This is a genomic window from Candidatus Binatus sp. (genome assembly GCF_036567905.1).
Taxonomy (GTDB): domain Bacteria; phylum Desulfobacterota; class Binatia; order Binatales; family Binataceae; genus Binatus.
This window is the reverse complement of sequence record NZ_DATCTO010000023.1, coordinates 1-52464: the sequence shown is the minus strand read 5'-3', so window position 1 is coordinate 52464 and position 52464 is coordinate 1. Positions and strand designations below refer to the sequence as shown.

Below are 52464 nucleotides of genomic sequence, written 5' to 3'. Positions count from 1 at the left end.
GCCGTGGTTCAGAATGCGGCGCGTCAGACAACCGCGCCGCACAAATTTCCGTCACCCTAATCGGCTTGCGATGCGGGGCGCCGGAACGATCGGGTTTAGCCGCTTCGGGGCATTTGGTTTACATGCGGGGAGCGATTGGCTAGTTTGGGCGGCGTTTTTGGTGTGCTTGAGTGACATCCGGAAAATTCAACGCGCGCGCGCCGCGTGCGCCGTCATCTTTCGGGCTTCATCGCCCGCCGCGCGGGTTATTGCCGGCCGGCCGCGCAATGCGGACGCCGGGCGGCGCGCCAATCCTGATGGCGCTGGCGGCGTTCTCGCTCTCGCTTTCGTTGTTCGCCGCCGCCGTCGCCCGTGCGCAGGGCCCGGCTCCGATAATCTCCAAGATTGAGATCACCGGCAATCAACGCGTCGAACAGGACGCGATTCTGATCCACATCACGCAGCAGCCGAACCAGCCGCTCGATCAGACGGCGGTCGATGCGGACATCAAGTCGATTTACCGGATGGGTTTTTTCGAATCGGTGACCGCCCGCGTGGAGCAGCAGGCCGGCCGCGGCGTGCTGGTGTACCGGGTGAGGGAGCGCCCGCAAATTACCGACGTCAAGTTTTACGGGATGAAGGCGATCCGGTCGAACGACGACAAGATAGTCGCGGCGGTGAAGGTGCATCCGGGGTCGATCCTCGATCCGGTCGGAGTAAAGGAGACGATCGCCGGCGTGACCCAGGTTTACGCGGACCAGGGCTACACGGACGCCAAAGTAGTCTTCAAGCCGATACCGCAGCCCGACAACACCGCGTTCGGCGAATTCGACGTGACCGAGGGGCTGAAGGTCCAGATCACCAAGATCGTATTCGTGGGCAACAAGGCGTTTTCATCGTCCATTTTGAGCGGCAATATGGAAACGCGAACCCACAGCAAATTGCTGAGCTGGTTGACCGGATGGGGCGCGCTCGATCAGAAAAAATTGCAGGCGGACGTCGATCGGCTGACGGCGTTTTACTACGACAACGGCTACCTCAACGTGCAGGTCGCGCAGCCGCAGGTGGTGCGCAGCGGCGCGCAGATTACCATCGTAATTACCATCGACGAGGGCGCCCCGTACCGCGTCGGCCGAATCAACATCGAGGGCAACCTGAAGTATCCGCGCCGCGAACTGCGCCGGCTGCTGACGATGAAGAGCGGACAACTGTTCCGCGGCTCGGCGTTGCAGCGCCAGGTGCTCGCGCTGTCGGATTTCTACTCGAATCGGGGCTACGCGTACGTCAATATCGATCCGCGCACACAACTGGTCCACACCACCCGGCGAGTCAACGTGATATTCGTGGTCAATCCCGGTCACGAAGTGCTAATCGACCGCGTCAATATCAGCGGCAACACCAAGACCTCGGACAAGGTAATCCGCCGCGAGATCCAGCTTCAGGAGCAGGAGCCGTACAGCGCCGAAGAGATCCGGGATTCGAAGGTGCGGCTGGACCGGCTGGGCTTCTTCACCGACACCCGCATCACAACCGCGCCGGCGGCGCAGCCCGACAAGATAAACCTCGACGTGAACGTGACCGAGGCCAACACCGCGTCGTTCCAGGTGGCGGGCGGATTCGACACCTATCAATCGGTGTTCGGCAACTTTACCCTGGGCAACACCAACCTCTTCGGCGGCGGCGAATCGCTGATCCTCAACGCGCAGGTCGGCTATTTTTTCCAGAACTACAGCATCAGTTACACCGAGCCGTGGTTCCTGGACATCCCGCTCGGCGTGGGCATGCAGTTGTTCGACAACAAAACTTACCTGCTGAGCTTCAACCAGTCGTCGGCAGGCTTCACCCTGACCACGACCTATCCGCTGACCGAGCTCGGCTTCAAGAAACTGGGACCGTTCTCGCTCAAGGACGTGCAGGCGGGGCTGGGCTACTCGTTTCAGAGCATCGGAATCACCGGGCTGAACCAGTATACGACTTACCAAATCGCGCGCTACAAGGGCTACACGCAGACTTCGGAAATTACGCCGACGATACGCCGCTTCACCGTGGATAATCCGGTCGATCCGCGCACCGGCACCGTCGAGAGTCTCAACATGGATTTCGGCGGAGTCGGTGGCGGCAACTCATTCATCAAGGGCATCGCGCATTTCCGATATTTCTACCCGTTCCTGAAGAGCCAGTCGCTGGGAACGTTCGTGCTGTCGCAGGGAGTCACCTTCGGCATCGGGACCAACCTGCAAAGCGGCACCGGCGGCGAGATGCCACTGTACGAGCGATTCTTCCCCGGCGGTGTCGGCGGTCCCGGCGACGTGCGCGGCTATCAGCTCTATTCGTTGGGACCGCAATGGACGGGGTACGCCAAGAACGGGGTTCCGTTGAGCGTCCAGGACGTCGGCGGCAGCAAGGAATTGCTGCTGAGCAACGAAATCACCTTCCCGATACTGTCGGGATTGGGAATCCGCGGGGTGATATTCAGCGACGCGGGGCAATCGTACCTGCTCAAGAATTCGATCACTCTCGACAGTCTGCAGGCGTCGTTTGGAATCGGCGTACGCTGGAAGTCGCCATTCGGGCCGCTGGCCCTGGATATCGCCATCCCGATCAACCCGCGGCCGGCCGACCAGAGCACCGTCTTCGAAATCGGGGCCGGCTCCCCGCTCTAGCGCCGATCGATTTTCCGACAGCGAGCGACAATGAGGGCGTTGGCAACTGGATTTGATGCTCGATGAAGTACTATTGTGATATATTTCCCAAGCGCGAGTGATGCGCCGCGATGCGGACGCGTCCCAGGTGGGTAGTCAACAGGAGGCTTTTCGGGCTGTATGAGGCAACGGTTGTTGTTCATCGGTGCGTTGTTCGGTGCGTTCCTTGCGGTGGCGTCCGCGGCAGTTCCCGCGCACGCCGACCTGAAGTTCGCGTATGTTGACGTGCAGCGAGCGCTCAATGAGTGTGACGCCGGCAAGCGGTCCAAGGCCGAATTCCAGGGCCGTGTCTCATCGGTGGAGGCGAAACTGCAGCGGCAGCAAAATGAGGTCCAGTCGCTTAAGGACGAGATAGAAAAAAAGGGCATGCTGATGAACCCGGATCAGCGCCAGAGTCTGCAGGACCAGTACGTGGAAAAGCTCAAGAACTTCGAGCGCGACTACAAGGACTCGAAGGACGAGTTGCAGGCCAAGGACCAGGCGGTCACGGCGAAAATCGTGCATGACCTTGCGCAAGTCATCCGCACGCTTGGAGAGCGTGACGGCTACACGATGGTGATGGAGAAGGGATCGATCCTGTGGGGTGCTCCAGGCATCGATATTACCGACCAGGTAATCCGCAGTTACAACGCGATGCACGTGACGATAGGCTCGGTCGGCGAAGGCGCCGGCGGCGGGATATCGCGCGCGAGCGAGCAGGCCGGCGCACCGGCTCCGTCGGATTTCGGCTCAGCGGCGGCCAAGCGCTCGACGATCTCGAAGTAGGCCGCTCGAACCAAGATGCACGAAGTAATTCCCGGTGCCTGACGACGCAAAAGTCGCGGAGCTTGGGCGCGTGTTGGGACTGCTGCCCCATCGCTATCCGTTTCTGCTGGTCGATCGCATCATAGAACTCGTCAAGGGCCGCATCGTAACCGTCAAGAACGTAAGCTTCAACGAACCGTACTTCGCCGGGCATTTCCCGGGTCATCCCGTGATGCCGGGGGTGTTGATCGTCGAGGCGCTGGCGCAGTCGGGGGCGATCCTGGCGCTCAATGAAGTGGGCGGGGACCCGGCACGTCTGTTCATGCTGACAGGACTGGACAAAGTGCGCTTTCGCCGCCGCGTAATCCCGGGTGATCAGCTGCGGATGGAAGTAAAAATTCTAAAATTTCATCGTCCGCTGTGGCGGATGCAGGCGGTGGCCCGCGTCGGCGACGAACTGGCGGCCCAGGCGGAATTGTCCGCGATGGAAGTCGAGGAGCAAGTCCGATAGCGGGCCGAATCCATCCCTCCGCGGTCATCGACAAGCGCGCCGAACTCGACACGAGCGTCGAAGTCGGTCCGGGCGCGGTGATCGGACCGGAGGTCAAGATAGGCGCCGGCAGCGTGGTCGGCCCTTGCGCGATGATCGAGCGTAACACCACGATTGGCGAGCGCAATCGCATCTGGCAGTTCGCCGCCATCGGCGCGGAACCGCAGGACCTCAAATTCAAGGGCGAACCGTCAGTCGTCGAAATCGGCGATGACAACATGATTCGCGAGTTCGCGACCATTCACCGCGGCACCGAAGGCGGTGGGATGATAACAAAAGTTGGCAGTCACACGCTGGTGATGACGTACGCGCACGTGGCGCACGACTGCATCATCGGCGACCACGTGATCCTGGCGGCGTGCACGGGGCTGGCCGGCCACTGCGCGATCGAGGAGTACGCCATTTGCGAGGGCCAGGTCGGGGTGCATCAGTTCAGCCGCATCGGCACTCACGCGATCGTGGCGGCGGGCGCGAAGGTGGCGCAGGACGTGCCGCCGTACTCGATGGTGGCGGGAACCGAGCGCGCGCGGCTGGCCGGCGTCAACGAAGTCGGCCTGCAGCGGCGCGGCTTCAAGCCCGAAACGATTGCGGCGCTCAAGTCCGCGATCCGCACGCTGTTCTTTTCGAAGATGCTGCGCGACGATGCCGTGAAGCAGGTGCTGGACGAGTACGGTACGGTTGCCGAGGTCGTGCGGCTGGTTGATTTCATAAACAACTCGAAGCGCGGAGTCGTCGGCCGCGAGCGTGAATAAGCTCGGGCTCATCGCGGGCAACGGCGTCTTCCCGCTCGAAGTGGCGCGCGCCGCACGCGAGCGCGGAATAAAAATTATCGCCGTCGCGCACCTCAATGAAAGCGATCGCGCGCTTGACTCGGTGGCCGGCGAAGTAACCTGGATCAAAGTCGGCGAGCTGCAGAAAATAATCGACGTCTTCAAAAACGCCGGAGTCTCGCAAGCCGCGATGGCCGGCGGCATCTCACGCGCGCGGCTGAAAGATTCTTTCGCGCCCGACGCGCGCGCGCTTAAGATGCTGGCGGGAATCGGACGCTTCAGCGACGACGCGGTGCTCCGCGGCGTCGCGCGTGAAGTCGAAGCCGAAGGCATCGAAATGATCGATCCGATCCCGATGATCGAGCATTGGCTGGCGCGCGCCGGCGTCGGCGCCGGACCCGAGCCGACTCCCGCGCAAATCCGCGACCTCGAGCTCGCATTCGCGGTCGCGCGCCGGCTCGGCAGCTACGACATCGGCCAGACTGTCGCGGTTCGCGACGGGATGGTCGCCGCGGTGGAAGCGCTGGAAGGAACCGACGCCGCGCTGCGCCGCGCAGCCGCGTTGGTGGGCGCGGGCCTGGTGGTGGCCAAGGCGGCCAAACCGGGGCAGGACATGCGCTTCGATCGCCCCGCGATTGGCCCGGCTACGGTGCAATTGCTCGCCGAGATCGGCGCGGCGATGCTGGGCGTCGAAGCCGAAGTCGCGCTGATCCTCGAACGCGAGCGCACGCTCGAGCTCGCGTGCGCGAAAAACGTGACGTTATACGGCTATGCGAAAACCGGTGGTTGAGCTGCGCGCCGCGGTGATTGGCGCGGGCCGCCTGGGCACCTTGCATGCGCGCAAGTACGCCGCCATTGCGGGAATCAAGCTCGCACACGTCGTCGATATCGACGCCGAGCGGGCGCGGGCCGTGGCGATGGAAGTAGGCGCGACGCCGCTGGCCGACTACCGAATGCTGGCGGGCAGGGTGGACCTGGTGACGGTCGCGTCGCCCGGCGTAACGCATCATGAGATCGCATCCGCGATGCTGAAATCGGGCATCGACGTGCTGCTGGAAAAGCCGATGGCCGAGACGCTGGTGCAGGCGCGTGAACTGGCCGGGTTGGCGTCGACCAGCGGCCGCATTCTTCAGATAGGCCACCTCGAGCGGTTCAATCCGGCGGTCGTTCATCTGCATTCGATCGTGAAAAATCCGCGCTTCGTGGAATGCCATCGGCTCGCGCCGTTCACCGAGCGCGGCACCGACGTGGATGTGGTGCTCGATCTGATGGTGCACGACCTCGACGTGATCCTGTCGGTGGCGCCGTCAGAGGTCGCGTCGCTCGAGGCGGTCGGGGTCGCAATCCTTACCGATCGAATCGACCTCGCCAACGCGCGCATCCGCTTCCGCAGCGGTCTCATCGCAAATCTGGTCACCAGCCGCGTGTCGGCCCGGCGCGAACGCAAGATTCGCTTCTTCCAGCCCGACGCGTACCTATCGGTTGATTACGAGGCGCGCAGCATCCAGATCTATCGCAAAGCTCCGCCGGCGCCGGGCGCGCAGTTCCCCACCATCTCGGCCGAGCAGATCGATTTCGGCGAAGGCGATCCGCTGGCCGACGAAGTCAATGCGTTCGTCGCGGCAGTTCGCAGCAGGTCCACGCCGGCGGTCAGCGCCGAGGACGGACTTCGCGTGATGGAACTAACCGAGAGAATCAAGGAAGTGATGCTGACGGATTCGGTCGCGCCTTGACGCTTGCGCTGCGCTGCGACAGCATCGATTTGTGATGCGTCCGCTCAGGCTCAAGCTTCTCGGCGGTCTGGTGCTCGCAGCCGGCGCCGCCGCGTTTCTCATCTTCACCGCGAGCTCAGATTGCACAACCGTGACCGGCAGCAACGAAGTCGTGGTCAACGTGTCCGCGATGCGTCCCGGCAGCGCGCGGCCTTTCTGTTATACCGATGACACAGGCAAGCGGCTGCGCTTCGTGCTCGCGCGCGGGGTCGATGGCAACGTGCGCTCGGTGTTCGACGCATGCCGAGAGTGCTTTGCGTTCCATCGCGGCTACCGGGTGGTCGGGGGCGAGCTGATTTGCCGGGTGTGCGGGAATCACTACCCAATCGATCGGATGACTGAAGGCAAAGCGTCGTGCGTGCCCGTCAGCTTGCCGCACAAGGACGATTCCGGAATCGTACGCATCAAGACCGCAGATCTTAAAGCCGGAGACGCGCTCTTCTGACTATCTGAGTAGCTATAGCGAGGGCATGGTTGATATTCACAAATTAGTAACGGATATATAACCAGTAGGATATAACATGAGTATCCACTCTAATCTCCGGTCTCTCGCCATCATCGTAGCAATGACCTCGAGCCTGTTCGCGGCCGCCGGATGCCACGGCGACTCAACCACGGCCGCCTCGAGCTGCCTCACCGACACCATGCTCGTCGATCAGAATGGCAACCAGCTCTCGCTCGCGTCGCTCAAGGGCAAACCGCTGGTGGTGGATTTCATCTATACCTCGTGCCCGGGGGAGTGCCGGATGGAGACGGCGAAATTGACAAACGTCGCGCTCCGGCTGGGGACCGACCTCGGTTCGAAGGTCACCATCGTTTCGATCAGCGTCGATCCCGAGCATGACGGCCCCAAGCAGTTGCTCGATTACGCACGTCAGCAGGGGGCGAACGAGAAAGGATGGTATTTCCTGACCGGAGGTCCCGGAGACATCGATAAAGCGCTGGCGGGCTTCAAGCTCAGCCGGCAAATCATGCCGGACGGTTCGATCGGCCACCTGGTCGATATGATGCTGATCGGGCCGGATGGGCGGTTGGTGCGAGAATACAACGGCGAAATCGTAAAAGCCCAGGATATCGTCGATGACCTCAGAAAGACCCTGAACAAGGGTTGAGAGATGCAGCATGAGACGGGCAATGATTTTCGGCTCCTCGGTTGCGGCGATTCTGGCGCTGACATATCTGTGGCCATCGTTCGGCGGTTCATCGGCGGACAATGGCGGCGCGCGCGGAGCGATGTGCATCGCGGGTCATTGCTGCTGCGCGGGGCGGGCGGAGGCCAAGACCGTCGCGGCCAACGCGGCGCAGGGCCGTTTGACGCTCGATCCAAACCAGTTCACCGGTCCGGTAAAGCAGGCGTACATGGTTGCGGAGAAAAATCCCGCGCTACTGGCGGAACTGCATTGCTATTGCGGATGCGACAAGGCGGACGGTCATCAGAATCTGCTCGATTGTTATCGCGGCCTCCATGGCGCGACCTGCGAAATCTGCACCGAGGAGGCCTTACTGGCGGAACGGATGTCGGAGCAGCGTTCGCCGCTCGATCAGATACGCGACGCGATCCGCAGGCGGTTCGCTTCCGACAACTGAATCGCACGGGCAGGGCTATTTGCGGCGCCGTGTTTTTCAATCACAATCCCTTCGATGCCGTTGAATGCCGAAGCGCCGCCGCCGCCTGATGAACGCGTGAAAGAGACCGCACGCAGGCACCGCATCATGATCGTTGCGGGCGAGGCGTCGGGCGATCTTCATGGCGGCGATTTGGCGCGGGAAATTCTCGCGCGCGATCCGTCGTGCGACCTGTTCGGAATTGCGGGCGAGAAGATGCGCGCAGCCGGGGTGCGGGCGATCGTCGCAACCGAGGACATCCACGGGCTGGGACTTTCGGAGCTGGCTTCCACGATTGGGCGCACGATCGGCGCGTTTCGCGCACTGCGTCGAATCATCAGGCGGGAGAAGCCGGACCTGGTGATCCTGATTGACTACGCGGAGTTCAACCTGATTCTCTCCGGCACGGCCAGGCGCGCGGGCGTGCCGGTGCTTTACTACATCACGCCGCAAGTCTGGGCGTGGCGGCGCGGCCGAATCAACAAGCTGGTGGATCGCGCGGGCCGCCTCGCGGTGGTGCTGCCGTTCGAGGCCGAACTGTTCCATCGCGCGGGCGAGCGCGTTTCATTCGTTGGGCATCCGCTGCTCGATCGGGTCGCCACGGTCCAGAGCCGGGAGGAGACGCTGAAGCGCCATGGATTCCCGCCGCGCGCGCGAATCATCTCGATCCTGCCGGGCAGCCGCCGCGCCGAAGTTCGTTACCTGCTGAGTCCGATGGTCAAGGCGGCGCGGATTGTCGCGCGCGATCATGGCCTTGAAATAGCGCTCGCGCTGGCGCCGACCCTGACCCAGGCCGAGCTCGCCGAGGTTGGACGCACGGAGTTGGCGGGAATCAGGATTGTCGAGGGCGACACATACAACCTGGTCGCGGCGAGCGAACTCGCGCTGGTCGCGTCGGGGACCGCCACGCTGGAGACGGCGCTGCTCGGATGCCCCGAAGTTATCGCCTACAAAGTGTCGCCACTTACCTATATCCTAGGGCGGATGCTGGTTACGGGAGTGGAATTTATCGGGATGCCGAATATCCTGGCGGGCCGGCAAATCGTGCCCGAACTGATCCAGGGCGACGTGACCGCGGAGAAGCTGGTGCGAGCCGCCGAGCCGCTCCTGAGCGACACGATACGCGCGGAAACGGTGGCCGCGCTGACGGCATTGCGCGAGAAGCTCGGATCGCCGGGAGCGGCGGCGCGGGTCGCGACGATCGCGCTCGAGATGATCGGAGTCAGGATGAACGCATGAAGCTGCTGACCCCGTTGCAATGGCGGCTGTTCGGCTACCTGCGCAAATACCTGTTCCCGTACGTGCTGTTGCTGGGCATCGCGATGGCCTTGCTGTCGGCGGCCAGCGCCGGAATCCCGTTCATCATGAAGTTGGTGGTCGATCTGGTCGCCAATCTCAAAGTCGCCCATCAGCTCGATCCGCACAGCGCCTCGAAGCTGCGTGAATTCTCGCTGATGCTCGCAGGATTATTTTTGCTGCGCGCGTTCGCGAATTTTTCCAACGACTACTTGAGCTCATATATATCCCAGAAGCTGACGATGGATATCCGGGCCGATCTGAACGAGAGCCTGCAGCGCCAATCGCTGAGCTTTTTCAACCGCACGCCGACGGGCGTGATGGTTGCGCGAATCATCAGCGACGTCGGCCTGGTGGTGTCGAGTCTGAGCAGCGGCGTGTTTTCGATCTTCGGCGACGGCATGTCGCTGATCGCGTTGCTGGTGACGGCCTTCTGGCTCGACTGGCAGCTCGCGATCATCGCCTTCATCGGTTTTCCGATCGTCATTGTGCCGATCGCCAGTCTGTCGAAGAAAGTTCGGCGCGAGACCAAGAATCAGCAAAAGCAATTGAGCGGCTTGCAGTCGCTGCTGGTTGAAACCTTCCAGGGAAATCGCGTGGTCAAGGCGTTCGGGATGGAAGATTACGAGCGCGCGCGTTTCAATCGGGAGCTCAAGCGGCTGTTCCGAATCTTCATGCGGGTGGCGCGGATCAAGGCGTTTACCGGCCCGCTGGTCGAGGCGCTGGGCGCGTTTGCGGTCGTCGCGGTGGTCTGGTGGGCAGTGGGATCGCTGCAAGCGGGCACGCGCACGCTGGGACAATTCGCCGGGTTCTTTACGACCATGATCCTCGTGTACCGGCCGTTTAAGGCGCTGGGCAAAACCAACAACAGTATTCAGCAGGGGCTGGCCGCGGCCGAACGCGTTTTCGAGATGATGGATCATCCGAGCGAGGTTCCCGACGATCCCAATGGAATCGAGCTGCGGCCCGGCCCGCACCGCGTCGCGTTCGAGAATGTCAGTTTCCGGTACGGCGACGAATGGGTGCTGCACGATATCAACCTGGAGATCGGGGTTGGCCAAGTCGTGGCGCTGGTCGGAATGAGCGGCGGCGGCAAATCCACGCTGGCGGATTTGATTCCGCGCTTTTACGATGTACAGCAAGGTCGCGTCACCGTTGATGGAATCGACATACGCAAGCTGCGGCTTAACTCGCTGCGCGCGGAAATCGGTCTGGTCACGCAGAGCACGTTTCTGTTCGACGACACCATTCGCGCCAATATCGCGTACGGCAGCAGCGACAAGCATCTCGAGCGCGTAATCGCGGCCGCCAAGCTCGCCAACGCTCACGACTTCATCACCCGGCTGCCCAACGGTTACGAGACGATGGTGGGCGAACTGGGCGTGCGCATGTCGGGCGGAGAACGGCAGCGAATCGCGATCGCGCGGGCGCTGCTCAAAGACGCGCCGATTCTGATCCTCGACGAGGCAACCTCCTCGCTGGACTCTGCCGCCGAGCGCTCGGTGCAGGAAGCGCTCGAGCATCTGATGGCAAACCGCACGACGCTGGTGATAGCGCATCGGCTGTCCACGGTGCGCCGGGCCGACCGGATCTTCGTAGTCGTTCACGGCCGGATAGTCGAAGATGGAACGCACGACGAATTGTTTGCGCGCGGGCAGGAGTACCGAAAGCTCTACGACCTTCAATTCATGTCCCCCGAAGATCTGGCCGGCAATGGCGGTCTCGTCAACTGATACTTACTGATCGTAAATTCGACTCGTCAGGTGTGCGGATCGACGAGGCTCCGATGCTAAGCGCGCTGTACAATTTGCTGTGGTATCCGGCGCTGCCGTTTGCGCTGCTGGCCGCGCATCCGGCGAACCTGCGGGACTATCGCGAGCGGATGGGACACGGCGATTTTCCGGATACCGCGGGCGCGCCGCGAATCTGGATTCATGCGGCCTCGGTCGGCGAGATCGAAGCGATTCGGCCGGTCGCCAACGGTTTGCTCGAACGCTATCCGGGCGCGGTCATGGCAATCACCGCGATGACGGCGGCGGGACGTGAGGCGGCCAGGCGCCGAATCCCGGGGGCGGCGGCGTGGATGCTTGCGCCGCTGGACAATCGGCGCGCGGTACGATCCTTTCTGGAGCGCGTGCAGCCGAGCGTGGTGCTGATCACCGAGACTGAAATCTGGCCGAACTACTTCATCGAATCCGCGCGGACGGGCGCGACGATCGCGGTGGTCAACGGCCGGATGTCGGAGCGATCGCTGCGTCGTTACCTGCGCGCGCGCGGCCTGTTTGAAGATGCGCTCGGCCAGGCAAGCTTGATTCTGACGCAGAGCCCCGAAGACGCGCGGCGTTACGCGAAGTTCGATCTCGCGGCAACAGTGGTAGTCACCGGCAACACCAAAATCGAAGCGGCGCAGGCGCAGATGGCGAATGAAGAACCAATTCGTCCTGAGCTGATGGGGTTTGCACCCGGGCGGAAAATTTTTATCGCGGGATCGACGGCGGCCGGCGAGGACGCCGTGATTGCAGGCGCTTACCGCGAACTGCGCAAGGACTTTCCGCAGCTCGCGCTCACGATAGCGCCGCGTCATCTCGAGCGCACGCCGGAGATCGAAAAGGCGCTGCACGCGGCCTCGCTCGATTACGTGAAAGCGTCGGAGCTCAATTCACCGCGCGCGGCGCGCGACGCGGACGTTTTGATCCTCGACACCATGGGCGAGCTGCGCAGCTTTTATCGGCGCGGATCGATCGCGTTCGTCGGCGGCAGCCTCGCGCCGGGACGCGGCGGGCAAAACCCGGCCGAGCCCGCGTTGGCCGAGGTCCCGGTCCTCATCGGTCCGTATCACGAGAACCAGCAGCAGATAGTGTCGTCGCTGGTCAGTTCCGGCGGCGCACGAATCGTCAAGAACGCGAGCGACATAATCAGCGAAACTTCGCAATGGCTCGCCGACGATGAGGCGCGACAACAGGCGGGCCAACGCGCGCGCGCTGCGGTGAGCCGGTCGTCGGGCGGCGCGCGGTTCGCCTTGAAGCAGCTCGAAGGGCTCATTAATCTCGGCTGACCGATGCCCTCAAACGAGCCGAGTCCGAATCGCCCACGAATCGAGCGATTGTGGCGGCGGGATCTTCCCGCTCCACTTTTTCCAATTTGGACCGGGCTCGCGGCTGCGGCGGGATTTTACCGAGTCGGCGTGGCGGCACGTCATCTGTACTGGCGGATGATGAAACGGCGGGCGCCGGTGATGACGGTGAGCGTGGGCAATCTGACGGTCGGCGGAAACGGCAAGACGCCGTTCACGTTGTTTCTCGCCAACCGCTTGCAGAGCCACGGCCTGCGCGTCGGAATCGTGAGCCGGGGCTACCGACGCGCGCGATCCAGAGTGCGCGCCGAGCTGGTGGCTGACGGCGGCACGTTGAAAATCTTAGCGGAAGACGCGGGCGACGAGCCGGCGATGATGGCGAAGTCGTTCGCCGGTCCGATTGCGGTTGCGCGCCGGCGCCTCGACGGCGTCGAGCTGCTAAGCAAGCTCGGTCCGCTCGACGCGGTGATCCTGGACGACGGCTTTCAGCACGTGCGCTTGAATCGCGACGTGGATCTGGTGCTGGTGAGCAATGAGCGCGGCTTCGGCAACGGCTGGCTGCTGCCGGCCGGACCGATGCGCGAACCGATCCGCGCGGTCGGCCGCGCAGACGCGATCGTAGTGATGAACTTCGGAACTGCCGCGTCGGCAATTAGACCGGCGCAGATGAAGAAGCTAACCGCGCGCAAAATACTTCACGCGTCGGTGCGGCCGCGCGCGTTGCTGGTCACCGAGAATGGGGTGTGGCGCGAAACCCCGCTGGGGCTGGGCGGACGACGCGTGCTGGCGGTGAGCGGTCTGGCGGATTCAAGCGCGTTCTACGCGATGCTGCGCGAACTCGACGCGGACCTGGTCGGCGTTTTCGATTATCCGGACCATCATGCCTACACGAACGCTGACTGGCAGGCTATGGTGAATGCGATGCGCGACACCGACTTGGTCGTCACGACCGAGAAGGACCTGGTCAAGCTGGAGCGGTTTCCGTTCCCGCGCGATTCGCTATACGCTCTCAGACTTGAAGTAACGATGGATGCGGCCGATGCGCGCGCGCTCGACGAGTTGATACTGGGTCGCATGACCGCAGCCTCGGCGGCGGCGGATGCATAGCGAGAGGAAAGAAAATGCCTGGAGGATTTCCGCGATGGCGCTGAGTCAGGAACTGCTCGACATCCTGGCGTGCCCGAAATGCAAGGGCGACCTGCATCTCAACGACAAGCAGGACGGCCTGGTCTGCAGCGCTTGCAGACTGGAGTATCCGGTGCGCGATGACATTCCGATCATGCTGATCGAGGAAGCCAAACCGATCGCGTGACCGCCGCGCGGCGCGCGGCCAGCCTGCCTTCCGCGATGAAAACGATCGACGCCACGCGCGCCCGCCAGTTCGCATGGCTCGCGATGGGTATCTACATCGTAGGGCTCGGCATCTCGGCGACGCTTCGGACGCAGGGCGACTTCAACGTTTACTATCGCGCGGGCCGTCGCGTGCTTCACGGCCTCGCGATCTATCCGCCGGCCGACTCCGATCGGTTTCTCTACGCGCCGATCTTTGCGATCGGGTTCGCGCCGCTCGGGGCGCTGCCCCGCCATGTTGCGCAATTTGTTTTCTTCACGGTCAACGCATTTTCGTTGATCGAATTGATCCTCGGCGCGGGCGTGATTCTGTTCGGCCGCGCGCGGCGATTGCCGGCCGCGCTGATCGTTGTCCCGGTGTTGCTGTCATCTCGATTCATCGACAACAACATCGAGCACGGCCAGATAAATCTTCCGACCCTGGCGTTGATCGTGTGGGCAATCATTTACGCCGACGAGTCTCGCGATGCGTGGGCGGGTCTGATGCTTGCGGCGGCGATACTGATCAAGCCGTTCGCCGTGCTGGCCGCGCTTCATCTTGCGATTCGCCGGCGTTTCGGCGCGCTCGGATGGGCGGCGGCGGCGGGAATCGTGCTGATAGCCGCGCCGATCGTGATCTTTGGACCGCGCGGATGGATCGATCAGACCGGCGCCTACCTGAACGCGATCGTCTCGATGACGAATCGATATCGCACGATGCTCACAAACCAGTCGGCCGTGTCGGCGGTCGCGCGGCTGATGAGTCTTCGCGGCGGGGCTGACGTGGAAACGTCGTCCGCCGCAACGATTGCCGGAATGGGACTCGAGTTGCTGCTCGTCGCGGCAGTGTCGCTCTGGGACGCGATGAGCCGTGAGCGCGGAACCCTCGCGAGCCGGCTGGCGCTGTGCGGCTTGTTCTGCCTGATGTCCTCGTTCACGCCGATTTCGTGGAAGAGCTACTACGCGGCGATGCTCGTGCCATACATGGCTCTGACTGCGGCGCTGTGGACTGATCGAGACGGCGGCGAGCGCCCGTTGATTTCGGTGTGGACGCTGTTCGCGCTTTCCGTGTTGCTCAATCTTGCGACCGGAAACTATTTGAACCGCATCGCCCTCTTTTACTCGGCGCATTTCCTTTCATCGCTGCTCGCGCTTGCCGCCGTGTTCGCGTTGTGGCTTCAAAGCGGGATCGAGGCAGCCCAAGCGTGAGACCGCCTGCGCAAATGAAGTGGCGCTCCGATCCGAACTTTTCGGCGTTCAAGATCGGCCGCCGGGAGCTCGTGATCCATCGCGACATCGCCCCTCATGCCGCGGAGATCGTGCAAAGACTCGGCGAGCTGGCGTCCGCATCGGAAGCAGGCGCGGGAAATCGCCGGAGCGCCTGTCGGCTGAAGCTGGCGAGCGGGCTCGAGCTGTTCGCGCGCCGGGGGCGGCGCGGCGGAATGATCGGATCGATCCTCAGCGACGTTTACGTGGGCATGACACCGCGCCCGTTGAACGAACTCGCCGTGACGGTTGAAGCGATGCGGCGCGGAATCCCAGTGGCGGAGCCGATGGGCGCCATGATCGAATGGATCGGCCCCGCTCTCTATCGAGGATTTTTTCTGACTCGTGCGGTGCGCGGCATGACGCTATGGGAGTTCGTGAATACGGACGACGATCCGATAGTTCGCGGTCACGTTCTCGGGCAGGCGCGCGCAGCGATCGACACGATGCACAAGAAGGGGCTCTTTCACGCCGATCTCAATCTGCACAACATCCTGGTGACGCAAGCGCGCGAGAGTTTCACCGTAATCATTATCGACCTGGACAAGTCGCGGCTGTTCGATGGGCCGTTGCCGGCTGCGATGCGCCGGGCGAACGCGGCGCGGCTGACACGGTCAGCGCGCAAGCTCGATCCGTCCGGGCAATTTCTCGACGCGGCCGCGCTTAAGATTCTGCAGGGGTGACTAGCGACGGACGCCGAAAGCGTTCGACAGGGGAACTTAATTGAATGTGAAACCCACCGTGGGTTTCACACTTCCTTGGGCAGGGGTGACCCCTGCACCCAGTGTTAAGACAAAGATGCGGGACTTCGTCCCTGTTAGAAGGGGGTTGATCAAGAAAGCGCCAGCGCGTCGCATGAAATCTGCTGTCGGCCGTTGCCCGGGGGTCAGGCGGAAGGAATATCTGTTCGAGTGGAGCTTTACCTTCTGGGTCACGGATAAATGAGGCGATTTTGAGGGTGCTTCGAGGCCAAGTGGCGTGGTCGCGGGATAGTCTCGACTGCCAACTAAGAAGCCTCCGAAGCCACGCAATCGCTCCGTCGGCAGGCACATGCAATGCGTCAAGGGCGACGGCAAAGCAGTTCGTCGCCAAGAGCCAGAAAGAACCCCACGATAATGAGGGCAACTCCAATCGAAATAAAACGAGGATGGTCACTCACAATAATGGCTACCGGGCTCGATATTGGCGGACACTTAGCTCGCGTTCCGACAAATACGTTGTGGCGGCTACCGCCCGCCTCATAAAGGACATCAGGCCCTTGGCAAATTGCTGTGCCGCCATCGTCAGTTTTCGCGACACGGAGATCATCCAATGACGACACCTGTAGCCCGCACAAAAGCAAAAGAGCACCGGCAAGGTTCGCCAATAAAGCGGATATTATCAGAACTTTATGTGCCACTTTGGCCACCTGACTTTCTAAACTGGTTCTATTGGATTATCGGCATTGTCGGCGCTGTCATCAACGCGGGCCGGCTTTTGGATCACCGGTAGCCGACGAAATGGCAAGCACCATTGTCTCGGCTTCGCCGGCGGCGTTGTCAGATAGCTGAGACATTCGCCAGTGTTCGGCCCGCTACTCCCGCTTGTTTCGATCGTTTAACCTCTCCCTAACCCTCTCCTCGGACAAGGAGAGGGCACTGGCACGCGGGCACTGGAGCAGGACAATCGACCAAACTTCCCCCTACCCCCTTCTAACAGGGCGGAGCCCGCATCTTTATCCTGACTCAGGTGCAGGGGCTGGCCCCTGCCCAAGGAAGCGTGAAACCCACGGCGGGTTTCACAATGATCCGAGGCGGCGGGCGCGGATTCACTTTTTCAGTCGCGTTTCAGCGCGATCGCGTCGATCTCGATTCGCGCGTGGCGCGGCAGCGCCGCCACCTGCACGGTCGAGCGCGCCGGATACGGCGGATCGAAATGCTCTGCGTACACGCGGTTGACGATTTCAAACTCGGCGAGATCGATCATGAAGACGGTGGTCTTGACCACATCGACGAAATCCAGTCCCGCAGCCGCGAGCACTTCGCCGAGGTTCTGGAGCACGCGCCGGGTCTCGAATTCGATCCCGCCTTCGACCAGAGCGCCCGACGCCGGGTCGAGACCGACCTGCCCCGAGCAGAAGACCAACCCGTGTTGCTCGACCGCCTGCGAATAGGGACCGATCGCGGCGGGCGCCTGCCTGGTGTGAATCGAGGTTTTCATTTTTCATCAATGGCGAATGCCGTTTTGCTGGCCGAGGCGCGACACGCGCATGACGCCGTCGATCGCGCCGATCGAGTTCATCAGGTTGTTCAATTGACGGGCGCTGGAGACGCTGACCTCGAAGACGGCCAGCGCGCGCCCGTCGGCGCCGTGAGTCTTCACTTCGGCGGTCGATATATTCACGCCCGCCGAGGCGATCGCCTTGGTCATCGCGGCGAGCAAGCCCGGCTGATCGGCGCATAGCACTTCGAGCCGAATCGGGCGCGGCGCTTCCTCGCCGTCCTTCCATACTACGGGCACGCGCCGATCCGGATCGGTGTTGAGCGCATGCGCGCATCCCGCGACGTGCACCGTAACGCCGCGTCCGCGCGTGATGAAACCGGTGATCGCCTCGCCCGGGAGCGGATTGCAGCATCGCGCGAATCGCACCAGCATGTCGCCGACGCCCGAGACCACGACCGCACCGCTGGCGGATTTGCGCGCTTCCTTGGCGGCGCGCTCTCTTTGCGCGGGCCCCAGCGGGGTGGGTAATTTCTCGGGACGATAGAGTTTCAGCTCGGCGGGCGTCAGCATTTTCGCGAGCAACTGCGCAGGCGTGATTATTCCGTAGCCGACTGCGGCGAGCAGGCTTTCGACGTCGCGCTGCGAGAATTCCGCCAGCACTGCGTCGAGACGCTTGCCCGATCTAAGCTGCGTGACGCTGAGCTTGACCGGTTCGAGCTCGCGATCGAGCAGCGATATTCCGAGATCGCGGGAGCGTTCCGCCTGTTGACTGCGCAGCCATTGACGGATGCGCGATTTCGCACGCGCGGTGGCCGCGTAGTTGGTCCAATCCTTGCCCGGCACCTGCTTTTCGGAGGTCATCACCTCGACCGTATCGCCCGATCGAAGCCGGTAGCGCAGCGGCACCATGCGTCCGTTGACGCGCGCGCCGGCGAGATGGTTGCCGACCTGGGAGTGGATTCGGTAGGCGAAGTCGATCACGGTCGAGCCGAGCGGAAAATCGAAGACGTCGCCCTTGGGGGTGAAGACGAAAACTTCCTCGGGAAACAGATCGTCCTTGACGGTGGAGAGAAATTCCTGGGGGTCCTTGAGATTCTGCTGCCATTCGATCAGGCGCCGCAGCCATGCAAAGCGCTCGGTCTCCTTGACCTCCCTGGAGTTGCCGTCCTTGTAGCTCCAGTGGGCCGCGATTCCTTCCTCGGCCACCTTGTGCATCTCGCGGGTACGAATCTGCACTTCCATGCGCTGGCCGCGCGGACCGATCACAGTGGTGTGAAGCGACTGATACATGTTGGCCTTGGGCAGCGCGATGTAATCCTTGAAGCGGCCGGGGACCGGCTTCCAATTGGCGTGCACGACGCCGAGCGCCTCGTAACATTCGCGCAGCGTATTCACGATGATGCGGAAGGCGACCAGGTCGTAGATTTCCTCGAAGCTGAGCCCCATCTCCTGCATCTTGGAGTGAATCGAAAAGAAATGTTTGGGCCGGCCGGTGACCTCAGCGGTGACCCCGCTGTCGGAGAGGCGGCGCGAGAGGATCTCAATGACGTTGGCGATGTACTCCTCGCGCTCATTGCGTTTGGCCGCGACGAAGGCCTTCAGCGCCTGGTACGCTGTCGGATTCAGATAGCGAAACGACAGGTCCTCGAGCTCCGACTTGAGCCAGTAGATTCCGAGGCGATGAGCGATCGGCGCGTAAATTTCCATCGTCTCGCGCGCGATCTCCTGCTGCCGGTCGGCGGCGAGATGGTCGAGCGTGCGCATATTGTGCAGACGATCGGCGAGCTTGATCAGCACGACGCGGATGTCGTGGGCCATCGCGATGATCATCTTGCGGAAATTCTCGGCCTGCTTTTCCTCGCGGCTCTGGAAAGTGATCTTCGAGACCTTGGTCACGCCGTCAACAAGCTGCGCGACCTCGGCGCCGAAATCCGTCTGCACCTCCGCCAGCGACACCTCCGTATCCTCGACGACGTCGTGCAGCAAGCCGGTAACGATCGAAGGCACGTCGAGCTTGAGCTGCGCGATGATCATCGCGACGTTGAGCGGATGCGTGACGTAGGGCTCGCCCGATTCGCGCTTCTGATCGAGATGCATCCGCGCCGAGTAGTCGTACGCGCGCCGGATCAGACCGATGTCGGCCTGCGGGTTGTAGCTTTGCACCCGCGCGACGAGGCCGGCGAGTTGGTCGGGGGTGCTTTGCGCTAACTCTTCCACGGCGCGAATTCGCCGCGCAGGCGGCCGACCTTGAGCCGCTCCGCGTTTACGATCGTTTCGAGCCGCGCGACGGATTCACGAAGCTGGGCGTTGACTATCAGGTAGTCATATTCGGGATAGGCCTGGGCTTCGTCGCGTGCTTTGCGAAGCCGATGCTGAATCTTCGATTCTTCCTCGGTGCCACGGCCGCGCAGACGCCCCTCGAGCTCGGCGAAGGTTGGTGGCAGAACAAAGATCGCGACCGCATCGCGGGGATACATCGCGCGAATCTGGCGAGCGCCCTGGATGTCGATGTCGAGCAGGATGTCGCGGCCCGAAGCGATCGCGGCGTCCAGCGGCGCGCGCGGCGTGCCGTATGAGGATTCGAACACACGCGCCCATTCGGCGAGTTCGCCGGACGATTGCCTGCGTTTGAACTCTTGTTCGCTCACGAAGCTGTAGTCGATTCCGTCCGCCTCGCCTGTTCGCGGCGCGCGCGTGGTCAAGGATACCGAAAACTCCAGGCCCGCGATGGCCTTGAGCGACGCGCGCCAAATCGTGGTTTTGCCAGCCCCCGAAGGCGCCGAAAGGATAAAAATTATACCGCGTCTCGGTGGCAAAGAATCACGTGATTTCAATGGTATAGAAGCCATTAAGCAGGTGCAAAGGCCCCTCTAGTATATCCTATTCGACGTTCTGGACCTGCTCGCGCATCTTTTCCGCCTCCGCCTTTACTTCAACCGTTACTTGAGAAAGGGCGGCGTTCTGCGACTTTGAACCCATCGTATTTACTTCGCGGTTGATTTCCTGGAGCAGAAATTCAATCGACTTCCCGACCTGCCCCTTGCGCTTGAGCAGCGCCTTGAGGCCGTCGAGATGGGTGCGCAGACGCGTGATCTCTTCGCTGATATCGCCGTGCTGCGAGGCGGACGACGCCTCCTCGTAGAGGCGTTTCTCGTTGACCGGCAAGTCTGCCAGGAGTTCGCGAATCCGCTTGTGAAAATTGTCCATTATTTCCGCGCGCGTCTGCTCGGCCAGCCGTTCAATTTTCGGGACCGCCGCTTCGATAGCGCGAACCCGCGCGGCAAAATCGTTGTGCAGGCTGCGCCCTTCGCGCACCCGCTCGGCATCCAGCGCTTTCAACGCGCGAACCAGAGCCTTGTGGCCAAGCCTGAACGGCGCGGCCGAGTCGTGCTCCTCCTCAACGACGTGAAAAATTTCAGGCCGGCTGAGGATCGACCCGATTTCCGGATTGCCGTTGAGATGAAGCTGCTTGCCGAGACGACGCATTTCAGCGACGTACAAATTCGCCAGCCGGTCGTTCACCTCGAGCCGCACCGGCGGAGGCTTCAGCGCAACCGACTTGATAAAAATTTCGACCCGCCCGCGCGCCACGACATTTTGTACGGTTTTGCGAATCTCGGCCTCATGCTCGCCCCATCCGCGCGGCACCGCCAGCTTGAGTTCGAAAAAGCGCTGGTTGAGCGCGCGCACTTCGGCAATCACGCGAGTGCCGTCATGCTCAGCGATAGCCCTGCCGAACCCGGTCATGCTTTTCATGTGACTCGGCCCCTTGCTTCCCGCGTTTTTCTTACACACGCGCGATAGAGCCCGAGTGTCCGCGCGGCCATCGTCGCCATCGAATAATTTTCCACGGCGCGGGCCCGCGCCGCCGCGCCCATCTGCGATCTCAGCGCGGGCGAATCCGCCAGCCGGCCGATCGCCGAGGCGATTGCTTCAGGATTCGCCGGCGGCACGATGATTCCGGTGCGCTCATCTTCAACCACTTCGCGAAGGCCGCCGACGTCGCTTGCGACTACCGGAAGGGCGCTCGCCATGGCTTCCAGAGCGGCTACGCCGAGACCTTCTTTCAGCGACGGCATCGCGAAGACGTCCGACGCCCACAGAAGTCCGTGCGGGTCGTCGATTCTGCCGAGCAGCTTGACGCGCTCAGCACATCTGAGTTTTGCAATTTCACGTTCGAGTTCTCCGCGAATCGATCCGTGGCCCGCGATGAAGCATTTCAGCTTGACCGACGGCGCGGTCTGCGCGCGCTGCGCGATCGCTTCGATGAGATAGCGATGGCCCTTGCGCGGCTCGAGCGCGCCTACCGCCGATATCACGAACTCGCCATAGGATATTCCGAGCGCGATCCGCGCGTGGACGCGTTCCTCAGGCGTTGGCGGGTGGAAGCGGTCGCGATCCACGCCGCTATGAACAACCGTGACGCGCCGGCGATCGACGCCCGCGACCGCGAGCGAATCGGCAACGCCGCCGGAGATCGCGACCACGCCATCGACCGCGCGATTGTACAGGTACGGCGCGAAAACGCGGTTGGGCCGGTAGTCCATCCGCCGCGTAACCAGCAGCGCACGCGCGAAGCCGCGCGCAAACGGCGCCATCGAATGCGCGCGCGCGGTGTGGAAATGAACGACGTCATAGCATTCGCGTTTGAGAATCGCGCGCAGCCGGATGCCGGCTGCCAGGTCGATAGCGTTGCGGATGCGCAGCGGATGGCATCTTATGCCCGCGGTGATGGCGCGGTCCCAGAGCCGTCCCGCGGGATCGCAAATCAACTCCGCGCGATGACCGGCGGCGGCCAGCGCAACGGTCAAACCGAGCACCTGGGTCTCGCCCCCGGCGAAGCCGAGTTCGGGATCGACGCCGGCGATGCTCAGCGCGGGGGCGTCAAGCGTATTGCGATTGGGAGGCACTTGGATGGCGTCGCCAGGTTGAACTGTCTGCATCATATTACAGTTTCGCCGCGTCAGTCGAAAAATCTGTAATACAGGATTGCGCACACCGCGGTCAGCGCGTCGCGAATGCCGATCTTCTTGCCCTCTTCGTAGGTCCGTCCCGCGTACGACACCGGCACTTCGTAGATTCGCCAGCGCGCGCGCGCCGCTTTGGCGGTGATCTCCGGCTCGAAGGTGAAGCGATTGGCGCTGAGCTTGAGCGTCATCAATTTCTCGCGCACGAAACCCTTCATCCCGGTCTCCATGTCGGTCAGATTGAGATCGCTTACCATGTCGGAGAGCAGCGTCACCACGCGGTTCGCCACGTAATGCCAGAAGAACATGACGCGATGCGGCCCGGAGAGGAAGCGCGAGCCGTAAACCATGTCGGCACGGCCGTCGAGCAGCGGTCCAATCATTGCGGCATAATCCCTGGGATCGTATTCGAGGTCGGCGTCCTGCACGAAGAGGTAAGGATTTTTCGCCGCCGCAAAGCCGAGCCGGAGCGCGGCGCCCTTGCCGCGATTGACGCTGTGATAGAAACATTGAACGCGCGGATGGCTGAACTCGCGCAGAAACCCGGTAGTGCCGTCGGTCGAAGCGTCATCGACGACGATGACCTCGGGATCGAAGCCGCAATCCAGCACGCGCTCGATTACGCGGCCAATCGTCGTGACTTCGTTGTACACCGGAATCACCACGGAAATTCTGGTCCGCTCGTCCATCAGCTTCCGCTCGCCTCCCGATGCGGCGCGACAGACGCCGATGCGCGGACGGCGGCGGCTGCGCCCTTGCGCTCGTGCAGAATTCTGGCCGCGAGCATCGCGGCAACGCGGCGGCGTTGCGCGCGCCGGCGTCGCGCGGGAAACGCGGCGGCGTAGCCGCACCACACGCGCATCCGATCGGTATTCGTGACGCCGCCGAGCTCGAGCTGCCCGAGCTGAACGAGATTGCGCATCCGCGGCCGCTCGAAGCGGCTCAGAATCGTGCGCCGGGTGCGTTCATGATCGATGAAAACGAATTGCGGCGGCTTAAGTCCGGTGACGAAGATGTTGAACGGCGTCAGGTCGCCGTGGATATATCCGGCGCGATGCAATCGCGCGACCTCCGCGCCGAGCGCGCGCAACACGACGCGCCTGGACGCGAGCTTCGCGCGCTTCAAATAGCGCGCAAGATTAGACCCGTCGATGCGCGCGGTTACTATGATCTCGCGTCCGCCGCGGCGCTCGGCGCCGAGCAGCAGAATCTCCGGGACTCCGACGCCGGCGGCGCGCAGATGCTCCGAGATCAACGCAGCGTGCGCGGCGCGCCTGCGCCTGAATATCCACCTGATTCGATTCAGGCCACGGATCGGGTCGAGCACTTTGAAATAGGCGTTCGGACCCCCGACCTGATCGAAATTCTCGAACCATGTCTCGGCATGGCGCGAGCGGCGTACGCGAGTCGCCAAGGCGCCGTCGATGGCGGCAAGTGCGGAATCGATCAGGCTCTCGCGAAACCCGTCTGAAAATCGCGCGGCGTAGGCCGGGATGAAGAAGGTCCATCCTCCGCGCGTCAACGGCACCCGGTCAAAGCCCGTCATTTGCCAGGTCATCTTGCGCCAGGTCATCCGGCCGCTCCACGCATCGCGAGCGCGCGCCTCAAGTTGGCAGTGACTTCTTCGGGGGATATTCGCCGCATGCATTCGCGCCCGACGGGGCATTGACGAAGATAGCAGGGTTGACACGGGATCGCGCCGCTGATTGCGAGTTCGGCGAAGCCCCACGGCGCGGAGCGCTCGGCGGCGGTGGCGCCCCACAGCGATACGACCGGGCATCCCACGGCGGCCGCGATATGCATCGGGCCGGAGTCGGGTCCGAACGCGACGGCGCATTGGGGAAAGATCGCGATCAGATCGCGCAGCGAGGTGCGTCCGGCCAGATTGAGCGCGGGGACGCCGTCGAGATGGCGCATGACCTGGCCGGCGAGTCCGGTTTCGCCGGGACCGCCGAGCAACACGGGAAATAAGGCAGGGCTGCCGGCGCCGGGGCGCGCGAGCATCCGAATTACCGCGGCGGTCGATTCAGGAAAGTAGATGCGGCTTGGCCACGACGAGCCAAGGATCACGGCCAGGATCGGACGCGGCGCATCGCGCAGCATCTCGATCGCGCGGGCGCGTTCCGCGTCCGTCGCGGCGAGTCCGAATTCGATCGGTGACGGCGCAATCCCGAGCGCGTCGCCGAACGCCTGGTATTGCAGGAGCTTCAGGCGCATGTTCGGCTGCGGCGCGATCCAATGATTCGAAAAAAGGTGGTTGAACTCCTTGGTGTTCGGCTTGGCGAAACCAAAACGAACCGCGGCGCCCGAGATTCGCGACGTGATGCCGCTTTTGAGATGACGCTGAAGGTCTATCGCCAGATCGAAATGCCCCTTGCGAATTCGCCGCAAAAACCCAATGAACGTCCACGGCGCGTGCGTGCGATCGAACACGATCGCTTCGTCGAGCCATCGATGGTGGTCGAGTAACCGGCTTGACTTGGGTTCCACCGCCCACGCGATGTGCGCATCGGGCCATGCATTGCGGATGCGGCCGAGCAAAGGAAGCGCGCGCACCACGTCGCCGATCGCGCCGAGCAGCACTATCAGCACCCGGCGCGGAGGCGGCGCGATTTGCGTAGCGATGGCTTCAGGAGAGGACATTTTGAGAAAGCTTGATTATATGTGAAACCCACCGTGGGTTTGCAGGGGTGACCCCTGCCCCCAGTGTTAAGGCCGCGCTCCGTTGTCGCGCGCGGCCCCTGCCAACGGCTTAATACTGCGCTGCCGTCGCCACGGCCAGGGGTGACCCCTGCCCCCGGTAACGAATCGAAAAATCCGCGCGGCGCGTCTTTTTCTCTCGGGCGTAATACTGGCCAGCCGTGCGCCTAGTGAAAAGTGAGAAGAGAAGACGGGCTAGCGATCGCACTCTCCGCCGATCATGTTGATCATGCCGAAGGTCGCGATGATGTCCGGGATCATGCGGCCGATGAGCATCTTGTTGAGCGCGCCCATGCCGAGAAAGCACGGCGGGCGCACGCGCACGCGATACGGCCGGCCGCTGCCGTCGCTGACGACGTAAAAGCCCAACTCGCCGTTGGCGGCCTCGACCGCCTGGTAAACCTCGCCGGCGGGCACATGGATGCCCTCCATGATCAGCTTGAAGTGGTTCATCAGGCCTTCGATCGAGCTGTACACCTTCTGCTTGTCGGGCAGCACGACCCTGGGATCGGTGATGGTGACGGGACCTTCAGGAATCGCCGCGAGCGCTTGCTCGATGATGCGCTTGGACTGATACATCTCCTGGAAGCGGACGTTGAAGCGATCGTAATTGTCGCCGCGGTCTCCGGTGGGGATTTCGAACTCCATCCGGTCATACACCAGGTACGGATGCGCCTTGCGAACGTCGTAAGGCACGCCGGCGGCGCGCAGCAGAGGACCGCTCAGCCCGTAGGAGATTGCCTCCGGCTGCGACAACTTCCCGACTCCCGCCATCCGGTCGATGAATACGCGATTGCGGCTGAGCATCTTGTCGCAGTCGGAGAGAACCTGATCGAGGCGCGCGAACGAAGCTTTGATCCGATCGGCGAAGTCCGCGGGCAGGTCATGGGTCACGCCGCCGACGCGGCACCATGTCACGGTGACTCGGGCGCCGGTGACAGCCTCGATCAAGTCGTAGAGAAACTCACGCGCCTCGACCATGTACATGCCGGCGGTGGAGCCGCCGACCTCGTGCGCCGCCATCCCGAGGCAGGTCAGGTGGTCGGCGATGCGCGAAACCTCGCTCATGATCATGCGCACGTACTTGCATCGCTCCGTCGTATCGATGCCGAGCAGGCGCTCGACGGCGAGCGCGAAGCCGACGTTGTTGATGCAGGGCGAGGCGTAATTGAGGCGATCGGTGTACGGGAAGCATTGGGTCCAAGTCCCCTGCTCGCACATTTTTTCGAATCCGCGATGCAGGAATCCGACCTCGACGTCGCAATCGACGATCCGCTCGCCGTCGAGCTTGAGGTTGAACTTGATGGTGCCGTGGGCGGCGGGATGCGAAGGCCCCATCTGCAGTTCCATGATCTCGTCGGAGGGGTCCGACGGTACGATTTTGTCCTTCCAGCGCGCCGGTAGTGCCATGGCTTGTATCGGGTCGCGTGTCTTCAGCGCGAGGAGCGAATCGGATTCACGACCGGGTCGATCTCCGGGACGATCGGTTGGCGTTTGTTGTAGTAGTAATCCTTGCGCAGCGGATAACCCTCGAACGAATCGTACATCAGGATGCGGCGCAAATCGGGATGGCCCTTGAAGACGATTCCGAACATGTCGAAGCATTCGCGCTCGAGCCAGTCGGCGGCGCCCCACACGCCAACGACGCTGTGGACCCAGGGATCGGCGCCGTCCACGCCAATCTTGACGCGGATGCGATGGGCGAGGTTGAGCGAGTTCAGTTGATAGACGACCTCGAAGCGCGGTTTGCGCTCGGGCCAATCGACGGCGGTCACGTCGGTCAGGAAATTGAAATCGAAGTCAGGCTCGTCGCGCAGCGCGCGGAAGAAATCATACGCGCGTTCGCGATCGATGGTGAAAGTTTCCTCGTCGCGTGCATTTTGCGCGTCGAGAATTTCCCCGCCAAAGCGTGCTTTCAGTTTTTCAATCAACATCGATCACAGCTAGTCCCAATCAAGCGCGCCGCGCTGCCAGGCGTAGAGCAGGCCGACGCAGAGAATCGCGATGAAGATAAGCGCCTCGACGAAGCCGAACATCCCCAGATAGCGCAACTCGACCGCCCACGGATACAGAAAAATCACCTCGACGTCGAAGATCAGAAACAGGATCGCCGTCAGATAAAATCGCACCGAGAACCGCCCCCACGCCGAACCGCTCGGCGGGTTGCCGCATTCGAAAGCCTCGCTCTTGACCGCAGCACCGGCACGCTTGGGGCCGATCAGCATGTTGATCGTGCACATGACGCCGACGATCACGCCGGCGACAAACAGGGTCACAGCCACGGGATACCAGGTTGTCATTCTCGAGCCGCCTACAAGGACTTCTTATCTTGATATCAATACCTGATGAGCGGGTGTTTTGGAACGATCGCCGATTTTTTAGCAGGGGTGGCCGCCGTCGGCAAGCGCTAATCGGGCCATTAGACCCCCAACCCGTTTGTCATCATTAGCCCTATTGACGACTCCGAGCCGCAGGACTAATTAGCAGCGTAGAATGTAAGCAGATTGTTGCGGGACAAAATTCCAAACGCCGGCAAGCACTTGCCGAAAGAGGGAGTCAACATGAAGCGCGCAATCGGATGGGGAGCCTGGTGCGGCGGAGTTCTGACTGCTGTGATGCTTGTGGTCGGGATTACCAATGCGCCGGCATCGGCTCAGGTAAGACCCGGGGATCTCATCACCCCGGACAACGCGGCAAAGGTCCAAGAGCTGCTCCCGCCAGGCGCATATGCACGCGTCCAGCACGGCATGGAGATGAAGATCGAGCCAACCGAGCGCATAGACTGGCCTCAGCCCTACACCGAGGCGACCGAAAAGTACTCGAGCCAGACCAGACTGACCCCCGACCATCGCAGCCTGATTGGCTACGTCGCGGGTCAGCCGTTTCCGATCATCGACGCTAACGATCCGCTGGCAGCCGAGAAGGTGATGTGGAACGGAGTCTTCCGGCCAATATCCACGGACGACTACGATCTGCGCTGGTTCGATTGCGACAGCGTGTACTGGGGCTACAACAAGCCGTACTTCTCGATCAATGACATCGAGATTGGCCACTACGCGGGCTACAACGAAGTCGGACGGACCGAGGTGCAACCGCTGCCGATCGATCCCGATTTCAACACAACTCGGCGCTTTTACGAGGCGCTGCTCTATCCGGTTCTGTCTCCGGCTACCTCTCGCGGCAACGGGATCCTCAAGTTCCGCTACGCCGATCCAACGAGGGATGACGACAGTTGGACCTGGGAGCCCGGTACGCGCCGGCTCCGGCGTCTGAGCTACACGATGAGTGACACCGCGGCAGGCGCGCAGGCTTACGATCCCAACCACTACGAGGGCTGGAGCGGCAAGCCCGAGGACTACGATTTCAAGTTCCTGGGCGAAAAGACGATGCTCGCCGCCGTCGACATTCATCGTAGCCCCGATCCGCGCTGCCCAACCGACGGCGGCGCAAGCCATTGCCCGGACCCATGGCAACTCAGGCGGCTCTACATGATTGAGGCCAAGGCACGGCCGGGACGGTACGCCAGCCCGCTTTACAGCCGCGAAATTATTTACATCGACTCGGAGGCCGACTTCCCGATGTTCGTGGACATGTATGACCGTGGGGGCCAGTTGTTCATGAACTACACCACGTGGATGAACTATGCCGATCGGGCGCGCCCCGACTCGCGCATCGCGATTTACCCGTTCAAGCGCGAGTTCCAGGTCGGATCCTCGACGACCAACGTGCAAAGCGGGTTTTCCACCGTTTGCTACCATCCGTCGCTGAGCGCTCCGTCAGCGGAGAGTTGGTTCATCAACATGGGCGCCGTGGATCGCGAGTGGTTCACTCCCGAGGCAATGGCGCGCGCGGCCGAGGGCGGGCACGGGATAGCAGGCGACTGATGGCCGGCATGATCGAGTGAAGAAAGTCGCGACTGATTGAGAAATAAACCGGCGCGGCCACCAACGGCCGCGCCGGTTTTTCGTCTTTTACTTTTCACTCGTCACCGGCGTTCCTCATACTCGCGCAACCGCAATTCCGCCGCTAGAATCCATCACGTGCAACCCGACAACGCGTTCGAAATATGGGCGGCAAAGGCGGTCACGCGGCGATGGCCGCGCGCGCGCGTCGACAAAATCGCCGCTCTGCGCGGCGATCTCTCAACCCGCCGTTTCTGGCGCGTATCGATTGCGCAGCACGCGGCAAGCATCGCCCCGCGGGGCGAAACCGGCGCGCCTGCCACCGCTATCCTCGTCGATCTCGGCCCCGACGACTTCCCCCGCTACGTTCACGCACTGAATCTTCTGCCACGGCGCCGCGGCGAGCCGCCATGGATCGACGTGCATCGATCGCTGGAGTCGATCGGCGCTCCCGTTCCCGCACTCTACGATGCGGACCTCGCCCGGCGCGCGCTGCTGGTGGAAGATGTCGGCGAACTTTCCCTGCTCGACGCCGTCCGCCGTCCCGGCGCCGACGCCGCGGACCTGTTCCGGCTCGCCACCTCCGAACTGATTCGCCTGCACGCTGACGGCACCGGTCAAATCGACCGCCGATGTGTCGCGCGGGAGATCGCTTACAGCGGCCGGCTGTTCGAATGGGAGATGAAGGAATTTGCGGAAGTTGGCCTTGGCGTCGTCGCACCGGGCGCCGACTTTTTACCCATCGCACCCGAGCTGAAGCAGCTGGCCGCGCGGCTCGATCGCTTTCCACGTGTGTTCTCGCATCGCGACTACCACGGCCACAACCTGTTCATCCAGGACGGTCCGCGAATTCGAATCATAGATTTTCAGGATGCGCTCATGGCGCCGGCCGCGCAGGACCTCGCCGTGCTCCTGACGACCCGCGACACCGATGAATTCATTACCCCGGCAATCGAGCGCCGCATCCTCCTCTTCTACTGCGGGGGCCTCGCGCGGCGCGGCGTCCCCACCACGCTCGACCCGGCGGAATTCATGAGCAGCTATCGCCTGTGCGTCTTGCAACACGCGCTCAAGATGATCGGACGCTTCGAGATGTTCGAGCGCGGCGGCAAAAGCGGATACCGTCCCTACATTTCGCATGCGCTCGCACAGGCGCGCCGGATGCTTGCTCAGATGCCCGCCGAGTTTCCTGAACTTTGCGCGGCGCTCGGCGCTTAGCAGGGCGTCTATCTAATGAAGGCATTGGTACTGGCAGCCGGGATGGGCGAGCGGCTTCGCCCGCTGACTGAGGTGACGCCGAAACCGATGCTTGAACTCGGCGGGCGGCCGTTGATCCATTATCCGCTCGCGATGCTGCGGCGCGGCGGCGTCACCGAGGTCGTAATCAACGTCCATCATCTGGCGTCCGCCATTCGGCGCGGACTCGGCGACGGATCGGGGCTCGGACTGCGGATCACGTATGCGCCGGAGCCGGTTTTGCTCGGCACTGGCGGCCCGCTCAATGGCCTCCGGGAGTTTCTGGGCGGGATCGAAAGCGAAAATACATTCATAATCGCCAACAGCGACACGATCCTCGATCTCGACCTGCGCGCGATGCTCGCGTTCCATCGCGACCGCGCCGCACTCGCCACCATCGCGCTGTTCCGGCCCGCCAATCTCGATTACTACAGCCGTCTCGAAATCGACGCCGGCCAAAAACTCCGCCGGATGCGCCTGCTTGCGCGCCACGACCCGCTTCAATACGACGATTACCCGGCCGACCTGGATGACAACCTTGCCGGATCGCTCTCGCCGTTCATGTATTGCGGCGTGATCGTAGCGGATCAGGCGGTATTTGACCTGATGCCGCCGGCGCCGCCCTGGAGCCTGATGGCCGGCCTGTTCGCGCCGATGGTCGCAAACGCAATGCCGGTGTTCGGCTACGTCCATCGCGGCTACTTCCGCACGATCGACGATCTCAAGAGTTACGACGCGCTCAAAGCGGAGTTCGCGTCGTCGCCCCCACCGGGAATTCTCGCCGGCTGAACTTCACCAACCGAGCGGCAAGGCGGCTGCGCCCGACAAATGCAATGCGATTCGCGGCTACCGCGGCTGCGCCATGTAGCCGCCGTACTCCAATTTGAAGCGCAGCAACGGCCCCTGCTCCTGCTAGATCAGCACCTTCGCATCCTTGAGCCGCGCGATTTCCGCGGCGCTGTACCCGAGCAGCTCGGTCAGGACTTCATCGGTATGCTCGCCGATCATCGGCGCGCCGCGATATTCGAGATCGATCGCGCCGAAATCCACCGGCAGTCCCGGAACGACGCGCTCGCCGACTTCGGAATGCTTCAACTTCACGAGCATGCTCGAGCGGGCGAAGACCGGGTCCTTCATCAATTCGGGAGTGCTATAGACCGGTCCCGCGGCGAGACCGCGCGCGCGAAGTTTCGCGACCAGTTCATCGCGCGGATGGACGCGCGTGCGCGCCGCGATTTCGCGCTCGAGCTCCTCGACGTTCGCGAGGCGGCCGAACAGTCGCGTGAACTTCGGATCGGACGCCATCGAAGGCGCTCCGAGCGCCTCGCACAGCTTGGCGAACTCGTCGTCGGCGGCGATCGCAATCGCGATCCATTGGTCGTCGCCTGCCGCCGGGAACACGCCATGCGGCGCCATCGATTCGTCGCGATTCCCAATCGCGGCCTCGTCGCGCCCGTTCATCAGAAAATCCATCATCGCTTCGGGCATCATGGTCGTAACCATCTCGGCCATCGACAGGTCGAGGTACTGCCCCTGGCCGGTCCGATCGCGATAGTGCAGCGCCGCGAGCAGGAAGAACACCATGGCGGTGCCCACCGCGAAGTCCGGCCAGGTTCCTCCGATCCCGCACGGGAACGAATCGGGATAGCCCGTGATATGGCACAGCCCGGCGAAGGCCTGCGCCGTCGGCCCAAAGCCGACACTACCGGCGAGCGGACCGTCCTGGCCGAGCGGAGTCCCGCTCAGCATGATTATGTCGGGTTTGATTTTAACCAGATCGTCGTAGGCGAGATTGTATTTCGCCATGTTGCCGACGGTGAAATTTTCGGTGACGAAATCGCTCTGCCGGATAATCTTGGCCGCGATTTTCTGCGCCTCGGGCATCGCAAGATTCAGCGCGATGCTGCGGCGCGAGGAATTAATCGCGTGAAAAATTCCGCTGCGGTTGGCGCCAATAGATCCGTCGGTGCCGGTCAGAAATCGCACCAGGTCCGGCGCGCCCGACGTCTCGATCCTGATTACGTCGGCGCCCAGCGCGCCCAGCCATGCGGTCGCGTGCGGAACTGAGTAGATCCACCCGAAATCCGCGATCCGGATTCCTTCCAGCGGCCGGGTTCCCATCAGATGATCCCCGCCGCGGCGAGTCCCGCGAGCTCCGCATCCGACCGCCCGATTCTCTGGCCAAGAATCTTTTGATTGTGCTCGCCCAGCCGCGGCGCTCCGCGCACGATTCGCCACGGCGTGCGCGTGAACTTGCACGGCGCACCCGGCATCCGTACTTCGCGGGCGGCGGAATGCTCGAGATCGATGAAAAATTTCCGCGCCTTGTATTGCTCGTTGCCCGCGACTTCGGCCGGGGAATGCACCGGGAAGCACGGCACGTGTTCCGCCTGCGCCCTTTCGAACGCCCCGGCGCGAGTCTGGGTAGATAGCCAATCGATTACACCGGCTTCGATCGCGTCGATATGCGCGGCGCGGCCCAGCACGGTGTCGAACAGCTCGCTATCCATCCACTCGGGATTGCCCATCGCCTTTTTCGCGCCGCGCCAGAAGCGATCGGTGCCGGCGCTGAAGCTCACCCATCCATCCTTGCACGGATAAACCCACTGCGCGGCCCTTTTGCTGCGGGTCGAGAGCCGCTGGAACGACGGCGAATCGGGCGTCTCATGAGAGTAAAACCCGATATTGGGACGAATCATGCTGACCATCGAAAGCCACTGGCCGACGTCGACATGCTGCCCCGCGCCATTAGTCTTTCGGCTGTATAGTGCGCACATCGCGGCGGCCGCCGCTGTATAGCCAGTCAAATAGTCAGACTGCCTGCCGCCGAGCTTCAGCGGCGGTTGATTCGATGGATCGGTTACCTGATGCCACGGGGTCTCGTAGCCGACGCCGCTCATGTGCGTGGCGACCAGGTCGCCGCCGCGCAGATTCCGGTAGGGCGACTCGGCGCCAAAAAAAGTTATCGACACGACGATCAGCTTCGGAAATCGGGCCGTGAGCGTGCGCCAGTCAATCCCGAGCTTCTCGTTCAGTTCCGGACGATTCGGACTGAAAACGATGTCCGCCGGCGCGAGTAAATCGAGCGCAAGATCGCGCCCGCGCCGGTTTTCCAGGTCGATCGTCACGCCGAGCTTGTTGGTGTTGAGGTAGAGATGCAGCCCGCCGGTTTCGGGGTCGGGCAGCTCGTCGCGAAACGGTCCCAGCGCGCGTTCCTTCGATCCCGTTCGCGGCGGCTCGACCTTGACCACCTCGGCGCCGAAATCCGCGAACGACTTCGCGGCCATCGATGCGGCCAGAAAAGGCATCGTGTCGAGGCACGGCAGCTCGACCACCTTGAGGCCTTCGAGCGCGCGCGGCGGCTCGCGGAAGGGCTCGAAACGCGCCATCGCTACTCGGCCATTTCCGCTTTCAGATTGTCGAGGAGGCCGATCAACTCCGCCATCGAGCGAATCACGTAGTCGGGTTTGAAATACGGATGGGTCTGCAGGTATTTGAACGACGCCGAGCCGGTGGCGACCGCGACCGACGCGCCGTAGCCCGCGCCGAGCGCGGCCATGATGTCGCGCGGCTCATCGCCGACGTACATGCAGGCGCGGGGAAGTATCGCCGCCTTGAGCGCGGTCTGCTTGAGGCTCTCGGTCTTGTCCAGCGCTCGCAGTGTGCTCGTGGTCTGCGTGACGACCTGGTCCAGGTACGAGGCGAGCCCGACCATCGCGAGCTTCTCGACCAGGCGGCGCGAATCACCCGGGCGGCTGGTGATCACCCCGGTCGCATAGCCGCGCCGTTTGAGTTCGGCCAGCGTATCCTGCACGTGCGGCAGCACCTCGAGGCGCTCGGTCTTGTCGACTTCAGCCAGGAAGTACGCGTACGCGAGCTTCACGTACTCAGGCCTGAGATGCTCCGGCACTCCGAGCCATACGTCATCGCTGGAAAGCGCCTCGCGAAAGCGCTCATGGGTGAGCGGCGGCTCGTGGCCGAGTTCGTCGAGTGCGTTTTTCGCGGCGATATACAACGGGCCATGGATATCGACCAGGGTGCCGTCGAGATCGAAAAAGACCGCCTTGAATTTGCGCGATGCCAACAAAATTCCTCGAGCTTCCCAACCGGAGTGTGTGGAGATGCCGAGCGAACTGTCAAGCGGGGCCGCTAGGGGCTGCGCTGATACAGCAGCAGATACTCGCGCCGACCTCCAATCACCTTCTTTACGTACTCGCGCGTCTCCTTGTACTCGATATTCTCGACCCACTCGTCATCGGAGCCGGAAGAATCGGCCAGCCACTTCGAAACCGCGTGCTCGCCCGCGTTGTACGCCGCGACGGCTCGAAACGCGTTGCCGCCGAACATCTCCAGCAGGTTTTTCAAATAGGCCGTCCCCAGCTCGACGTTAACCGAGGGATCGTAGAGACGGATCGCCTCGCTATCCATGCCATGCTCGGACGCCATCTTCTTCGCCGTCGACGGAATCAACTGCATCAGGCCGCGCGCGTTCGAACTCGACGTGGCGTTGGGGTTAAACAAACTCTCCTGGCGCGCCAACGCGAGCACCAGGTAAGGGTCAAGCGCGAGCCGGGTGGACGCGGACTCAAAGAGATTCCAGTACGCGCGCGGATAGCGAACCCGCTCGGCGACGGCATGGCTAATCTGCCCATTTTTTTCCATGTGCGTCGCAGCCACGATCGCGTCATACCACGCATCGGCGCTCGCCAGTCCGGCCAGCACGAAACGCCGCATCTCGACGGTGCCTCCGGCATGTGCCTCGAGCGCCTTCAACTCGGCGGGCTCAAGTTCCTTGAGTCCCATCGCGCGCAGCGTTCGAAGCCGCGCCAGGTGAAACTCGGCGACACCGGTGACGGCAGGCGCCGCGCCGTATTGTGGGTTCGGCGCCGACGCGGCCGGAAGATCCGGTCTGGCTGCCGCGACGCGCCGGCTGGCGAGTTCGGGATAGTAGTTGGTGTCGGTGCTATCGGCGAGTTTTGCGAAAATCGCGCGAGCGTCGGTGGAATCGCCCGCATTTTCCAGCGCACGCGCACGCCAGTACTCGCACATGTCGAGATTGGTTGCATCTTTCGCGCGAGCGCCGGCAAGCTTGAATCCAGCCGCGGCGCTGCGGTAATTGCGCGCCAGATACAACGTCCAGGGTATGCGAAACCGCGCGTCCTCGGCGGAGTCGCTGCGGGGATAGCGCGCAGCCAGGCGTCGATATTGCGCACGGGCGGAATCAAGCCGGTGCTGTTCTTCGAAAATTCTGCCGACCCGGAGCATCGCACCGGGGGCGCGCGCGCTGGCCGGGAAATTCGCGACGAGTCTGTTCAGCGTCGCACGTGCCAGCTCGTCTTGATCGTCGTGCCAGTAAATTAGCGCCAGCGCTTCAAGCGCAGCCGGCGCGTCGGGTCCGCGGGGCGCGATTGCCAGATACTCGAGGATCGCGCGCCGGGCGCGGCCGGGTTCCGCTTTCAGCGCTCGCGCGGTCACCCACAGCAGTTGCGCGCGAACCGATTGCTCCGGCGCCATCGCAAGCCCCGCGCTTGCCTGCGCCTGGGCCGCGGACAAATCGCCCTCGCGGAGCAGCAATTCGGATTCGTCGCGATGATAAGCGAGTGAAGCCGTGTCGGCGAGCTCGGGGTTCGACGCGAGGAGCGAATGGGCAATCATGCGCGCTTCGCCGTCCGAGTCGGAGCGCGGATACTTGTCTCGCAGTTCCATCGCGTCCGCATAGGCTGACTTTGGATTCCCGAGCGCGATGAGCGCGCGCGCTTGTGCGATGCGCGCGCGCTGCTCGATAGACGCTTCGGGCGTCCGCGCAATCAGCCGCGACGCGACGGCAGCGGCCTCGGCGTTGCGGCCGAGCTTCAGCAGATTGTCGGCCCGGATAATCTCGCCGCGGTCGATCATCACGCTACCCGGATACGACCTGACGAGCCGATCGAGCGTGTCTGCCGAGGCGTTCAGATCGCCCTGGTCGCGCTGAGCGAGCGCAAGGTAGAAGAGCGCATAGTCACCGAGTGCGGGAAAATTGTCGGCTGCAAATTTGAGACGATCGATCGCGCGCGCATTGTCGTGGCTCTGATACGCGCGATAACCGTCGAGGAACGCCGCCTGTGCGTCGGACGGCGGCTCGATGGGCGCGGCGATGGGACCGGCCGGTGGCGCGGCTTGCGAGGACGCGGCTGCTGAATCGGCACGGGCGGGCGCCGACGCGCATCCGGCGAGCAGCATCGCGGATAGAATCACCAGCGCGCCATCGCGCCACCATTTCGCTATCATCTGATCTTGGTTAGCGCATGCTGGAAGCGTCTTCAATTGGGCATCACCCGCCAAGACGGTTCCCCGGCGCGACATGGGAGCGCCGTCAGGCAACTGAAAAAACGTCAGGCAACCGAAAAAGCGTCAGGCAACTGAAAAAATGGGCGATTCAAGCAAAGTGATTCTTGCCTCGGCGTCGCCGCGGCGCCGTCAATTATTGGGGGCGGCGGGAATTTCGTTCGAAGTTATCGAAAGCCTGGTGCCGGAGCGGCGCCTTACGGGCGAGCCGGCGCGCGACTACGCACTCAGGATGGCGCGGGAAAAGGCCGGCGCGGTTTCATCGCGGTTCGCGGAAGCGATTGTGATCGGCGCCGACACCATCGTGATGTGCGAGACTCAAATTCTGGAAAAGCCCGCCCATCCTGAGGACGCGCGCCGGATGCTCGAGATGCTCTCCGGGCGCACTCACACGGTCGTGACTGCGTTTGCATTGGCGCGCGGCGGAAGCGTCCTGGAGAGTTCGCCGGTCGAGAGCCAGGTCACTTTTCGCAAACTGTCCGAGGCCGAAATCGACGATTACATTGCCACCGAGGAACCATTCGACAAGGCCGGGGCGTACGGAATTCAGGGCGTTGGCGGTGGATTTATTTCCCGCGTCGAAGGATCGCGCGACAACGTGATGGGCCTGCCGACAGAGCCGGTCGTCGCGGCGCTGGCGCGATGGGGCGTGAAGCCCGCTTAGCCGAGGTCGCGGGAAATGTCGATTGGCAATGAAATTGAACGGCGGCTGGAGATCGTGCGAGCGCGGATCGCCGCGGCCGCCCGCCGCGCCGGCCGCAATCCCGCCTCGATTCGGCTCGTGCTCGCGAGCAAGACGCAGCCAAGCGAGGCGATTCGCGCCGCATCGCAGGCAGGCGCGCGCGATTTCGGCGAGAACTACGTCCAGGAGGCGATTGCGAAGCGCGCGGAGCTGGCGGACTTGCCCGAAATTCGATGGCATCTGATCGGCCATCTGCAAACCAACAAGGCAAAGACTGCTGCCGGCGCGTTCGCGCTCATTCACAGCGTCGATTCGGTCCGCCTGGCCGAGGCGCTGGGGCGGGCGCAACCGTCGCCGCGCGTCCGCGCGCTCATCGAAGTGAATCTCGGCGCCGAGGCGAGCAAGACCGGAGCGGCTGCGGACGGAGTCGCAGCCCTCCTGGACGCGGTTCGCGGCAAGATCGAAATCGACGGCCTGATGACGATTCCGCCGCCCGGCGCCGGCGCCGAGACGACGCGTCCCTACTTCGTGCGGCTGCGCGAGATGCGCGATCGCCTTGCAGTGCATTCGGGGCTTGCGCTAAGCGAACTCTCGATGGGCATGACCGACGACTTCGAAATCGCCATCGAGGAAGGCGCGACGATCGTGCGGATCGGGCGCGCGGTCTTCGGCGAACGCACGGCGTGAAAACGTGAGAACGTGAAAGAATGAAAAAGCTCGGATTCATCGGCGGCGGTAACATGGCCGAGGCGCTCGCGCACGGCCTTATCGCGCACAAGGTCTTCAAGCCGGCCGAAATTATTGTGTCCGACGTTGCGCCGGAGCGCCGGCGCAAACTGGCCCGCGCGCTCAAGCTCGCGACGACCGACGACAATGCCGCGGTCGTGCGCGAGGCCGGCGCCGTCGTGCTCGCCGTCAAGCCGCAAACGATCGACGCGGTGATGGCGGAAATCGCGGCCGAGCTGGCGAAAGCGAGCGGAAAAGCGGCCGGCAGGGGCAAGCTGTTCATTTCGATTGCCGCCGGCGTGACGATCGCGCGGCTGACGCGCGGGCTGGGCAGGCGCGCGCGAGTGATCCGGGTGATGCCGAACGCGCCCGCGATGGTGGGCCACGGGATGGCGGCGATGGTGCGTGGGCGTGGAGCGTCGGCGGGAGATGAGGCGTTCGCGCTGCGCATTTTCAGGGCGGTAGGAGACGCCGTCGCGCTCAAGGACGAAAAGCTCCTGGACGTGGTCACGGCGCTCTCGGGCAGTGGCCCCGCTTACGTTTACCTGTTCGCCAAGGCGATGGCGGATGCGGCGGTGAGCGAGGGAATCCCGCGCGAACTGGCTTTACGGATGGCGCTGAAGACGATTCGTGGCGCCGAACAGCTGATGCGCGAGTCCAAGCGCGAGGTCGGCGATTTGATTGCGGCGGTCGCTTCGCCGGGCGGCACCACCGAGGCCGCGCTGCGCCGGTTCGCCGAGCATGGTTTTTCTGATATCGTGGCCGCCGCATTGCACGCCGCCAGCGATCGCTCGCGCGAACTTGGCCGCGGAATCAACTAGCGGGAGCGCTATCGCGTGTACGCCTGGACCAACCTGATCATCTTCGTCGCGCAGACCCTCGACAGTTTGCTGACGCTCTATTTGTATGTCGTGATCATTTCCGCGTTGATGACGTGGATCGAGCCGAATCCGTACAATCCGATCGTCCGCTTCATCTATTCGATCACGGAGCCGGTCTTCGAATGGTTCCGCGAACATATCCCGGTAGTGTTCGGCGGAATCGATTTTTCACCGCTGATCGTGATTGTGGTCATCCAGCTCATCCAGCGCGTTGTCATTCCAAGCGTGGTGCATGCGCTGATTCCCGTCTACGCGTGATTCCGGGCGGCAATCCGCCGGCGCCAGACACGCCCTGGATGCGAGTGGCCAACGGCGAGGTAACAATCGAAGTCACGGCTCGGCCGGGCGCCTCGCGCCGAGGCGTCATCGGCACGAGTGGAGAACGCCTGGTCGTCGGCGTCCATTCAGGGCCGCAGAAAGGCAAAGCGAACGACGAACTGATCGAGTATCTGGCAGGCGAGCTGCGCGTGCCACGCTCGGCGCTGATGATCGTTCGCGGGGCAACCTCGCGTCGCAAGACGATCCGAATCGTGACGCATGACGCGGCCAAGGCGGCCTCGCGGCTGCGGCAGATTGGCAAACCAAAGTAGCGTCCGCCAACGCAAACGAGGCGAATCGAAGGCGAAAAATCTGCGTTTCGGTTGACTGCGCTGTTTTTCGTGGTTACTTAAAGGGGTGGAAGGTGAGAGTTTTCCATTAGCAGTCCCGGTTTTGTGATGCCAATTTACGAATACAAGTGCAACAAATGCGGCGTGTTCGAGGCGATGCAGGGCATTAAGGAATCCGCGCTCAAGAAATGTCCCACCTGCAACAGCAAGGTGGAGCGGCAGATGTCGCGCGGCTCGTTCATCCTGAAGGGCAGCGGATGGTACGCGACGGACTACGCCAAGAAGAGCACCCCGAGCAGCACGGACGCGGATTCAACGGCGTTGCCGGCTACGCCCGCGACCAACGGTAGCACGGCGTCATCGAGCGATTCGGCGGCGAAAGCGGCTGGCGAGTCGAAGCCGGCCTCGGAATCCAAATCGGCGTCATCGGAATCGAAGACGCCCTCGCGCTCGAAATCCTCCTCCGAAAAATCAGTGTCAGCCAAATCCGCCGACTGATTTTTCTTAGCGACTCTTTCCTTTGCGTCATCCCGATCGATTGTCGCATCCTGATCAGGCCTATATGTTCCCCGGCTCTTTCCCCGTGCAGCAGATCCGGGGTCCCTCGGCTCCGCAGACTCCGCTCGGGATGACACAAAGAGCAGCCGCATCTCTTCTCTCACCCCCTTCTAACAGGGACGAAGTCCCGCATCCTTGTTTTAATACTGGGTGCAGGGGATACCCCTGCTGAAACCCACGGCGGGTTTCACTAAAATCGGTCGAACCATATGCGCGCGCTGGTATTCGATCGCAATCTGGAATTTCGCGGCGACTATCCCGATCCCGTCGCTGTGCCGGGCGAGAGTATCGTCCGCGTCGCAGTCGCCGGCATCTGCGGAACCGACCTGGAGATCGCCCGCGGCTACATGCAATATCGCGGTGTGCCGGGTCATGAATTCGCCGGCCGCGTAATCGAATCGAAGAACGCCGCGCTCGCCGGACGACGCGTCGTTGGCGAGATCAACGCGGGATGCGGGCGATGCGCGACGTGCGCTAGCGGTCTCGCGCGCCATTGTCCGAGTCGCACAGTGCTGGGAATCCTCGGGCGCGACGGCGCCTTTGCAGAATTCCTTCGTCTTCCCGACGCCAACCTGATCCCGATTCCCGATTCGATGCCTGACGACGTCGCGGTGTTCGTGGAACCGGTCGCGGCGGCGTATGAGATCTTCGAGCAGGTTCATCTGGCGCGCAATCAGACGATCGCGGTGATAGGCGACGGCAGGCTCGGGGCGATTGTCGCGTTGGCGCTCAAGGGCGAGAAGTACCAGCCAAAGGTCACGGGCCATCATCGGGAGAAACTCGCGCGGCTGGCCGGTCTCGGACTCGATACGGCCGAGGAATCTTCTGTGCGGGACAAATTCGACGTTGTGATCGATTGCAGTGGAAGTGGATCCGGTTTTGGGCGCGCGGTTGAACTGGTCCGGCCGCGCGGAAAGATCATCCTGAAGAGCACCGCGGCCGTGGCGGCTGAAATTAATCTGGCGCCAATCGTGGTGAATGAAATCACCATAATCGGTTCGCGATGCGGCCGCTTTCAGCCTGCGCTCGACGCGCTCGCGGCCGGAAAAATCGATCCTCGCCCGCTGATCGATGGCGCCTTCAGGCTCGATGACGGCCTGGCAGGCTTCGAAGCCGCAAGCAATCCGCTCAATTTCAAAATACTGCTGAGAGCGCCGTGAAACGGCGAAGCCCCCGGCCATTGCGCGCCGGCCCAATCGTGGTCGGGATAGATACCGGCGGCACGTTCACCGATCTGGTCGCGATCGCCGGCGGTGAAATCCGCGTGCACAAAGTGCTCTCGACGCCGGCGGACCCTGCCGACGCTGTCATCCGCGGCCTGTGCGAGATGCTCGCGGGGATCGACACGGCGCCGGAGTCCGTCACCTACAGCTCCACCGTCGCGACCAATGCGCTGCTCGAGAAGAAGGGCGCGCGCGTCGCGCTGTTTACCAACGCGGGTTTTGAAGACCTTATCGAGATCGGCCGGCAGAACCGCGACGACCTGTACGCGCTGGCGCCTTCGCGACCCGAGCCGCTGGTCGGCCGCGCGATGCGCTTCGGCGTAGCCGAGCGCACGCTGTTCGACGGGATCATCATCAAATCGTTGAGCCGGATGGAACTCGCGCGAATTCGGCGCCTCGCGGCACGGAGCCTCGCCGACGCATTCGCCATCTGCCTGCTTCACTCGTACGCCAATCCGAAAGGCGAGGAATCGATCGCGCGAGCGCTGGCGCCTCTGGGACGGCCGCTTACGGTCTCGCATCGGATTCTCGCCGAGTATCGCGAATATGAGCGCTTCTCGACGGCGGTCGTGAATGCGTACGTCGCGCCGCGGATGTCATCGCATCTGAAAAACCTGGAGACCCGGCTCCAAGGGACGCGGCTGCGAGTCATGCAATCCAACGGCAGCGCGATCGGCCCGGAGCTGGCGCGGGCAGAGCCGGTGCGAACGATTCTCTCCGGTCCCGCGGCGGGCGTGATTGGAGCGGCAAGCCTGGCGCGCGCATTCGGCACCGATCGTTTCATCACGTTCGACATGGGTGGGACCTCGACGGATGTATCGCTGTTCGATCGCCGCGCGCGAATCCGCACACTGAGTCATCCCGACGGATACGCGGTGCGCACGCCCGTGATCGACATTCACACCGTCGGCGCAGGCGGCGGATCGATCGCGCGGATTGACGCAGGCGGTTCGCTCCAAGTCGGGCCGGATAGCGCGGGCGCCGATCCCGGGCCCGCGTGCTATGGACGCGGCGAATCGTGCACCGTTACCGACGCCGACCTGGTGGCGGGCAGGCTGGTCGCAGAAAATTTCCTGGGCGGCCAAATGAAGCTCTATCCGGAGCGCGCCGAGCGCGCGTTGTCGCGGCTCGCGCGAGCAATGAAAACGAATCCGATTGCAGCGGCGCGCGGGATTATTCGCGTCGTCAATGCGAACATGGAGCGTGCGATTCGCGTGATCACGGTCGAGCGCGGCTACGATCCGCGCGACTTCGCGTTGCTGGCGTTCGGCGGCGCCGGCCCGATGCACGCGTGCGAACTGGCGCTCGATTTGGGTATCGGGCGAATCGTGATGCCGCGAAATCCCGGCCTGCTGTGCGCGTGGGGCGCGTCGAGCGCTCCTTTGGGCCGCGAGTATTCGCTCACGGTGCGCGAGACAAATCCGAACTATCGAGGCCTGGTCGCGCGCGCCTCGGCGCTGGTCCGCCGCGCACACGCCGAGCTCGGGGCTGAAGGAGCGGCCGCGATTCGTCACGAACTGTGGGCCGACATGCGCTATCGGGGGCAGTCGTACGAGCTCGAAATCGCACTCACGCCCCGATTCGTCGCCGACTTTCACTCGACGCACCGCAGAACTTTCGGACATTGCGCCGCCAGCGCCGCCGTCGAAGTGGTGAATATCCGAATCCGCGCAGTCGCGGGGGATTCGCTCGCCAGGCCCAGGCGAATCGCGCGCCAGGCCGGGAAGCCAACGCCGGTTTCAAGCGGACGAGTGCTGGTTGGCGGGCGCGAACGTACGGTGCCGATCTACGAGCGAGCCTCATTTGGCGCAGGCGCGCGCGTGCGCGGGCCGATCGTCGTCGTCGAGCTGAGTTCCACCGCGTACGTCGCGCCGGAATTCACTTTGCGCGTGGATGACTTCGGCAATCTCCAGCTGGAGGCGGCGCGATGAAGCTCGATTCGATCCAGCTGGCCGTGATGAACAGTCGGCTTGCGGCGATTGCCGACGAGATGGGCGTTGTGCTTGGGCAGACGGCGTTCTCGCCCAACATCAAGGAGCGGCACGATTTTTCGTGCGCGATTTTCGACGCGCGCGGCGAGCTGGTCGCACAGGCCGCGCATATTCCGGTGCATCTCGGATCGACGCCGCTCTCGGTGCGCGCGGCAATTGAGAATCTCGAGCTCCAGCGGGGCGACGTCGCCGCGCTGAACGATCCCTTCGCCGGCGGGACGCACCTGCCCGACTTGACCCTGGTCGCACCGGTGTTTATCGGGGTCGAGCGCCGCCCGTTCGCGTACGTCGCCAACCGGGCGCATCACGCGGATATGGGCGGGATCGCGCCGGGCTCGATGGCGCTGGCGACGGAGATTTACCAGGAAGGGTTCCGGTTGCCGCCGGTGAAAATTGTCAGCGGCGGCGAGATCGCTCGCGACGTGATGACGCTATTTCTTGCCAACACCAGAGTCCGCGAGGAGCGCGAGGGCGACCTGCGCGCGCAGATTGCCGCGTTGTCGGTCGGCGCCGAGCGGTTGCTCGCGATCGTAAAAACCTCGGGACGCAAGACGGTCGAAGCTGCGATGGACGGGCTCAAGGATTACGCGGCGCGCCTGATGACCGCGGCGCTTGCCGAGCTTGCGCCCGGAACCTATCGGGCGGAGGATTTTCTCGACGACGACGGATTCGGCACGGGTCCGATTCCAATTCGCGCCGCAATCACAATAGGCGGCGGCAAGGCGCTCGTCGATTTCACCGGCTCCGCGCGGCAGGTGCGCGGTTCGGTCAACGCAAATTTCGCGATCACCCTGTCGGCGACTTTCTACGTAATGAAATGCCTCGCGGCACAGGCCGTGCCCGCCAACGAGGGCCTGATGCGCCCGATCAGCCTCGTCGCGCCGCCGGGCTCGATCGTCAACGCGTTGGCTCCAGCAGCGGTCGCGGGCGGAAACGTCGAGACCTCGCAGCGAATTGTCGACGTTTTGTTTCGCGCGCTCGCCAAGGCGGCGCCCAGTCGTATCCCGGCGGCGAGTTCGGGCTCGATGTCGAATCTCACGGTCGGCGGCTTCGACCGATTTCGCGACCGCCATTTTTCTTACTACGAAACGATCGCCGGTGGCGCGGGCGCCGCAAGCGGCCGGCCCGGCGCCTCCGGCATCCACACCCACATGACCAACACGCTCAACACGCCGATCGAGGCGCTCGAGGCCTACTACCCGATGCGGATCACCGAGTATCGAATCCGGCGCGGCTCTGGCGGCCGTGGCCGCGCGCGCGGCGGCGATGGACTGATTCGTGAACTCGAGTGCCTGGTCGATTCGAACGTCAGCTTGCTCACCGAACGGCGGACAATCGCGCCATACGGACTCGCCGGCGGATCACCGGGCGCGACGGGGATAAACATTCTGGTGCGCGGCACGCGACGAACCAGGTTACCCGGCAAAACGAATATCGACCTCAAAGCCGGCGAGCGCATTCGAATCGAGACGCCCGGCGGCGGCGCCTGGGGCCGTCGCTAAACCCGGAAGTGGCGCATCGGCGAGCGGCCCGCTAGCTTGAGCACGATGGCGGAGCAGCAATTCTATGTGGGCATCCATGGCGTTATCGCCAGTCGCGGGCGAATGCTCGTGCTCAAGCGCGCGCCGGTGATGCCGTATCGCCCCGGAAGCTGGGACCTTCCCGGCGGCCATCTTGCGCTCGGCGAGAGTTTCGAGGATTGCCTGTTGCGCGAGGTCAAGGAGGAAACCGGGATTGATGTCGCGATCGACCGCCTGCTCGGCTTGCACAGCATGGTTTCAGAGCCCTATCTGCAGGCGCTCTACTCGTGTCGGCTGGCAGTTTTTCAGAAAGTGCAGCTGCGCCCCGACGAACACGTCGAGCATCGATGGGTCACGCCGGCCGACGTCGCGAGCCTGGAGTTGATTCCTTATCTCGCGGCAATTTTGAAGCGCGGTATGCTGAGTTACGTGAAGTGATCGAGGCGATGCGGCGCTATCTTGCGATCAGGCGGCCGCGCCAATAGCCGAAAAAGTTGGCGCATTCGAGTTCGTGATAAATCGCCCGCTCCGGATCGCCGCGCATCGCGGCGGCTGCCATTCGCACGCCGTTGCGGACGAGCTTGTCGAGGCGATTGTGGTTTTGCAGTCCCGCAAATGCGGTGCCCATGCCGAAGGCGAAGCTCTTGCGCCGCAGATACGCGCGCGTCATCCGCTCGGGAGGGATCAGATGATGCACGATTGCGCGCGGTGCAAAACCCATGGCGCCGCCGCGCGCCAATATCCGCGCGAACAGTTCGGTGTCCTCGCCTGAGATGGGATTGCCGCCGACCACGCCGAGGTCCTCGCGAAATTTCCCGAAACGCGCGAACGCAGAGCGCTTGAACCCGACATTGGCGCTGAAATAATTATCCAAGCGCTCGGCAGATGACGTTGGCGCCGACTCGATCGTGCGCCGGTCGTGAACTGCGAGTTTGACCCACAGGCTCGGCCCCAGCCACTTGGGCGGTGGCGACGACCATTGCGGGATGACCATACCGCACGCGGCGTCCAGGTCGCGCTGCCGCATGTCATCGAGCAGTTCGGCGGCCCAATCGCGCTCGGCCAGCGCGTCGTCGTCTATGAAGAAGATGAAGTCCGACGCGGTTTCGTCCACCGCACGATTTCGCGCAAAGCTCGAACCCAGACGCGATTCGAACACGCGCCGCATCGCAAGCGCCGCGCCACGCGCGCAGTCATCGATTACCGCTGCGGTGTCGTCGGTCGATCCATTGTCGATGACGAGGCAGTCGGCCTCGACGCCCGCCGGTATCGCGAGCGACGCGATACTCGCCAACGTCTCGCGCACCAGCGCCGCGCGATTATGTGTGGGAATCGCAATTGTGAGTTTGACTGTCAATGCGGTCGTGCGCGCCTGCCAAGCGAATCCGTCGCCGCTTCATGCCGCGTTCCGTCTCCATAATAGCCGAACCGCGCCTCGCACCGGATAACCCGGTGGAGATGCGCAGCTCGGCGCCGCCGCGGCAGGCCGCGTCAGTTCTTCGCCGGCGATGGCGCCGCGGCGGGCGCGGAAGCTGCTGAAGCAGCCGCCGCGGGCGATGCTCCTGGCGACGGCGATGGCGCCGCGGGCTTGGGCAGCGGAGCGCCCGATTGCGTGAACACGATCGACGTGACCGTCAGGTCGGGCGTCGCCTTTTGCTGGATGTCGGTCGGGGCGCTCAGGCGAAAACCGAAGTTGCGCGTCTCGCCCGGCACGAACGGCAGCACCGGCCGCCCGAAATTGGTGAACTCGAGCGGCGTCGCAATCGGGGTGTGAACCTCGCTGAAGACTTCCTTTTTGGTTTTCCCTTTGCCCTCGGAATACGTGACCGTGAACTGAACCTCGTCGATAGCCTTGTCGCCGCTGTTCGTCATCTTGCCGAAAATTCCCGGCACTCGCGATGCCGCCATCTTCATATCCACATCGCTCAACACGATTTTCGGGATGTACGCCTGCGCCTCGGGGAGCTGCTTCTGCGCGTTTTGTATATCCGCCAACTCGCGCCCGTACTGGAACTTTAGGCCCGCGTTGCCGGTCGCCTGCTCTTTGTCCAGTTCGTCGAGGATTTTCTGATAGGCGGCCGCCGCCTTGTCGTAGTCGTGCTTGTGGTAGAGATCGACGGCGTCCTTGTGTTCCTTGATGATGTTTTCCTTGAACGGGAAATCGACGAACAGCCGCCATTCGCCGCCCTGATTCACCATCACCATATCGTCGTCGTAGGTGACCTTGGGATACGTGTTTTCGGCCAGGTTCTTTTGCGCGGTCGAGTCGGGGGTCTGATCTCCGCTAAGTGAAGCATCGACCGTCCGCTCCCAGAGCGCGAGATCGGGCTGCGTCACGCTGACCGTGACTATCGCCTTGTCGCCGTCGGTCTTCGCCTCGCCAACCTTGTAGTCATAGGTGCGCAGCACGCCCTTGAACCAGTCCTTGCTCACGTCGGGGGCCATCGGGATTTCGCCGAGGAACTGATCCATGGTGCGATCGACCTGGTCCTGATGCGACAGCGCCTGGTAGCAGGTCGGGTAATTGTAAAATTTCAGGTTGCTCAGATAGGCTTCCGCCGCGCGCTGGGGCGTATGGCCCTGGCATCCCGCTACCAGCAACGCACAAACCACGCCGGCCGCAAGCATCGCACCCTTGGCCTGAATTCTGCTCATTGTCATCGTCGAAATTCCTCTTCATGCGAGCCGCAAACGGTTTGATTCTAATGTCGCTCCCACCAAAAACAAGCTCGGCTCAACGGCAGTTTCCACCCCTGACCGCCGTCTCGGGGGGCAACAGTCTTGCTTATCAGAAAGAAGGCGCGCTATGCGAACGGCCGCGGGTCCGCCATTCACGGCGCGGCTGGCTGCTGCTCGAGTTCAACGACGTTGCCCTCGGCGCGATTGTGATCGCGGCATCGTAGAACAACTAAAAACGAAAAACGTGATCGAGTTCCGCGGCCTTGAGTGGAATTTCCATATCGATTCTCCCGGACTATGCCTCTGATCCCGATGCTTCCAACACCCTCGCCGCTTGATTGCCGCTCTTGCGCCAACCATCATTCCTGAACCACGATGCTCCCCAGCCACACCCCGGCCCTCGCCATTTTCGCCCTGACCTACGCAGTGATCGCGCTCGGCGAAATTCCGTGGCTGCGCATCGATCGCACCGGCGCCGCGTTGGCGGGCGCGGTCGCGATGGTCGTGTCCGGCGCTCTCAGCGGAGCCGCGGCCGAGCGCGCCATCGACTTCCACACGATTGCCCTGCTGCTCGGGATGATGATCGTAGTGGCGAACTTGCGCCTCTCGGGCGCCTTTGCGTTCTTCGCGCGCGGGCTGCTGAGCAGGGCGCGCTCTGGCTTCGGGATGCTTGCGATGACCGTCGCCGCGGCGGGCTTGCTCGCCGCGTTTTTCATTAATGACGTTGTCTGCCTGGCGCTCACCCCTCTGATAATCGACGCCGCCGAAATTGCGGACCTCGATCCCATCCCGCTTTTGCTGGGACTCGCGACCGCCAGCAACATCGGCAGCGCCGCGACGATCACCGGCAACCCGCAGAACATGATCGTCGCAGGCTTCGCGCATCTCGGCTACTCCAGCTTCGCATTTCACCTGGCGCCGGCCGCCATCATCGGCCTCGTGATCGATTTCCTGGTGATCGCCGCGGTTTACCGAAAATCGATCGGAGCGCCGCGGCGGCCCAGTGATGCCCCCGCTCCACGCACGCTTCGCGTCAACCGCCCGTTGATGATCAAATCGTCGATCGTCGCGCTCGGTGCGTTGGCGATGTTCGTCGCCGGCTATCCGACCCACCTGGTCGCGATGAGCGCCGGCGTGATCCTGCTGTTCACCCGGCGAATCAAGCCGCATCGCGTGTATCGGTTGATCGATTGGACGATGCTCGCGATGTTCACCGGACTCTTCATCGTGGTGGCCGGTTTCGAAACCACCGGCTTCCAAACCGAAGTGTTGAGCCTGGTCGGCGTTCAGCGGTTGACCCATCCCGTCACTCTGACAGTCGTCGTCGCGATCCTTTCCAACCTGGTCAGCAACGTGCCCGCCGTGCTGCTGTTCCGTCCGCTCTATCCGATGCTTGGCGGCGGACGCACGCTTGCGCTGTTGATCGCGAGCGCGAGCACCTACGCGGGAAATCTTACCCTGGTTGGATCGATCGCCAATCTGATCGTGGTCGAGCAGGCGCGGTTGAGGAGGATTGACGTGACCTTTGTCGATTACTTGCGCGTGGGCGTGCCAATCACGCTGATCACGCTGGCGATCAATACTGCGTTTCTGGCGCTCTGGCCGTAGCCGCTTGCGTCGCCCGCGGCGGAAACCAAAAACGCTCGACTTCGGTGGCGCGGACCACATCGTCAATCATCCGCGGGATATCGAAGCACGATTCCGCCGCCTCGACTTCCTCGATTCGCGCCCGCGTCTCGGGATGCGCCGGCACAAACAGCGTGCAGCAGTCCTGATCGGGCAATATCGATGTCTCGAACGTGCGCAGCCGGCGCGCCTGATCGATAATCTCGTTTTTGTCCATCCCGACCAGCGGCCGCATGACCGGAAACGCCGCCGCCTTCTCGATCACCGCCATGTTTTCCAGCGTCTGCGAGGCGACCTGCCCCAGGCTCTCGCCCGTTACCAGCACCGTCGCGCCTGAACGCTCCGCAAGCGCGCTGGCGATTCGCAGCATGAAGCGCCGGTACAGCACCACGCGCAGCGGACGCAGAGTGTTCGCCACGATCTCGCGCTGCAAGTTTCCAAACGGCGCCAGCATCAGCGTCGATCGCGCCTGCCAGCGCGTCAGATGAGCCGCAAGCTCCGCCGCCTTCTCCCGGCTCGCCGCCGAAACGATCGGATACGCATGAAAATGTACGAAGTCCAGCCTAAGCCCGCGCCGCATCATTCGATGCGCCGCGACCGGCGAATCGATCCCGCCCGACAGCAGCGCCAATCCACGCCCCGTCACGCCTACCGGAAGTCCGCCCGCACCCGGCATCTTGCCCGCCGACACGTACGCCGCGTCGTTCATTATCTCGATCGATATCGTGAGCTCGGGAGCGCGCAGATCCACTTCGAAGCCGAGCGCCTCCTGCACTTCACCGCCAACCGCGCGATCTATTTCCACCGAATTCATCGCGAACCGCTTGTCCTCGCGCTTGGTCCGCACCGCAAATGTCCTTGCACTGCTTCCCGTCGCGAGCTTGATCGCTTCGCGCGCGATCGATTCGATGTCGCGAGCGGTCGCATGGCTGAGCGAGAAGTTCTGCAGCCCGAAAATCAACGCCGCGCGCTCGGCGGCGGTTTCGTCGCTAAGCTCCTCGGGGATTTGCACCATCAGGCGCGGCCCGACGCTGCGGATATTGCCCAGCCGGTAGTCGCCGAATATATCGCGCAGATTCTGCTTGACCTGGTCCACGAATCGCCACTGATTGCGCCCTTTGAGCGCGATCTCGTGGTATCTGCCAATCAAATATCGCATGTTCTGAAGTCGCTCGCGTGCATCCGCCGGACTTGAGGTTAGCCCAGGCACGGGCAGCATTGAAAACCGGCCGCGCGCTTGCAAGATGCGCGCTGCGCGCGATTATCTGTAGTGATGAGCGACGCCACTGCATTCGCCCGCCACGTCGAGACCATCCGACGCAAGCTCTCCACCGTCACTCCCGTCCCGCGCGCGGCGCTGGCGAACAAGTCCAACGCCGCCGCGGTGCTGATGCCGCTGTTCGAGCGCGCCGGCGGCCTTCACGTCATTTATATCCGCCGCTCTGACCATGTCGCCAGCCATCGCGGCCAGGTTGCGTTTCCGGGCGGACGCGTCGATCCCGTGGATGCGACCCTGCTCGACGCCGCTTTGCGCGAGGCGCACGAAGAAGTCGGCATCCATCCTTCGACCGTAGAGGTGGTCGGCGCTTTTCCCACCATGCAAACGACGACCAGCGGAATCGTCGTCGCGCCATTCGTCGGCGTGATTCCGTCCGACGCGCCGCTCAGGCCTCAAATCTCCGAGGTCGCCGAAATCTTCGACGTGCCTCTTACCGCGCTGCGCGATCCGAAGTTTCGCGGCGAGTATGAATGGAAGAGCGACGGGCCGGCCGGTCGTTCCTCGAAATTTCCGGCGATTCTCTACCGCGGCCAGGTAATCTGGGGCCTCACCCTGCGCATCACGCTGAACCTGCTCGAGCTTCTGGAAACGGCCCCCTTTTCCGCGCACTGCTGAAAGCGGGATAAGTGAAAAAGTAAAATTTCCAAACGGGAGTCGAATCCAATGGGACGCAATATCCTCTTCATCACCACCGATCAGCAGCGCTACGACGCGCTGGGATGCAACGGCGGCACGATCGCGAAGACCCCGGTCGCCGACCGGCTCGCCAATGACGGGATCAACTATCGGCGCGCGCACAATCAGAATGTCGTCTGCATGCCGGCCCGCTCGACCATGATTACCGGCCAGTACGTGCGCACCCACGGCGTCGTCGCCAACGGGGTTGCGCTTCCGCCCGATTCGCCGAGCGTCGCGGCCTATCTTCACGAGCAGGCCGGTTACCGCACCGCGCTGCTGGGCAAGGCGCATTTCGAGCCCGCTTTCGATTTGCAGGGGCGATGGTTCGAGAACCGGATGGCGCGCGAGAATTCGACCGGCCCGTATCGCGGCTTCGATCGGATGGAACTGGCGATGCATTCGCCGATCGGCGGATGGCATTATTCGCTGTGGCTGCAGAAAAACCATCCCGACGAAATGGGCGGCTTCGCGCCGATTCTCACCGCGATGCCCGGCGGCGACACCGGAGCGCCCGAAGTGAAGTACAATCCGATTCCGCGCGAGCATTACCACACCGACTGGGTGGCGGCGCGGACGATCGCATACCTCGATTCGCTCGATCCCGGCGACAACTGGTTCGTGTGGATGAGTTTCCCCGATCCCCATCATCCATGGGATCCGCCGCAGGACGAGGCGCGGCGAATCAATTGGCGCGATCTCGATCTGCCCGCCGGCTATCCGGGCTCGCGCGAGAAAATTGAAAAAATACTGGCCGGCAAGCCGCGCCATTGGCTCGACTGGTACCAGGGCCGTTTCGGCAACTTCGAGGGCGGCCCGGCCAACTTCGTCCCGTGCCAGCTCACCGAGGATCAGCTGCGCGAAGTCAACGCGATGATCCACGTCGAAAACGAATTGATCGACCAGGCTTGCGGCCGCGTGCTCGCCCGAATCGCCGAGCGGGGATGGGAGGCGCGCACCGACGTATTCTTCACGACAGACCACGGCGAGCTGCAAGGCGACTTCGGCTTGCTCTACAAGGGCCCGTATCACGTTGACGCGCTGATGCGGCTGCCGATGATCTGGCGTCCCGCGCCGTCAGCCAAAATTACGCACAGCGAAATCGCGGAGCCGGTCGGGCAGCTCGATCTCGCGCCGACGTTCTGCCAAATCGCCGGCGTCCCGGTTCCCGACTGGATGCAGGGCAAGCCGCTCCCCATCGCGCCGGGCTCGGGCCGCCAGCGCGTCATCACCGAATGGGACAGCCAGTTCGCCGCGATCGGGATGCATCTGCGCAGCATCTATCGCGACGGTTACACGCTCACCGTTTACGAGAAATCGACTCGCGACTATGGATTCGACCTGGCCAACATTCCGCCGTTGCTGGCGCCGCGCGGTCCGATTGCCGATATCCGCTACGACGGCAGCGAGGGCGAGCTTTACAATCTGCGCGAGGATCCGATGCAATGGCGCAATCTGTGGAACGATCCGGGCTGCGCGAAGCTGAAGTCCGATCTGCGCGCCGACCTGTACGACAATCTTCCTCCCGAGCGCAGTCCCAAGCTGCCTGTGGAGGCGCCCGCTTAGGTCAAATGCGGAACCCACCGTGGGTTCCGCACC

Annotated in this window: 51 protein-coding genes; 33 read left to right on the top strand and 18 right to left on the bottom strand. The window is 63.0% G+C overall.

All coding sequences use genetic code 11. The annotated features are described in order from the left end of the window. The first annotated feature begins 170 nt into the window (after nucleotides 1-170). The 17 genes from bamA (at nucleotide 171) to VIO10_RS03505 (ending at nucleotide 16577) form a co-directional block, all read left to right on the top strand. Entirely contained in the window at nucleotides 171-2642 is a 2472-nt protein-coding gene (bamA, locus tag VIO10_RS03585) for an outer membrane protein assembly factor BamA (RefSeq protein ID WP_331959452.1), read from the top strand. A gap of 159 nt (nucleotides 2643-2801) precedes the next feature. Then, nucleotides 2802-3446: an OmpH family outer membrane protein gene (locus VIO10_RS03580; RefSeq protein WP_331959449.1), complete on the top strand. Its 645-nt coding sequence runs from the start codon at nucleotides 2802-2804 to the stop codon at nucleotides 3444-3446. Nucleotides 3447-3480: 34 nt separating this feature from the next. Next, nucleotides 3481-3936, top strand: a complete 456-nt coding sequence (gene fabZ, locus VIO10_RS03575) for a 3-hydroxyacyl-ACP dehydratase FabZ (RefSeq protein WP_331959446.1) — start codon at nucleotides 3481-3483, stop codon at nucleotides 3934-3936. Then, complete coding sequence (lpxA, locus tag VIO10_RS03570; protein WP_349259219.1) at nucleotides 3900-4727, top strand: acyl-ACP--UDP-N-acetylglucosamine O-acyltransferase; 828 nt, start codon at nucleotides 3900-3902, stop codon at nucleotides 4725-4727. The genes fabZ and lpxA overlap by 37 nt, the downstream gene beginning before the upstream one ends. Further along, entirely contained in the window at nucleotides 4720-5535 is an 816-nt protein-coding gene (locus VIO10_RS03565) for an LpxI family protein (RefSeq protein ID WP_331959442.1), read from the top strand. The genes lpxA and VIO10_RS03565 overlap by 8 nt, the downstream gene beginning before the upstream one ends. Then, nucleotides 5516-6478 (top strand): Gfo/Idh/MocA family oxidoreductase, encoded by a 963-nt coding sequence (locus tag VIO10_RS03560; RefSeq protein ID WP_331959439.1) that lies wholly within the window; start codon nucleotides 5516-5518, stop codon nucleotides 6476-6478. The genes VIO10_RS03565 and VIO10_RS03560 overlap by 20 nt, the downstream gene beginning before the upstream one ends. Continuing rightward, on the top strand, nucleotides 6462-6962 hold the full coding sequence (locus VIO10_RS03555) for a Fe-S-containing protein (protein WP_331959455.1): 501 nt from the start codon (nucleotides 6462-6464) through the stop codon (nucleotides 6960-6962). The genes VIO10_RS03560 and VIO10_RS03555 overlap by 17 nt, the downstream gene beginning before the upstream one ends. 76 nt (nucleotides 6963-7038) lie before the next feature. Next, entirely contained in the window at nucleotides 7039-7629 is a 591-nt protein-coding gene (locus VIO10_RS03550) for an SCO family protein (RefSeq protein ID WP_331959436.1), read from the top strand. 10 nt (nucleotides 7630-7639) lie between these two features. Next, nucleotides 7640-8104, top strand: coding sequence for a CYCXC family (seleno)protein (locus tag VIO10_RS03545; RefSeq protein ID WP_331959433.1), 465 nt, complete (start codon nucleotides 7640-7642; stop codon nucleotides 8102-8104). A gap of 96 nt (nucleotides 8105-8200) precedes the next feature. Beyond that, a complete protein-coding gene (gene lpxB, locus VIO10_RS03540; protein WP_331959430.1) occupies nucleotides 8201-9361 on the top strand; it encodes a lipid-A-disaccharide synthase in 1161 nt (386 codons plus the stop codon). Continuing rightward, nucleotides 9358-11151, top strand: a complete 1794-nt coding sequence (locus VIO10_RS03535; protein ID WP_331959427.1) for an ABC transporter ATP-binding protein — start codon at nucleotides 9358-9360, stop codon at nucleotides 11149-11151. The genes lpxB and VIO10_RS03535 overlap by 4 nt, the downstream gene beginning before the upstream one ends. Nucleotides 11152-11204: 53 nt before the next feature. Next, nucleotides 11205-12473, top strand: coding sequence for a 3-deoxy-D-manno-octulosonic acid transferase (locus VIO10_RS03530; protein ID WP_331959424.1), 1269 nt, complete (start codon nucleotides 11205-11207; stop codon nucleotides 12471-12473). 3 nt (nucleotides 12474-12476) lie between these two features. Next, nucleotides 12477-13598, top strand: coding sequence for a tetraacyldisaccharide 4'-kinase (gene lpxK, locus VIO10_RS03525; RefSeq protein ID WP_331959421.1), 1122 nt, complete (start codon nucleotides 12477-12479; stop codon nucleotides 13596-13598). Nucleotides 13599-13632: 34 nt separating this feature from the next. Further along, nucleotides 13633-13803 carry a Trm112 family protein gene (locus VIO10_RS03520; protein ID WP_331959418.1) on the top strand — a complete coding sequence of 57 codons (171 nt, stop codon included), beginning with the start codon at nucleotides 13633-13635 and terminating at the stop codon, nucleotides 13801-13803. Next, nucleotides 13800-15029 carry a glycosyltransferase family 87 protein gene (locus VIO10_RS03515; RefSeq protein WP_331959415.1) on the top strand — a complete coding sequence of 410 codons (1230 nt, stop codon included), beginning with the start codon at nucleotides 13800-13802 and terminating at the stop codon, nucleotides 15027-15029. The genes VIO10_RS03520 and VIO10_RS03515 overlap by 4 nt, the downstream gene beginning before the upstream one ends. Nucleotides 15030-15043: 14 nt before the next feature. Further along, entirely contained in the window at nucleotides 15044-15769 is a 726-nt protein-coding gene (locus tag VIO10_RS03510) for a lipopolysaccharide kinase InaA family protein (RefSeq protein WP_331959412.1), read from the top strand. Nucleotides 15770-16397: 628 nt separating this feature from the next. Further along, nucleotides 16398-16577 (top strand): hypothetical protein, encoded by a 180-nt coding sequence (locus tag VIO10_RS03505; protein WP_331959410.1) that lies wholly within the window; start codon nucleotides 16398-16400, stop codon nucleotides 16575-16577. Between the two features lie 324 nt (nucleotides 16578-16901). Here the strand turns inward: VIO10_RS03505 and VIO10_RS03500 are convergent, their stop codons facing one another. The 11 genes from VIO10_RS03500 to VIO10_RS03450 all read right to left on the bottom strand — a co-directional run bounded on the left by VIO10_RS03500 (nucleotide 16902) and on the right by VIO10_RS03450 (nucleotide 27255). Further along, nucleotides 16902-17285: a RidA family protein gene (locus VIO10_RS03500; protein WP_331959408.1), complete on the bottom strand. Its 384-nt coding sequence runs from the start codon at nucleotides 17283-17285 to the stop codon at nucleotides 16902-16904. Nucleotides 17286-17291: 6 nt separating this feature from the next. Next, on the bottom strand, nucleotides 17292-19505 hold the full coding sequence (locus tag VIO10_RS03495; RefSeq protein WP_331959406.1) for a bifunctional (p)ppGpp synthetase/guanosine-3',5'-bis(diphosphate) 3'-pyrophosphohydrolase: 2214 nt from the start codon (nucleotides 19503-19505) through the stop codon (nucleotides 17292-17294). Next, complete coding sequence (gene gmk / locus VIO10_RS03490; RefSeq protein ID WP_349259218.1) at nucleotides 19493-20137, bottom strand: guanylate kinase; 645 nt, start codon at nucleotides 20135-20137, stop codon at nucleotides 19493-19495. Before gmk ends, VIO10_RS03495 begins: the two co-directional genes overlap by 13 nt. A 31-nt stretch (nucleotides 20138-20168) precedes the next feature. Continuing rightward, nucleotides 20169-21044: a YicC/YloC family endoribonuclease gene (locus tag VIO10_RS03485; protein ID WP_331959400.1), complete on the bottom strand. Its 876-nt coding sequence runs from the start codon at nucleotides 21042-21044 to the stop codon at nucleotides 20169-20171. Beyond that, nucleotides 21041-22234, bottom strand: a complete 1194-nt coding sequence (locus VIO10_RS03480; protein ID WP_331959397.1) for a glycosyltransferase family 4 protein — start codon at nucleotides 22232-22234, stop codon at nucleotides 21041-21043. Before VIO10_RS03480 ends, VIO10_RS03485 begins: the two co-directional genes overlap by 4 nt. A gap of 17 nt (nucleotides 22235-22251) precedes the next feature. Then, on the bottom strand, nucleotides 22252-22944 hold the full coding sequence (locus VIO10_RS03475) for a glycosyltransferase family 2 protein (protein ID WP_331959394.1): 693 nt from the start codon (nucleotides 22942-22944) through the stop codon (nucleotides 22252-22254). Further along, entirely contained in the window at nucleotides 22944-23828 is an 885-nt protein-coding gene (locus VIO10_RS03470; RefSeq protein ID WP_331959391.1) for a lipopolysaccharide kinase InaA family protein, read from the bottom strand. The genes VIO10_RS03475 and VIO10_RS03470 overlap by 1 nt, the downstream gene beginning before the upstream one ends. Next, complete coding sequence (locus VIO10_RS03465) at nucleotides 23825-24898, bottom strand: glycosyltransferase family 9 protein (RefSeq protein WP_331959388.1); 1074 nt, start codon at nucleotides 24896-24898, stop codon at nucleotides 23825-23827. Before VIO10_RS03465 ends, VIO10_RS03470 begins: the two co-directional genes overlap by 4 nt. A 252-nt stretch (nucleotides 24899-25150) precedes the next feature. Then, entirely contained in the window at nucleotides 25151-26365 is a 1215-nt protein-coding gene (locus VIO10_RS03460; RefSeq protein WP_331959385.1) for an NADH-quinone oxidoreductase subunit D, read from the bottom strand. 23 nt (nucleotides 26366-26388) lie between these two features. Beyond that, on the bottom strand, nucleotides 26389-26889 hold the full coding sequence (locus tag VIO10_RS03455) for an NADH-quinone oxidoreductase subunit C (protein ID WP_331959382.1): 501 nt from the start codon (nucleotides 26887-26889) through the stop codon (nucleotides 26389-26391). A 9-nt stretch (nucleotides 26890-26898) separates the two neighbouring features. Further along, nucleotides 26899-27255: an NADH-quinone oxidoreductase subunit A gene (locus VIO10_RS03450; protein WP_331959379.1), complete on the bottom strand. Its 357-nt coding sequence runs from the start codon at nucleotides 27253-27255 to the stop codon at nucleotides 26899-26901. A 261-nt stretch (nucleotides 27256-27516) separates the two neighbouring features. Between VIO10_RS03450 and VIO10_RS03445 the strand changes: the two genes are divergently transcribed. From VIO10_RS03445 to VIO10_RS03435, 3 genes are all read left to right on the top strand, one after another. After that, complete coding sequence (locus VIO10_RS03445) at nucleotides 27517-28839, top strand: DUF1329 domain-containing protein (RefSeq protein ID WP_331959376.1); 1323 nt, start codon at nucleotides 27517-27519, stop codon at nucleotides 28837-28839. 156 nt (nucleotides 28840-28995) lie between these two features. Continuing rightward, nucleotides 28996-30075, top strand: coding sequence for a phosphotransferase (locus VIO10_RS03440; RefSeq protein WP_331959373.1), 1080 nt, complete (start codon nucleotides 28996-28998; stop codon nucleotides 30073-30075). Between the two features lie 15 nt (nucleotides 30076-30090). Continuing rightward, nucleotides 30091-30882, top strand: a complete 792-nt coding sequence (locus tag VIO10_RS03435; protein WP_331959370.1) for an NDP-sugar synthase — start codon at nucleotides 30091-30093, stop codon at nucleotides 30880-30882. A 123-nt stretch (nucleotides 30883-31005) separates the two neighbouring features. Here the strand turns inward: VIO10_RS03435 and VIO10_RS03430 are convergent, their stop codons facing one another. From VIO10_RS03430 to VIO10_RS03415, 4 genes are all read right to left on the bottom strand, one after another. After that, nucleotides 31006-32214, bottom strand: a complete 1209-nt coding sequence (locus VIO10_RS03430) for a CoA transferase (RefSeq protein WP_331959365.1) — start codon at nucleotides 32212-32214, stop codon at nucleotides 31006-31008. Further along, nucleotides 32214-33482: a CoA transferase gene (locus tag VIO10_RS03425; RefSeq protein ID WP_331959362.1), complete on the bottom strand. Its 1269-nt coding sequence runs from the start codon at nucleotides 33480-33482 to the stop codon at nucleotides 32214-32216. Before VIO10_RS03425 ends, VIO10_RS03430 begins: the two co-directional genes overlap by 1 nt. 2 nt (nucleotides 33483-33484) lie before the next feature. After that, nucleotides 33485-34177, bottom strand: coding sequence for an HAD family hydrolase (locus VIO10_RS03420; protein WP_331959359.1), 693 nt, complete (start codon nucleotides 34175-34177; stop codon nucleotides 33485-33487). Nucleotides 34178-34242: 65 nt separating this feature from the next. Continuing rightward, a complete protein-coding gene (locus tag VIO10_RS03415; RefSeq protein WP_331959356.1) occupies nucleotides 34243-36360 on the bottom strand; it encodes a transglycosylase SLT domain-containing protein in 2118 nt (705 codons plus the stop codon). Nucleotides 36361-36499: 139 nt separating this feature from the next. Between VIO10_RS03415 and VIO10_RS03410 the strand changes: the two genes are divergently transcribed. The 10 genes from VIO10_RS03410 to VIO10_RS03365 all read left to right on the top strand — a co-directional run bounded on the left by VIO10_RS03410 (nucleotide 36500) and on the right by VIO10_RS03365 (nucleotide 45044). Further along, entirely contained in the window at nucleotides 36500-37081 is a 582-nt protein-coding gene (locus VIO10_RS03410) for a Maf family protein (protein WP_331959353.1), read from the top strand. 15 nt (nucleotides 37082-37096) lie between these two features. Next, nucleotides 37097-37786, top strand: a complete 690-nt coding sequence (locus VIO10_RS03405) for a YggS family pyridoxal phosphate-dependent enzyme (protein WP_331959350.1) — start codon at nucleotides 37097-37099, stop codon at nucleotides 37784-37786. Between the two features lie 20 nt (nucleotides 37787-37806). Beyond that, a complete protein-coding gene (gene proC, locus VIO10_RS03400; RefSeq protein WP_331959347.1) occupies nucleotides 37807-38646 on the top strand; it encodes a pyrroline-5-carboxylate reductase in 840 nt (279 codons plus the stop codon). A gap of 15 nt (nucleotides 38647-38661) precedes the next feature. After that, on the top strand, nucleotides 38662-38964 hold the full coding sequence (locus tag VIO10_RS03395) for a YggT family protein (protein WP_331959344.1): 303 nt from the start codon (nucleotides 38662-38664) through the stop codon (nucleotides 38962-38964). A 44-nt stretch (nucleotides 38965-39008) separates the two neighbouring features. Beyond that, a complete protein-coding gene (locus tag VIO10_RS03390; RefSeq protein ID WP_331959341.1) occupies nucleotides 39009-39296 on the top strand; it encodes a DUF167 domain-containing protein in 288 nt (95 codons plus the stop codon). A gap of 126 nt (nucleotides 39297-39422) precedes the next feature. Continuing rightward, complete coding sequence (locus VIO10_RS03385; protein WP_331959338.1) at nucleotides 39423-39812, top strand: zinc ribbon domain-containing protein; 390 nt, start codon at nucleotides 39423-39425, stop codon at nucleotides 39810-39812. 269 nt (nucleotides 39813-40081) lie between these two features. Continuing rightward, nucleotides 40082-41032, top strand: a complete 951-nt coding sequence (locus VIO10_RS03380) for an MDR/zinc-dependent alcohol dehydrogenase-like family protein (protein ID WP_331959335.1) — start codon at nucleotides 40082-40084, stop codon at nucleotides 41030-41032. Next, entirely contained in the window at nucleotides 41029-43026 is a 1998-nt protein-coding gene (locus VIO10_RS03375) for a hydantoinase/oxoprolinase family protein (protein ID WP_331959332.1), read from the top strand. Before VIO10_RS03380 ends, VIO10_RS03375 begins: the two co-directional genes overlap by 4 nt. Then, nucleotides 43023-44588 carry a hydantoinase B/oxoprolinase family protein gene (locus VIO10_RS03370; protein ID WP_331959329.1) on the top strand — a complete coding sequence of 522 codons (1566 nt, stop codon included), beginning with the start codon at nucleotides 43023-43025 and terminating at the stop codon, nucleotides 44586-44588. The genes VIO10_RS03375 and VIO10_RS03370 overlap by 4 nt, the downstream gene beginning before the upstream one ends. Nucleotides 44589-44633: 45 nt before the next feature. Further along, a complete protein-coding gene (locus tag VIO10_RS03365) occupies nucleotides 44634-45044 on the top strand; it encodes an NUDIX hydrolase (protein WP_331959326.1) in 411 nt (136 codons plus the stop codon). Between the two features lie 16 nt (nucleotides 45045-45060). On the opposite strand, the gene VIO10_RS03360 is transcribed toward VIO10_RS03365, so the two are convergent. Next, nucleotides 45061-45963 (bottom strand): glycosyltransferase family 2 protein, encoded by a 903-nt coding sequence (locus tag VIO10_RS03360; RefSeq protein ID WP_331959323.1) that lies wholly within the window; start codon nucleotides 45961-45963, stop codon nucleotides 45061-45063. Nucleotides 45964-46097: 134 nt separating this feature from the next. Further along, nucleotides 46098-47267: a hypothetical protein gene (locus tag VIO10_RS03355; RefSeq protein ID WP_331959320.1), complete on the bottom strand. Its 1170-nt coding sequence runs from the start codon at nucleotides 47265-47267 to the stop codon at nucleotides 46098-46100. A gap of 393 nt (nucleotides 47268-47660) precedes the next feature. On the opposite strand from VIO10_RS03355, the gene VIO10_RS03350 reads away from it, so the two are divergent. Next, entirely contained in the window at nucleotides 47661-48893 is a 1233-nt protein-coding gene (locus VIO10_RS03350) for an SLC13 family permease (protein WP_331959317.1), read from the top strand. Here the strand turns inward: VIO10_RS03350 and thiI are convergent. After that, nucleotides 48862-50070: a tRNA uracil 4-sulfurtransferase ThiI gene (gene thiI / locus VIO10_RS03345; protein ID WP_331959314.1), complete on the bottom strand. Its 1209-nt coding sequence runs from the start codon at nucleotides 50068-50070 to the stop codon at nucleotides 48862-48864. The two genes, VIO10_RS03350 and thiI, sit on opposite strands and share 32 nt — an antisense overlap. Before the next feature lie 114 nt (nucleotides 50071-50184). Between thiI and VIO10_RS03340 the strand changes: the two genes are divergently transcribed. Both VIO10_RS03340 and VIO10_RS03335 read left to right on the top strand, forming a co-directional pair. Beyond that, complete coding sequence (locus tag VIO10_RS03340; protein WP_331959311.1) at nucleotides 50185-50805, top strand: CoA pyrophosphatase; 621 nt, start codon at nucleotides 50185-50187, stop codon at nucleotides 50803-50805. Between the two features lie 48 nt (nucleotides 50806-50853). After that, nucleotides 50854-52431, top strand: a complete 1578-nt coding sequence (locus VIO10_RS03335) for a sulfatase family protein (RefSeq protein WP_331959308.1) — start codon at nucleotides 50854-50856, stop codon at nucleotides 52429-52431. Nucleotides 52432-52464 lie beyond the last annotated feature (33 nt).

Coding starts and splice junctions, on each gene's coding strand:
- VIO10_RS03580 (WP_331959449.1), top strand. CDS start 2,802: ATGAGGCAACGGTTGTTGTTCATCGGTGCGTTGTTCGGTGCGTTCCTT.
- VIO10_RS03560 (WP_331959439.1), top strand. CDS start 5,516: ATGCGAAAACCGGTGGTTGAGCTGCGCGCCGCGGTGATTGGCGCGGGC.
- VIO10_RS03550 (WP_331959436.1), top strand. CDS start 7,039: ATGAGTATCCACTCTAATCTCCGGTCTCTCGCCATCATCGTAGCAATG.
- VIO10_RS03545 (WP_331959433.1), top strand. CDS start 7,640: ATGAGACGGGCAATGATTTTCGGCTCCTCGGTTGCGGCGATTCTGGCG.
- VIO10_RS03535 (WP_331959427.1), top strand. CDS start 9,358: ATGAAGCTGCTGACCCCGTTGCAATGGCGGCTGTTCGGCTACCTGCGC.
- VIO10_RS03530 (WP_331959424.1), top strand. CDS start 11,205: ATGCTAAGCGCGCTGTACAATTTGCTGTGGTATCCGGCGCTGCCGTTT.
- lpxK (WP_331959421.1), top strand. CDS start 12,477: ATGCCCTCAAACGAGCCGAGTCCGAATCGCCCACGAATCGAGCGATTG.
- VIO10_RS03520 (WP_331959418.1), top strand. CDS start 13,633: ATGGCGCTGAGTCAGGAACTGCTCGACATCCTGGCGTGCCCGAAATGC.
- VIO10_RS03510 (WP_331959412.1), top strand. CDS start 15,044: ATGAAGTGGCGCTCCGATCCGAACTTTTCGGCGTTCAAGATCGGCCGC.
- VIO10_RS03505 (WP_331959410.1), top strand. CDS start 16,398: ATGACGACACCTGTAGCCCGCACAAAAGCAAAAGAGCACCGGCAAGGT.
- VIO10_RS03500 (WP_331959408.1), bottom strand. CDS start 17,285: ATGAAAACCTCGATTCACACCAGGCAGGCGCCCGCCGCGATCGGTCCC.
- gmk (WP_349259218.1), bottom strand. CDS start 20,137: ATGGCTTCTATACCATTGAAATCACGTGATTCTTTGCCACCGAGACGC.
- VIO10_RS03485 (WP_331959400.1), bottom strand. CDS start 21,044: ATGAAAAGCATGACCGGGTTCGGCAGGGCTATCGCTGAGCATGACGGC.
- VIO10_RS03480 (WP_331959397.1), bottom strand. CDS start 22,234: ATGATGCAGACAGTTCAACCTGGCGACGCCATCCAAGTGCCTCCCAAT.
- VIO10_RS03475 (WP_331959394.1), bottom strand. CDS start 22,944: ATGGACGAGCGGACCAGAATTTCCGTGGTGATTCCGGTGTACAACGAA.
- VIO10_RS03470 (WP_331959391.1), bottom strand. CDS start 23,828: ATGACCTGGCGCAAGATGACCTGGCAAATGACGGGCTTTGACCGGGTG.
- VIO10_RS03465 (WP_331959388.1), bottom strand. CDS start 24,898: ATGTCCTCTCCTGAAGCCATCGCTACGCAAATCGCGCCGCCTCCGCGC.
- VIO10_RS03460 (WP_331959385.1), bottom strand. CDS start 26,365: ATGGCACTACCGGCGCGCTGGAAGGACAAAATCGTACCGTCGGACCCC.
- VIO10_RS03455 (WP_331959382.1), bottom strand. CDS start 26,889: ATGTTGATTGAAAAACTGAAAGCACGCTTTGGCGGGGAAATTCTCGAC.
- VIO10_RS03450 (WP_331959379.1), bottom strand. CDS start 27,255: ATGACAACCTGGTATCCCGTGGCTGTGACCCTGTTTGTCGCCGGCGTG.
- VIO10_RS03445 (WP_331959376.1), top strand. CDS start 27,517: ATGAAGCGCGCAATCGGATGGGGAGCCTGGTGCGGCGGAGTTCTGACT.
- VIO10_RS03435 (WP_331959370.1), top strand. CDS start 30,091: ATGAAGGCATTGGTACTGGCAGCCGGGATGGGCGAGCGGCTTCGCCCG.
- VIO10_RS03430 (WP_331959365.1), bottom strand. CDS start 32,214: ATGGGAACCCGGCCGCTGGAAGGAATCCGGATCGCGGATTTCGGGTGG.
- VIO10_RS03425 (WP_331959362.1), bottom strand. CDS start 33,482: ATGGCGCGTTTCGAGCCCTTCCGCGAGCCGCCGCGCGCGCTCGAAGGC.
- VIO10_RS03415 (WP_331959356.1), bottom strand. CDS start 36,360: ATGATAGCGAAATGGTGGCGCGATGGCGCGCTGGTGATTCTATCCGCG.
- VIO10_RS03410 (WP_331959353.1), top strand. CDS start 36,500: ATGGGCGATTCAAGCAAAGTGATTCTTGCCTCGGCGTCGCCGCGGCGC.
- VIO10_RS03405 (WP_331959350.1), top strand. CDS start 37,097: ATGTCGATTGGCAATGAAATTGAACGGCGGCTGGAGATCGTGCGAGCG.
- proC (WP_331959347.1), top strand. CDS start 37,807: ATGAAAAAGCTCGGATTCATCGGCGGCGGTAACATGGCCGAGGCGCTC.
- VIO10_RS03385 (WP_331959338.1), top strand. CDS start 39,423: ATGCCAATTTACGAATACAAGTGCAACAAATGCGGCGTGTTCGAGGCG.
- VIO10_RS03380 (WP_331959335.1), top strand. CDS start 40,082: ATGCGCGCGCTGGTATTCGATCGCAATCTGGAATTTCGCGGCGACTAT.
- VIO10_RS03370 (WP_331959329.1), top strand. CDS start 43,023: ATGAAGCTCGATTCGATCCAGCTGGCCGTGATGAACAGTCGGCTTGCG.
- VIO10_RS03365 (WP_331959326.1), top strand. CDS start 44,634: ATGGCGGAGCAGCAATTCTATGTGGGCATCCATGGCGTTATCGCCAGT.
- VIO10_RS03355 (WP_331959320.1), bottom strand. CDS start 47,267: ATGACAATGAGCAGAATTCAGGCCAAGGGTGCGATGCTTGCGGCCGGC.
- VIO10_RS03350 (WP_331959317.1), top strand. CDS start 47,661: ATGCTCCCCAGCCACACCCCGGCCCTCGCCATTTTCGCCCTGACCTAC.
- thiI (WP_331959314.1), bottom strand. CDS start 50,070: ATGCGATATTTGATTGGCAGATACCACGAGATCGCGCTCAAAGGGCGC.
- VIO10_RS03340 (WP_331959311.1), top strand. CDS start 50,185: ATGAGCGACGCCACTGCATTCGCCCGCCACGTCGAGACCATCCGACGC.
- VIO10_RS03335 (WP_331959308.1), top strand. CDS start 50,854: ATGGGACGCAATATCCTCTTCATCACCACCGATCAGCAGCGCTACGAC.